This window comes from Rhodomicrobium sp. R_RK_3, assembly GCF_002198715.1.
Lineage (GTDB): Bacteria > Pseudomonadota > Alphaproteobacteria > Rhizobiales > Rhodomicrobiaceae > R-RK-3.
Window position 1 is genome coordinate 287,321 of sequence record NZ_MWLK01000030.1, and the last position, 54,146, is coordinate 341,466.

The window sequence follows — 54,146 nt, forward strand, 5'->3', positions numbered from 1 at the left end:
TGGAGCCGTCGGGCGATCACCTGACGCTCACCTATCAAGGGGCGGATTTTACAGGCACCGCCGTCGAGAAAGATCAGCACGGCAACGTGATCTCGGAAGTGGCATTTCGCGACGGCAAGAAATACGGCCTATGCCGCGAGTGGTTTCCGGGTGGCCACGCTCGCGCCCAGGAAACCTACGCGTTCGGTGTACTCCATGGCGAGTCACGCGAGTGGCACGAGAACGGCGCACTCAGGGCGCAAGGCGTCTATGAGCTTGGCATTTGCCTGCACAAGCATGAGTGCTCAGACGACGGGAGCGTAATCAACGAGATGACGCTGACCGAAGACCATCCGCAGTACCGGACCCTGCAGTTGCTGCGCGCCAGCAGCCTGGGACAGCGCGCACCGCGCCTGGAATCGACATCAACTATCTACCTTGCGCCACGCACAAGCCATGACTGAACTATCGATAAAGGCATTCGACGCATTGGCAAGAGCGACTTTCGCAGCCGCTCTCGAACCGCATGGATTCACCGCAGCGGGATCCCGCCGGTGTACGCTACATCGAAAGATTTCCAACAATGTCTACCATTTCGTGGTGGCCGACAGATCTCTCAGACTGTTGCAGTACACCGTCCATATCTTTCCGCACTCGCCGCTGCTCGACGCCGACTTCCACTCTAAGTTTCCCGACAATCTGGGATTCACAACCGATGTAGACGGATATCTTTCGGAGAAAGGAGTCGGCATGCGCCAGCGGTGGTATTGGTGCAAGAACGGCGAGAGCTTCGAAAGGAACTTTCAGACAATCGTTCGTCCGGCCCTGCTGGAACACGCGATTCCGTTCCTCGACAGCCTGCCGGATCTCGCATCCTTTGCGCGTGTCGTTCGTCGCGGGTACTTTGCGGAGCGATTGAAGGAACTTGGGTGGAACATCCGCGAATAAGTGGGAATTGCGGGTTACAGCAGCTTCGCAGTGGCCTGCCCGCCGGCGGGCCCCTGCTTCTTGAGATAGAGGTGCGCTTGGCTGACAACTTCCACGGGCGAGCGCGTCTTGCCCGCGAGGTTCCAGTGCGCGATTTTCAACCAGGACAGCGCTGTCGTGTACTGGCCTGTGCCAATCCAATCGTTCAGGGATTTCCCGAGCAGTTTTTCGGCGTGCTTCGACGCATCAGCGCGGTTGCCCGCCTGCAGATCCGCAGCGATCGCAAACCCCGCCGCGCGAGGCGTGCGTGAGCCCTCTTTCAATTTTTTGCCGGCCTGGGCTTCATATCGGTCCTCGAACTGCAAAGCTGCGTCATACTGCTGCGCATGCAGCCCGAGCGCCGCTGCGATATCAACGCTGAGGTCCAGCAGTGGAGGATTGCGCTCGATCTGGTCAATATGTGCGCGGAACGCTTCGTCGAAGAGCTGTGGCATGTCCTCGCCGGTGAGCAGCCAACGCGACATGGCGTAGTCCGACCTGATGCCGCCGGGGCCACCGGCAAATGTGCCCTCCTCACCTTGGGCTATCGATCGTTCCAGCCATTCGCGCGCCGCCCAAGCTTGTTCGAGCGCCGGCTGATCCATGCCGACCAGCAGGCCGCGCACCGCAACGATGAGTTTGGTGTGCGCGCCAGAGCACAGATTGCGGTTCCTGGCGAAATCCTCGGCGTTGTCCCGTTGGTACATTGCGAAGCCAGTGACCGACTCGAGCCGGTCGCGCTCTGCGACAGGATCGTAGCTTCGCGATTTCATGCGTCCATCCGCGTTGCCAGCTGGCCCCATGAAAATCCTCCCCCAGTTTTCCGGGGTGAATCATAATTCACAGCCTGCGGCAAATGAACAGGCGCGCAGGCTCGCGCGTTCAATAAATATCGGGCGACGACGCGCGGAAACAGTCTACATTGTGCCCGACTGTGACAGCGGCGCCGATGACGCGGCGGCTGCGCTAATTCTTCAGCGCGGCCAGCTCGGCACGGTTGTAATCGACCATGGCCAGAAAGTAGTCGCTGAAACTGCCAAAGCGCTGCACTTCCGTCCCGGCGAACCAGATGACGGGCGCTTGCGAGGAAGAACCAGTTCTGTCGAATGCGAACACGTCCATGTCCATATCCGTGGCAGCAACAGGCAAGAGCGCCGTCCTTCCGACGCCCGAAGTCTTCAGCACGCTATCATCCAGATAGCTGACTATGCGCAGTGCGTTGTTCATTGCTGCGTTGCCGAGCAGTTCCTCGGTTCCGAAAAGCTGCACGCTTTGATAAAAGGCCGGCCAACCGTTGGCGTGGCGCAAGAATTGCGCGTAGTCCTCATCCAGCTTGTGATCCAGACAGGATTCTGCGGCCGAGATTTGGGCCTCCGTAGCCGCGACGCGCGGCAGATGGTAAGGTCAAAGCTTGCCGGTATCCGCCTTGGCCAGCTCGCTCTTGACGAACGCCATGACAGCGATTTCCTTTTTCCAGTCCATCGGAGCCTCGACCCTGAAGAATGAGTTCGCCAGTCCCTAATGAGCAATAGTTGAGCTGCCCCGGTTCCCTGGACACTGAGTTAAGCTAATCGCATCCGTTCCTCGTAGGCAATCGGGCTCAAGTAGTCGAGTGTCGGCGGCGTGGATTATACAACGAGGTTTGAGAACACCCACAAGACCGTTCTTCGCCAGGTTTTCTATCCGCATCATCCGTGGTCGGGCCAACAGGTCGGCGTGCACGCGACGATCGACAAGCCTGATGGCGTTGTTTTCCGCTGCGCGCTGGATGGGTCGGAAGCGGATCGATGGCTGGAGATCCCAGCCTGGATGTTCGATCGGGCCGGATGTCCTCACGCGGCTTCGATGACGGCGGAACCTTTTGTCAGCTTGGACGCACTCGCAGCCCTGTCTGGGCTTCTCGATCTGACGTTGAAGGATCGGACACCATCATCGAATGCCCAGCTTTCAGGCGCATGCAGAACCTCTCATGACCAGAATCGGGGAGAGGCTCATGTCACACAAGACGGCGATGTCGAGGGGAGAAGGCCGGCAGCCGCAACTGCCGCAGATGGATCTGTTCAAGAACGGTTTGCCCGGCAGCTTTGCCGGCGCACCGAGATGGCCCGAGTTGCCGGCGAAAGCGCGGGCGACGCTGACCAGCCTCATGGCGCGGTTGATCCTCGATCACGCCGAAAAGACCGCGACGCCACCCCGCAAGGGAGATCAGCTATGATCACTGACAAGGTCCGATCTCATCATCTGGAGCGCAAAGCGCTCCTCTACGTGCGGCAGTCTTCACCGCATCAGGTGCTGCACAACCGTGAGAGCAGCACGCTGCAATATGCTATGCGGGATCGGCTGGCGGCACTTGGATGGTCCGAGATCGAGGTCATCGACGAGGATCTCGGCCGCTCCGCTGCCGGCGGCGTGCAGCGTGCCGGCTTCGAGCGCATGGTGGCGCAGGTCTGCCTCGGCAAGGTCGGCGCGGTCTGTGCCCGCGAGGTCTCGCGCTTCGCCCGCAACAGCCGGGGCTGGCAGCAATTGATCGAGATGTGCCGCGTGGTCGACGATCAGGAAACGGTTTACGCGCCCCGGCACGGCAACGACCGCCTGCTGCTTGGACTGAAGGGGAACCTCGGCCTCGCGCAGCATCCCAATAATCTGCTCCGTCACAAACCGCTTCCGTGCCATTCCTCGTTCCCCATCTTCGGGTTGGAAATAGCCGGTTTCTCTTAATCAATTTGGTATCGGTTCAGGGGAGCAGGCCACCGGCTGAAGTTGTTGGGATTGCGAACATCAAATCTTCCGTATCGCTGCGCGCATCCCTGTGGGTAGATCTGCCGACCGGATAAGCACCGTGCGCGCGATAGAATGCGATCGCATTTTCAATGATAGCGAAGACGTCGAAGCACGCCTCTAGCACGCCCAGCTTGTCGAGTGACGCTAACAGCCGCCTTAGCAAAGCCCTGCCAAGGCCGCGGCGCCGATGAGAACGGAGCAGGTAAAGGGCACCGATGCGATCCCCGCGGACATGGCCAAAGCCGACGATGTCGGGGCCGTCGACTGCCACCAAGAAGATATCGCCGTCACGCAGCGCGCACCGCCATCGCAGTGCGCTTTCGTTCGGTTCGAGCGCGTATGCCTACGACCCCAACCGCATGGAGTAGGTGTCCCAATCGGCCTGCACATGGACCCGTGCGATCGCCGGAACATCGTCAAGCACAGCTTCACGGATCTGGAACATCTCAGCTTGAGGTTGGTAACGTTTCGATCAGTGCAAGCCTACTCGATCGGCAAGTGAAAGTCTCAGATGAGTCGAAGCGGCCGATGGGCGCGCTGAAACAAACGCCACCCGAGATGGTTAGCGGTCTTTGACCGCCTCGATCCACATGAACGCGGCTTCCTCGTTGTCCTGCTTCTCGACGGAAGAAGCGCGAACTCTCACTCCGGAATCGGCCAAATACCCCAGCGTTTTTGCTTCGCCGTTGTGGCCAAAGAACATCGTGGTTCCTAGCCATTCGCCGGTCCACTCGCCCGCTGCGCCTGTACCAAAGCTTGCGACCAGGGTCCCGCCTGGCCTCAGCCACGCCGCGATGTTCGCGATCAACGGGCCCTGCTGGATCGGCGGGATATGTGTGATCGAATAGAAGGCTCCGACAGCATCGAACGAGCCGGCTTCAAACGCAACTTCACACATGTCCGCCTCGATAAACATCGCCTCCGGGACGTTCCGCCGAGCCCTGACGACCTGTTGTGCCGACCCATCGACACCAACGACGGCGTGCCCCAGTGCAGCAAGATCACGTGCAACAGGGATGCCCGCACCGCAACCGAGATCGAGAACCTGGCCCCCGCCGACTGGCAAGGCGTCGATGAGCCGCCCCACCCATTTCCGACGAACGGTCGAAAAGCCGAATCTTTCCAGGTAGACGTCTGCAACATCGTCGTAGCCTGAGGCGACAATGCGTTTCGGGTCGGTGGACATGCCCTTCACCTTCGCAGACGGGCAGTCAATCGTCGAGCCTTGTCCGCGAACATCCTATTGCTGGCGTTCTCCCACCGTGCGAGCTTTGGGCCGTGAGCGGAGAAGTGCTGATGCTGGTCGTATTTGGAGGCCTACCGGGAACAGGTAAGACAACGATTGCACGTGCCATCTCGACTCGGCGCTTGGCAACCTATTTGCGCATCGACGAGATCGAGCAGGCGATACGATCAGCAGGCGTTCTGGCCGCAGTCGTTGGTCCGGCTGGCTACACTGTGGCTGTGGCGGCATCCAACCTCAGGAACGGCGGCTTGGTGATCGCTGATTGTGTCAATCCGGTTCAGGAAAGCCGTCAGGGCTGGCGCTCAGTAGCAGCACGTGTGCAAAGGCCGCTGTTGGAAGTCGAGGTGATATGCTCCGATCCTGTTCAGCATCGCCGTCGCGTGGAAGACCATCGCTCGGACATTGACGGCCAAACGCCTCCAACCGAGCGGAATAGCGGCGAGTGCCCGTATGTTTTTCACACGCGTTTCGCGCGGTAAGCTGCCCGCCGGCTCGTCAGTACGCAAATGATATATTTATAGTTTTGCGATACCGGTCGCGAAATTACTATTTCCGGAATAGCCATAGTATTCGGTGGCCATGAGTGTGCTTGCCGCAACGCTGGAATCCGGGATGTTTGAACTTCACTCTCTTGCCCGTTACTAAGGCAAAGACACGGACGTTGAGCAGCGCAAACGTGATGAGAAGGTCCGTCTCGGGAGCATCTGATGAGCCGGCACGCCAATGCACTTGCTTGCCATAGGGAACGTCAGCAATAGCTATCGAGCGGTGTCAGCTCGTGACGAGATGCGCGATAGCCTCAGTACACGTTGCATCAGCCCGGAATCCCCCCGCCGTGAGGGCATTGAAGGGCAAGAAGCCGAGCAGCACTTCGGCCGCCCCAGGCGAAGCGGCGTTTTCATAGAAAGGCAATCCCGCATTGGCGGGAAACTGGCCCGGTTGTCCCCGGGAGCATCGGGGCAGCCCCGCCCGGACTGTCCAGGCGGGGCATCTCGGTGCGGCTCAGTCGCCGTTGCGGCGACCGTTGGGGCGGGACCAGATGAGGCTGTAGCCCTCACCGTCCTCGGCCTCGAAGAGGTTGGCGTAGATCGGGGCGGTGAAGCTCGGGTCGTCGAGCTTGAGGCCCAGATAGTCGCGGCCCTCGTTCGAGCGTTTGGACCAGGCGGCGCCGATCTCGGCTCGGCCGACGAAGACACGGTGGCTGGGGGCGTTCTCGCCGGTGGCCCGCGTTTCAGGGACGATGCGGACGTTCTTGGCCTGGACGCTGAGTGTGACGATCTCGCCGCTGAACTCGTTGCCGGTCTTCTTGAAGGTGCCGATGGTTGCCATGTCAGTTCTCCTTGATCTGAAGCTTCGAGCCCGCACCATTGCGGCCTCGATGGCGATCGGCAGGCCGGAGGGGATCGACGGCGCACCCCGAAGGGGCTCGACAGCAAAGGAAGAACTTTCTTGCCTCGCGAGGAATGGGCGCAGCCCAGGGGACGAAAGTTTGACGCCGCTGTTGCGCCATAGGCGATCGAGGCTTCAGCCGGCCTTCGGCCAGATCAGGCCATTGAAGAGGCCGCTTAGGTGCGCTCGATCCGGCGCGGATCTCATATGGAGAACGTGGCGCCCCGTCGCGACCGCCCAGGACACCGGCACGCCGTTCAGAGCATCGGCTTTCCACCACGGACAGGCAGGCACGCCGCATCCCGCCGATAGGAACACCACGACCCGAAGCGTCCATCCTGCTGCCTTGTCCGATCGCCGAGTGGGGTGCCCCGTTTGCGAGCGCCTCGAAGGCCGGACGTTTCGCGCCTCAAAAGCCGGGCGCCCGGCACCATCCGATCATCGTCCAGCATGATGACGGAACGGAGCGGCTTAGAGCTTCCCTGGTCCGCGCGCCGGCCGCAGTGGCGTTCAAGCCGTAGCGGTGCCCTGTCCGGGGCCGGGCGCGGTCATCGCCGTCACCCGAACGAATGCTGTGATGCTGACTGCAATCGCACCGATCACGGAGAAGACGATCTGCCAGGTTTCGGAGGGCATGGTGTGCTTCACGATGCCGTATGTTGCCTGGTAGCCGGCGATTGCGGCTGGGGCGACGAAGGCGAGCGCGACGAGGAGCTTCAGCCACATCGGACGGAGGAAAATGAGCAAAAGCTGGCCGATGCCGAGAGTCGCGCCGGCGGCAACGACGCCAATGGCGATGGCGCCGAGGATGCCGGCGCCGGTCTGATGCGCCCAGATGCCGGCGGTTATGCCGGCAAGCGCCGGCAGCGCGAACACGGCGAGCGTGAAGAGCAGCCAGCAAAGCACGCCTATGGCAGCGAACAATCCGAGGATGGCGAGGATGATCATGGTGGTGGTCTCCGTGAGAGTGGGTCTGACGGTTGCGCCTGCCACCACCACCACGGCACGATCGGCAGCATAGCCGAAGTCGGCCCACCTCAGGAGCGGAAATCGAACCGATCTCCGCCCGCGAAAGCGGTTCGCCTCCGGTCATGGGGCGAAGGGATCGATTTCGGCTACGATGTCAGCATCGCCGTCGAACTCGTTGGAGGGGACGACAGAAAGCGTGCCGTCTCCGGCCTTGAAGATGACGATCGCGGCCATCAGGGTGGTGGCAAGGCTGAAGGCGAAGGCTTGAGCATCGTTGAGGGACATCGGTCTGGCTCCTGTTGCTTGAGCGGAGGACCATCCCCCGCTGACAGGCGCCCGACATGTCGGACTGAGAGCTGCAATCACCGCGTGAGGCGCAGCCGAAGCGGCGGCACGCGAAGCGTAGCCGACCCTTCACGGGTTGATGGCGTCAAGCGATCAGCCTGACCAAGGATCAGCGCAGAGAAGCGGGGGTGGTGCTTCCCGACGGGAGCCGTTCGTGTTCCAGGTCAGCCAAGGTGAGCCGCACGGAGCCCAGGTGGAGCGTTGGCTATGAAGTCCCGATAGGCGTAGTTGATGAGGTCGCGGACCAGTTCGAGGAGCCCGCCGACAGGTAGACCATCGAACGGATCGCCATGGGCCATCCCATTGCGGCGCTGGCTAAGGCTTGGCTCATATGCGCCGGTGACCAAGCCGATCGCGGTGCCGCCGGTGCGGACAATCATCGGAATGTGCGCCTCGTCGAGGCCGTCGAGGTCGACCATGTGCTTCAGCAGCGAGGCGAACGAGCGCTTCTTCTTCGGAACCTGGCCGCCATATCGGTCCATCAGCGTGAGCTCCAGGGCGATGAGCGCGGCGAGCTCGCCGGCCTTCAGCACGTCGAGGTCGATCCAGCCGAGAAGATAGAGCGTCTGCGCGCGCCTGAATTTGAACTGGACGATGTCGGGTATGCGGGCATCGATGCCGAGGCCGACGATGAAACGTCGCCATTGATCGGGTTCGTCGAACTGGATCATTCCTCCGGGGAGCCCGGGCGACGGCCATGCGATGATCAACGGTGCTTTGCGAGTGGCAAGTTGAATGTGGTCGAGATCCAGATGCGCCTCCTATCAGCGGAAGTACAGTGTTTCTGCCGACAGTATCAGATTGCGGTCACTTGTTTGAGGTCGCGCGGCGCTCACACGCCGCCGAATTTCAAGACCGGGATGCCGAGTTTCTTCGCCTTGTCGGCGAGGTTGGCCTGGATGCCGGTGCCAGGGAAGACCATGACGCCGATCGGCAGCACGTCGAGCATCTGGTCATTGCGCTTGAAGGGCGCCGCGCGGCCGTGCTTCGTCCAGTCGGGCGCGAAGCCGATTTGGGGCACGCCCCGGTGATCGGCCCAGCAAGAGGCGATCTTTTCGGCGCCCTTCGGCGATTTGCCGTGCATCAACACCATGCCCGGATACTTGGCGTGGACCTGGTCGAGCTTCGACCAGATGAGGCGGTGGTCGTTGAAGTCGAGGCCTCCGGTGAATGCGACCTTCGGCCCGGGCGGCAGGAGCACCTCCTGCTCGGCACGCTTCCTCGCGGCGAGAAAATCGCGGCTGTCGATCATCGCCGAGGTGAGATTGCGGTGGTTGATTTTCGACCCGTTGCGCGGAAGCCAGGGTTTGCCGACGTGACGCTCGTAGAGCGCGCCGGCCTGGTCGCGCATCAGCTCGAGCGCATCCTGCCGCTCGACCAACGTCCCGCCTTCGGCAACAAGCCGTTCGAGCTCGACCGATTTGACCTCGGAGCCATCCTGTTCTCGTTGAGAGCGGTGCTGCGCCTGCTCGTTGTCGTCGAGATCCCGCGCGATCCGCTCGGCGGCGCGGTGGAAGACGTTGGCGGTCGACCAGAGGAGATCGTCGAGATCGGGCTCGATGCGGGTGTCGCCCAGGGTGGAGATCAGGGCATCGAAGATGTCGGCGATCGCCCCGGCGATCTCGTTGCCGTCGGGGAGCGGTCGCGGATCGGGCTCGTCGGCGAAGGGACGGTAGCCGTAGAGCTGAAGCTCGGTCAGGACGTGGTCGGTCGGAGAGGAAGCTTGGGTAGCGTCGTGGTCGTCATGCTCGCTCATGGGATGCTCCGCCCGCTGGACCGCGACCGTCGCGGCCTTCATGGCGACGACGCCGTCGGGCGGGCCGGACAGGCACCCGGAGCGGAAGCGAAGGGCCGAAGCGAAGCGGAGGGCCGCAGGGGCCGGCTATTTTGGCTCGCGATGGAAAGGCCCTCTCCCTTCCGCGCGCCGAGCTGCGTCGGGTGGAGAGGGCCGCCGGAAAATAGCCGGCCCCAAGGTTGCCCGGCCGGACCGTTTGACGGCAGATCGCCCTCTCGAAGGCCGAGGCGCGGTCCTCCGGCGAGGACGAAGCATCCGAGCGGTGCGGTTGGCGGCGAGCCGCCCCGCATCCCCGTTCCGGCTACGCCGCCAGATCCATGAAGCGGGCGACGTCCTGCGGTGCGATCTGGACGCGAATGGCCGCCCGAAGCGCATCGACGCCCGGCATCCGCAGATCCTCGTTGAAGTCCGCCAGCACCGGCGACAGCACGATTGCCTCGATGCCGGCCTGCTTGGCGCGGTCGATCAGCGTCGCCATCGCGCCGTCGCCGGCGGGATCGTCGTCGCGCGCGATGTAAAGGCGGCGCAGCGTGTCCGGAAACCGGATGGCGGCGAGGTGGGCTGCCGAGAGCGCTGCCACCACCGGCATGGTCGGCAGAACGCATCTGAGCGACAGCATGGTCTCGATGCCTTCACCGGCCGCCATTACCGAACCCGCCACGCCGAAGCGCACGGCATGGCCCAGAAGATCGCCCATTGACCGCTTCGGCCTGTCGATGGGCGCCTTGCCGAGCGTCGCCTCGCTAAAGCCATCAGGGTCGAGCCAAGTGCGGTGCCCACCAGTGATCCGGCCGCCGAGATCGGTGACGGCGGCGATCATTGCCGGCCATATCTCGGTCGGCTCATGCTCGTCGGGCCGATAGTAGCAGCGCGGATGGAAACGCAGCGCCCCGGTTTCGTGGAAAGCGGCAATGCCGCGTTTCCGCAGATACGCCTCCGCGAGCGTCCCCGTTATCGGCTGCGCCATGGTGAACAGTCGCCGCGCCGCCTCCGACGATCCGGTCCGCGCGGCGGGCTTGCGGCTTCGGTGCTCATTGGGCTCGGGATGCGGCAGGCTGAGGAAGCTCCGCGCCTCGTCGGCGACATCCTTGAAGTCGACGAGGCCGCACGCCTCGCGGATCACGTCCAGTAAGTCCCCGTACTCGCCGGTCGCGGCGTCGGTCCAATGACCGGCCGCACCCTTGCCGGTCTCCGGCCCCTTGAGTCGCACGAACATCGAGCGGCCCGGCGTGTTGCGGACGTCGCCGACCAGCCAGTAATTGCCCTGGCGGCGGCCGTGGGAGAGATAATGCCGGCAGACCGCCTCGGCCTGCCGGCCGAGGCGCTGCGACAGTTCGGAGGCGTCATGGCTGGGCATCACACCGCCTCCCGTTCGGAGGCGTGCTCGATGGGATAGCGCTCCAGCACCCTGGCCAGGGCGGCGCCGCCATTCGCGTCGGTCGGCACGAACATGCGCAGCTTCCACGAGATGATCTCGTGGAACAGACCATAGGCGCGGAGCCGGTCGCGCATGGTGTCGGTAAAGCCCGACAGCTCGATGCGATGGGCGCCCATGATACGCACGCGGCGAAGCTGGAGCCCTTCGGCCAGGTCGAGCACGGTGCTGCCGTCCAACAGCGCCGCAAAGGCATCGTCCGGCGTCAGCGTAACGACGCCGGTCGCGAGCGCGCCCGCGGCCCAGGCCGAGGAGACACGGCGGCCGATAATGCGCTCGCCCTTATCGGTTTGGAGCCGATAGACCCGCGTCGACTCGTTCGGCAGGCGCTTCCAGATCGGGAGCAGGAGGCCGGCGACGATGTGGATTGTCGAGTCGGAGAACTCCGGCACCTGCGCCACTTCGCGAGTCCAGGCGACCGCGAAGGCGTCGCGATCGGCGTCCCGCCAGTGGCTCTCCGCCATCATCGTCAAGGACGCATGATGCTGCTCCATGGGACGGAGCAGCCGCACGCGGCGTTCGATCTCTCCGTCGTCGAGCATCACGCTCGGCGCAGTGACTTGCACCGCCGCGCGGCCGGAGCGCTCGTTGACGAGCAGCGTGGTGCGAGGATCACAGAGATGATCCAGCGCCTGGTCGAATGTCAGCGGCCGGTTGCGCACGCGCTGCGTGATGGTGAGCAGCCGCGTTTCCGCCGCAGTGGCGGGATGCGTGTAGATCGTGCGCCGGTCGGTGACGACGAAGCTTTCCGCCTTCAGCGTCTCCAGTCCGATGTCATAGGTTCCGCTGGCGATGGCGCCCTCGATCCTCGCGTTGAGGAGTTGCTCGAAGGCCGTGAACAGCACGCCCTGCAGGTCGATGGGCAGCGCCAGCAGCCGGTTGAGGAAGGTGGTGATCGGAGGCAGCGCGTCCCTGACGCCACCCTCATCCACCAGACTGAGGCCGGTAGCCTCCTCGAAGCGCTGCAGCGGGCAGCCCTCGACCTTGCCGCGCACGATGAGCAGATAAAGCTGCCGCAGCGCGTCGCGGGCGTGAGGGCTTTCCAGATTGTCCTCCGGCCGGAACAGGCCCTGGCCGCCGGTCTGGCGCTGGCCGCGTGTGATCGCGCCCAGCGTGTCGAGCCGGCGAGCGATCGTGCTCAGGAAGCGCTTCTCGGCCTTCACGTCGGTGGCAATCGGACGGAACAGCGGCGCTTGCCGCTGGTTGGTCCGATTGGTGCGACCGAGCCCCTGGATGGCGGCATCCGCCTTCCAGCCTGGCTCAAGCAGATAGTGGACACGCACGCGCTGGTTTCTTGCCGTCAGCTCGGCGTGGTAGCTGCGCCCGGTGCCGCCTGCATCGCTGAACACCAGGATGCGCTTCACATCGTCCATGAAAGCGGCGGTCTCGGCGAGATTGGCGGAGCCGGCGCGGTTTTCCACCATGAGCCGATCGCCTTTGCGGATCACTCGACGCGAACGGCCGGTGACCTCGGCCACCATGTCGGTTCCGAAGCGCTGCACGATCTGGTCGAGCGCGCCGGGCACCGGTGGCAGGCTGGCGAGTTGTTCGATCAGCCGGTCGCGCCGTGCCACCGCTTCGCGGCTCTCCGCCGGCTGGCCGTCGCGATAGACGGGCCGCGACGAGAGATGGCCCTCCGAGTCGGTGAAAGGCTCGTAGAGCTGCACGGGGAAGGAGTGCTGAAGATAGGACAGGACATATTCGCGCGGCGTGATGTCGACGCGCACGTCGTTCCACTCCTCGGTCGGGATCTCTGCGAGACGGCGTTCCATGAGCGCCTCGCCGGTCGAAACGATCTGCACGACGGCCGCGTGCCCCTCCTCAAGGTCACGGTCGATCGAGCGGATGAGCGTCGGTGTCTTCATCGAGGTAAGCAGGTGCCCGAAGAAGCGCTGCTTGGTGCTTTCGAAAGCCGAGCGAGCCGCGGACTTCGCTCGGGCGTTCAGCGTGCCGGTTTCGCCGGTGATGTTCGCCGCCCGCATGGCCGCTTCGAGATTGTTGTGAATGATCGAGAAGGCGCCGGCATAGGCGTCGTAGATGCGCCGTTGGTCATCGGTGAGCTGGTGCTCGACCAGCTCGTATTCGATGCCGTCATAGGAAAGCGAACGCGCGGTGTAGAGGCCGAGCGAGCGCAGGTCGCGGGCGAGCACCTCCATCGCCGCAACGCCGCCGGCCTCGATCGCCTCGACGAACTCGGCCCGGGTCGCGAACGGGAAATCCTCGCCGCCCCACAGGCCGAGCCGCTGGGCATAGGCGAGATTGTGGACGCTGGTGGCGCCGGTGGCCGAGACATAGACGACGCGGGCGCGAGGCAGCGCATGCTGGAGCCGGAGCCCCGCGCGCCCTTGCTGAGAGGGGGCGATGTCGCCCCGGTCTCCCTTGCCGCCGGCGGCGTTTTGCATGGCGTGGCTTTCGTCGAAGACGATCGCCCCATCGAAATCGGGGCCGAGCCATTCGACGATCTGCCGGACGCGCGACGCTTTCTCGCCGCGCTCGTCGGACCGGAGCGTGGCATAGGTGGTGAACAGGACGCCTTCCTGAAGCGTGATCGCGCGCCCTTGCGGGAAGCGCGATAGCGGTGTCACCAGCAGGCGTTCCATGCCGAGTGCCGACCAGTCGCGCTGTGCGTCCTCGATCAGCTTGTCGGACTTGGAGATCCAGACGGCCTTGCGGCGCCCGCACATCCAGTTGTCGAGGATGATGGCAGCCGACTGGCGGCCCTTGCCGGCGCCGGTACCATCGCCCAGCATGAAGCCGCGCCGGAAGCGGACCGCGTCCTTCGCATCATCCGGCGCCGCCGTGACGAGATCGAAGGTCTGATCGACAGTCCAGGAGCCGGCGAGAGTGTCCGAGTGCGCTTCGCCGGCATAGATTACGGTTTCGAGCTGGGCGTCCGACAGGACGCCGTCGGTCACGAGGCGGGCGGGCAGACGCGGACGATAGCTCGGCCTGGGCGGCGCGACCGACGCCATGGCGGCCGATTGCACCAGCTTGGTGGGATGCGCCTGAGAGCCCGGAATGCGGATCGTCTGAAGCCGATATTCTTCATAGATTGCATCTGTCAGGCGCGCGCCCTCGGCCGGCGTCCAGTCCGCGGTCTCATAGACGAGATCCACGGCCTCGGGGTCGGTGAGTGGGCGCTTTGCGGGCGGTTTGGAGGCGGCTCGGGCGATATAGCCGCCCACGGTCTTCGGAATGCGAGCGGCCGCTGCCGGAACGGCGACGGTGGCGGCCACGGCGGGACGAGGCGGCACATGCTTGGCGATCCAGCCGATGAGCGTGGCGACATCGGGGGCGATCCCCGGCGATGCCGGGGATGCCGCCGGGTCGTCGGCGGGCGCCTTGTCGATGACGGTGAGGCGCGTCTCGATCGTCGTGCCGTGCTTGGCATAGACCGCGCCGTCGATCGCGGCGGTGAACACCACGCGCCCGCGCTCTTGCAAGCGAGCGAAAGCCGCCGTCCAGGCTGGGGCGTCCGGCGCGAAATTGGCGCCGGTGATAGCGACCAGTCGCCCGCCGTCGGCGAGGCGGGCCAGCGCCGAGGCGACGTGGCGGAAAGCGGCGTCGGCCATTCGGCCCGAGACGTTCGGCATCGCCGAAAAAGGCGGGTTCATCAGCACGACGCTCGGGATCGCCGCTGGACTCAGATGATCGTCTATCTGCGCGGCGTCGAAACGTGTGAGGGGTACGGCCGGAAACAGGCAGGAGAGCAGTCCGGCGCGCGTGCCGGCTAGCTCGTTGAGGATGAGCGTGCCACCGGCGATCTCAGCCAGGATGGCGAGCAGGCCGGTGCCGGCCGAGGGCTCCAGCACGCGGTCGGCCGGCGTGATGGCGGCTGCGATCAGCGCGGCGAGGCCCAGCGGCGTCGGCGTCGAGAATTGCTGGAAGGCCTCGCTCTCGGCGGAGCGGCGCGTATGGGTCGGCAGAAGCCCTGTGATTTTCACGAGCAGTGGCAGCGCGGCCTCCTGAGAGCCGGCCTTACGCAGAAGTGCCTTTCCGTATTTGTGCAAGAACAGCACGGTCGCCACCTCGCAGGCGTCATAAGCCGTCTTCCAGTCCCAGGCGCCAGACGCATCGGAGGCGCCGAAAGCGGCTTCCATGGCCGAGCGAAGGATCGGGGCGTCGACACGCTGGCCATGTTCGAGATGGGGGAGGATTTGTCGGGCCGCCGCGAGGATGGCGGGGGCCGGGTCGATCACGGGGACGGACGAGAGCGACGCGACGTCGGCGGTGGCGCGCGGAGAATGTTCGTGCATGGGGAAAACCTTAAAGAGAGCCGGAACGGGACGAGCCTGCCGGCGCTCTCTCTCGACCGAGCGGGCTCAAACCCGTCCCGGCTTGTCTCTGCCTCTAGGCGGACTGGCCGTGGCCGACATGAAACAAGCGCCCGGCCGTGAGGCGGGCGCTTGTCCGGATCAGCCGAACCGGCGGCCGGCTTCCGTGAAGGTGTAGTCGTTGGCGATGATCGCCTCGTCGACCGCCTCGTCCGACGTCAGATCATCGTAATCCCGTTCAAGCTGGCGATAGAGCCAGCGGGCGAGATCGCGCACCGCCTCGATGACGGCATCCTCGGCATCGGAGGTCATGTCCTGCCAGGTAGGGCTGTCGCGTTCGACCGCAACGCCCATGCAGTATTCGTGGTAGTAGCGACCGCGATGGGTAATAGCAGCGCGGAGCTGATAGAAGTTGCGGCGCTGGATCGCCTGAAGCGCATCGGCGATGCGGTGAAGCTCGTTGTCCTTCGGCGCGTACTTGCGGATTTTCCGTGGCGCGGCTTTCGCATGACAGTAGCGCCCCTCGAAGCAAGCCCCGTCGCCCTGACTCCAGAATCCCGAGAACCAGATGCAAGGCTTCCGCCGCGTGCCACCGCCATAGAGGCGAACCGCGCGCGTCTCGAGGTTGACGCCGAGGATCACGCAGATGCGCTCGAAGTCGTCATAGACGAACTCGAACCAGTCGTAGTCGAAGCCCCCCTCGTGATACCAGGCGCGGGCCTTCTCCTTCGCCGCGTTGGAGAGTTTGTCGAGGCGATAGACGGTGGTGGTAATCTCAGGCATCGGGATCGCCTCCGACCAGGACGATGGCGAGCCAGTCATCGGTGTTAATCCAGTCGGCGGTTTCGCCCGTCGCCAGGTCGAGCGCGCGGGCGGCGTTCTCGGGGGTGCCTACATCGAGCAGGCGGGAGAAGTGCGTGAGATAGTTGGCCATGTTGGTCTCCGTAGAAAAGCCAAAGCCCGGTGCGATGGCCGGGCTCGGTTGGTTGGGATGATGCGGTACTCAGGCTGCTGGCGGGGCGTGGATGCGATCGTCGTCGAACTCAACGTCCTCGATGACGGCTTTGCGGCCGCCGGCGTGATGCGGTCGATGAAGGCGATGACGCCTTCGCGCCGCTCGTCGATCTCGATGTGCTCGGGGTGGGCTATCGACTTCATGGCGATCGCGGCCGCGGCCTTCGCCTTCTCGATCGCTTCGGCATCGGAGTTGGCCTCGACGGTGAAACCGTCATAAGCGCGCACCCAGAAGCCAATCTTGACGATGTATTCGGTCACGGCGCGTCTCCGCTGTCTGGAGCAGCCATGTTCATGTCGGTGCGCGCCGCGCCCGACTCCCCAAGGCCGGCCCTCGTGAGGAAATCTTCGATGAGATCGTTGGTTGATTTGCCGAAGATCGCGTCCGGCGTGATGAGCACGGCCATGCCGCCGAAGCCATCCGGGCGCATCTTGCTGCAGGTGAAGGCTGCGACGATGCTGACCTAGTGCAGCGTTCTCGATCGTTTGACGATGTCCTGAAGGAAGAACTCCCAGGATGTGCCGCTGAGATCGAGGTCGACGTCGGCGGCATTGGGGTCCCCGGTCGCAAGCTGTTCGGTCACGCAGGCATGGGCGGCGGTCTCCGTGTCGCAGGGTGCGGCGAGCGCGCCTTCGATCTCGGCGCGTGTCGCGAAGACCATTGTCGAAGGGCTCTGCTCCGCGAAGAAGCGCCAGCCCTCGCCATCACGCTCGCACTCGAAAATTCGCGAGAGAAGCAGGCGCTCGATGGGTGCCATGTCCTCATCGGGAATGGTCTGCTGAACAACGGTCTGTTCGAAGTAGTCGGCCATGTCGTGTCTCCGGATACGAAGAACCCGGCTCGACGGCTGGGCGGATGGATTGGATGGTGAGAGGATGTCAGTCTGCGGCTCGGACCTTGGCGACGATCGCCTCGGTCGTCGCGAAGGGATCGACGAGCTTGTGGATCGGCTGGGCGCGGCCCATCCACGGCTGCGGGCGGATACAGCGGACCCAGTCGGCGAAGCTCGGAATGAAGCCGAGATCCTCGAGCACATGCTGTTCGCCGATCAGGCGGACGGGCACGACCCGGCCGGTCGAGATGGTGAGCGTGGCCCCGAATGTCCGCTCCAGCTCGAATATGCCCTGCGCATGATGGCGCAAGGCCCGGTGGCGGAAATCGGCAGTGATCTCTTTCGACTCATCGAACCACTGGTGCAGCGGCAGATAATCCTCCGCCGTGCCGCCCCATTTCCGCGCCGAAGAAAGCGCGTGGTGATAGCAATGTCCCATCGTCGCCTCCTCAGAAGGTGTGCATGTCGTTTTCGGAGGCGGTGTACCGCTTGTTGTAGTCGAGCGTGATTCTGTACTCCGCCACGTCGAAGGTGATGTCGCCATAAGCGCCGTCGTCGTTCTCCCAGCCGCAATGGGTCTTTTCGAGAACGTCATAGGCCAGGCTCTCGACGGCCGTTGCGATGCTGACGGATGAACGCATCGGCTCGAATCGGCCCCACACGGCCTCGGCGATTTCGACCGTGTCGGCAGGCATGGCAATGTGGTCATCACCGGCCCCGACTTCGACATTCCTCAATCTGGCCGGAATCGCCAAAGCCGTCGAAGGTGACGATGACATGCGTGACGCCGGCCAACGCGAGTGCATTGAGCAGCACGGCCTTGTTGAGACTGAAAAGCTCGGCCTCGAGCTGGGTATGAAGAGCGGCCAGCGTCTCCCATTCAGAGAGCGGCGGCTTGGGGCTTGGCGCGGCGTCGGAACCGTCGGTCATGAGGATCTCCTGAAACGAAAGCGCCCGGCGCGAAGGCCGAGCTGTGGGACGGATTGGACAGAGGGAGCGGGGCGACCTACGCCTCCCCGCGCGGCTCTGCTAATCGGCTGCGACCGCAGGCGGCCGGTCGGCGTCTTCGGCTGAGGCTTCATCGTCGTCTCTGGCGAGGAATTCCGGCAGCGCATCGGCAGCGCCGTCTGCGTTCGCTTCGCCGGCTCCGGCCAACGGCTCCTCGGAATCCGCGAGGCGCAGCGGTTCGGGCAACCAGCCAGTGCTGGCCAGGAGCCGCTCTGCTTCCTTGGCCATGTCGCCTTTCTTCAGATGGTCGATGAGCTGCGCGGCCTGTTCGCCTGCGCCCTCGCGTACCGCTTCAAGGATGCGGCGCTTCGGCACGCGGCCGAGATAATTGTCGATCGCGGGCGTCCAGCCGACCTCGACCATGTCGAGGCCGGTGGCGCGTGCAAGTCGGTCGGCTTGGGCCAGACGGCGCTCCAGCCCATGCTGGGAGACGCCGTTGCCGCCATATGGGTTTGGCTTCTCATAGAGGGCGTTGATGCCGAAGCTGACGCAATGGGCGAGCAGCGACAGCCGGCTTGTCTCGTCGAGTGCGGCGAGCCAGTCCCATAGGGCTTGGTCGTCCTGCGGCAGATCGGTCTTCCAGGCCTCCTGCCGTTCGGCAATCGACCGGGCGGACGGGCTGTCCTTGAGGTCGGCAGCCTGAACGGAGAAGAAGACATGGCGCACCGAGGCCTCCAGACATCCGCCGCTCGTGGCGGTGCGCTGGAAGGTGTCGACGACGAGCTTGTGCAGGAGCGTCGTCAACGCAATATGCGGATTGTTCGCCACCGCGTCGCGCAGCGCCAGCGTGCGATGGGCGGTCAGTTCCATCATCAGCCGGTCGGGTAGCGGTTTGACGGTATCATCCTCCTCATCTTCCGACTCGGTCGGCTGACCGCCGATCGTGATCACCGCGCGCTGCACGGTCGGCGTGCTGGCGCCAGCGCCATCCTGATCGTCGGATGGCGTATCACCGCCAGGCTCCTGTCCGGGCTCAGAGACCTGCATCTCGTCCTCAAGGCGGACATAGCCGCGATCGACCGAGAGCTTGCCATCGGCACCGATGCTGACGAACACGCCGGCGCGGGCGATGTCGGCGGGGTCGTAGGTGACAGGGTGATTGTCGAGTTGGCCAAGCGCCGCTTCGATCTCGCCGAGCCGCTGATCCGCCTCGTCGGGCAACTCGTCAGCGTCTTCATATTCGGCTTCGAGCGTCTGGTATTCGGCGTTGAGCGTGTCGATCATCGCCTGTTCCTCGGCGGTTAGGTCGGCCGTCACACCGTCGAGCTTGCGCAGGTCGCGCGCATGGCCATAGGAGAAGTCGATCGCGACCTCGATCCACTTCCAACCCTCGGCGGCGATCTTCTCCGCCTCGGCCTTGAGCTTCGCGGCGACCAGGCTGTCGAGCAGCGCGACATCCTCGAGCCAGCCGCCGTCGTCCTGCTGGAAGAGATCGCGCAGAGCGACGCCGCCCGCCGCTTCATAGGCGTCAAGACTGACGAATACCGCTCGCTTGTCGGAGGCACGTACGGTCTTTTCGGTCAGCATGCGGCGGATCTGATAGGGCTCCTTCGACCAAGAAGCAGAGATGGTCTCCCAGACCTGTTCCTGGCGGGCATGGTCGGAGCTGACGGTAAAGGCCATCAACTGCTCGAGCGACATGCCGTCCTCGGCATAGATGTCGAGCAGCTTCGCCGAGACGCTGGCGAGGCGCAGGCGCTGCTTCACCACATTGACCGAGGTGAAGAACGCCGCCGCGATCTCCTCCTCAGAGAGCCCCTTCTCGCGGAGGCCCAAAAAGGCGCGGAACTGGTCGAGGGGATGGAGTGGCGCGCGCTGGATGTTTTCGGCGAGCGAGTCGTCCTCGGCGAGGATGTCGGTCGCCGGATCGCGCACCACGCAGGGCACGGGGGCGTTCTTCGCCAGGCGCTTCTGCTTGACCAGCAGTTCGAGCGCCCGGTAGCGGCGGCCGCCGGCGGGGATCTCGAACATGCCAGTCTCGGCGCCTTCGGCGTCGAGGATCGGTCGGACGCTGAGGCTCTGAAGCAGCGTTCGCCGGGCAATGTCCTCGGCCAATTCCTCGATCGAGAGGCCGGCCTTCACGCGCCGGACGTTGGCCTGGGACAGCACCAGCTTGTTGAAAGGAATGTCGCGCGAGGACGACAGGGTGATCTTCTGAACGGCAGCAGCCATCGGGATGGTCTCCGCGACGGGCGGCCGAAAGCCTCTCTCTCGGCCTCCAACCCGTCACGAAGATGGCGCAGCCCTCTTCCTCTGCTCCGGGCCGTGAAGCCGGAGAAATCCGGCATCATGCGGCCTCCATCGGCTCGTGAGTATCGAGAGGCGCCGTGGTTTCGAGACTGTCGTCATTGGGCAGGAAGGCGAGCAGATAGTCGGCCGCTTTGCTGGCCTGCGACGCGGCACGGACGATCGCACGATTATCCTCGCGCAGAACCTCCGCCCAAGAGCCGATGTAGTCGGCGTGCCGCACAGTCGGCACGATGCCGAGGGCTGCGCAGCAGAATGCCGCTGAGATTTCGGCGATCAACTCCTCGAAGGCGTATTTTTTCGAACCGAAGGATCCGGAGAGGTCGCGGTTCAGGCGGCGGGGCGCTCCGCTGGCATGGGAGCATTCGTGCAGGGCGGTTCGATGCCAGTTGATGGGCTCGAAGAACGCCTGGGGCGGTGGGACCATCACATAGTCGTGCGCCGGAACATAGAAAGCGCGATCGCCGCCGATCCGAAACTCGATGCCGCTTGCTTTGATGAGCGCCTCGACCTTCGGTTCGATCAGACCAGGTTCCCGCGCCGGCGCTCCGATGGTGATGTCGTCTGGCAGTCCTTCGCACTGCGCCGCGTTGAAGACCGTGAAGCGTTTCAGGAACGAGATCGCCTGGGCGTCTTCGCCGATCTCGTGGGCACGCCTCTTCTCGTCGTCGGGCACGAAGCGGTCGGCGTAAACGATGGTAGTTCCGTGTTCCCCGCGCCGGACATGGCCGCCGAGCGACAGAGCCTGGCGGAAGGTCAGCCAGCTCTGGCAGGTGAAACCGCGCTGGATGACGGCTCCCCAGAGGATAAGCACATTGATGCCGGAATAGCCGCTCCCTGTAGCAGCGTTCTTCGGCATGGCGAGCGGCGCATTTGACGCGGCCGTATCCCAGGGCTGGATCCATGGAAGCCGGCCGGCTTCGAGCTCGGCGAGGATCCTGCTGGTGATTTCGGCATACAAGTTCGTCCGGTCGGCGCCGGAACGAGTGTGCGCTTCATGTCTGGGCATCGCGGGTCTCCGCGACGGGCGCCGGAGGCCTCTCCTCCAGCTCTCAACCCGTCACGGAAAACCCGTCCGCACTCTTCCTCTACAGTGAGGGCTCCCTCAGAAAGGGGGGCCGTCGCAGGAGAAGGCTTGCCCATGGCCTCGCTTCTAAACGAGCTACAGGTGAGTTCTAATCATCTTGTGATTGACTTCTAATTATCATTGCCGATAGTTCTGATTGCAGGAGCTGACATGTACGAGCGATTCGTGGAGCGTCGGGCGGAGGAAGCCCTTTCAGATACCCCGGTCGTGCTGATCGTGGGACCGCGCCGGGCAGGCAAGACCACGCTTGTCCGAAAGATGGGGGACGCGGGCCGGACCTATATCACGATCGACGATCAGACGGTCCTCGAGGCCGCACGGTCCGATCCGGCAGGCTTTATCCGTGCTCTCGACGGGGGGCCATCATCGACGAGATCCAGCGCGCGCCCGACCTGCTGCTGGCGATCAAGAAGACGGTGGATGAGGACTACCGCCCTGGCCGCTTTCTGCTGACCGGTTCCGCCAATGTGCTCACCCTGCCGCGCGTCGCCGACAGCCTGGCGGGCCGGATGGAAACCATCCGCTTACTGCCGCTGGCCCGTGCTGAAATCGCAGGCAAGCCACCGACCTTCCTGGAGCGCCTGTTCACCGGAAAGCTGCGGGGCGACCGCAAGGCGGTTATCGGAGACGATCTGGTCCGGCTCGTGCTGCTCGGCGGCTTTCCCGAAGCGGTCAGCCGCGAGAGCGAGCGCCGGCGGCAGGACTGGGCGCGGTCCTATCTGACGTCAGTTTTGATCCGGGATCTCAGGGATATCGCCGAGATCGAGAAGCTGACCGAGTTGCCGAAATTCGTCCGGCTTCTGGCGGAGCATTCGGGGCAGCTGGTCAATTATTCGCAGTTCGGATCCAGCATTAATGTCAGCTACAAGACAGGCCAGCGTTATGTCGCGCTTCTGGAGCAGGTGTTCCTCGTCGCGACATTGCAGCCCTGGTACACGAATGCGCTGAAGCGGATCGCTAAGACGCCGAAGCTGCACTTCCTCGATTCCGGCCTGCTTACCACGGCGCGCGGATTGAGCTTCGATAGGGTGAAGACTGATCGCGACGTGTTCGGCACACTCCTGGAAAGCTTCGTGTTCTCCGAAGTCTTGAAGCTCATGACGGGATCGGACCTGCGGCTGACGCCCTATCATTTCCGGGACCAGCAAATGCGCGAAGTAGACATCGTGCTGGAGCGCGACGATGGCATGATCGTGGGCATTGAGATCAAGGCATCCGCGACAGTGAAGTCCGGCGACTTCGGCGGGCTTCGAACCTTGGCCGAGGTGTGTAAGGAACAGTTTGCCTACGGCGTCGTGCTCTATGACAGCACGGATCTCGTGCCGTTCGGCGACAAGCTGGCCGCAGTGCCTTTGTCAGCCTTGTGGAGTTGAGCGTCAGTGCGATATGCGCCGGAGGCGGGCCGGTCGCCGGTTTGAAGATTACTCCCATTCGTGTATCGAACCATTCTCATGACCTACCCTCCGATCAATCCGTTCGATGCCGGGCTTCTCAGCGTTGCGAACGGAAATGAAATCTACTGGGAAATATCGGGCAACCCGGATGGAAAACCTGCTCTATATCTCCATGGCGGCCCGGGCGCCCCTCATGGCTCCGGTGGCTATCGCCGTCACTTCGACCCGCAACAATATCGCATCGTAGGGATCGACCAGCGTGGATGCGGCCGAAGTCGACCTCTCGCCATCGACGCTCTCGGCGAACTGCACCACAACACGACCCAATCGCTCATCAAGGACATCGAGGCGGTTAGGAGACACCTTGGCATCGAGACGTGGCTGGTGTCAGGCGTGTCTTGGGGGACGACGCTTGCGCTTGCTTATGCCCAAGCGCATCCGGAACGGGTTTCGGAACTGGTACTCGTCGCAGTAACGACCACCAGCAGGGAAGAGGTCGATTGGATCACCGAAGGTGTCGGGTGCATATTTCCCGAAGCCTGGCAGCAGTTTGAGCAGGCCTCAAGCAGGCGGGCCGGAGAGCGGATCGTGGAGGTTTATGCGCGGCGACTCGCCACTGGCGACATACAGGACCGGCTGCTGGCAGCCCGCGCCTGGAATGATTGGGAGTCGACCCACGTCTCACTTGATCCGAATTGGGTGCCCATCGACCAGCGTTTCGATGAAACATGGGGTTTAACTTTTGCAACCCTCGTCACGCATTACTGGTCGCACGACGGATTTCTGCAGAACGGCAAAGAAATACTCCGCCACGTCTCCACGATCGCCCATATTCCAGCCGTGCTCATCCATGGCCGTCGCGACATTAGCGGGCCAGCGATAACGGCCTGGCGGCTCAATCAGCAGTGGCCGGCAAGCCGCTTGTGCATCGTGGAAGCCGAAGGACATGGCGGGCCGCAGTCGATGGAGGAGATGCGCATCGCGCTCGATGCATTCGCTTGAGGACAATGATCAGGTCTCGGAGCGCGACGATCGCATAGCCAGCCGCGGCCGAAATTCAAGCTGAGATAGGCCGGACTTTCCTCACCAAAACCAGAACCGGCTTTTCCTTCAAGGCTGCTACCCAGACAGCTTCGCATGCAATGCATCTTGAGCATTGCCGCGCCACGAGATTGCCCAAAAGGCACTCCTTTGTTTCACAGGACTTCACTAGGCTGCACAATTTACTCCATTGAGCATTCGCTGCTGCTCGACCATCCTTTTCAGACGGTTACACGGCTGAAAGGGATTGTCCGAGGTGTCGAGCGTCAAGGTCCATAGTCTTCGAGGGATTTGCTGCTTTCTGATCGTGCTCCTCTGTCTCTGGGGCGCGACGGAATGGACGGCAAGTGCGCTTGGCTTTCACCCGGTGCTCGGACGGCCGTGGATAACGCTGTTCGGCATTCCACTTTACGCGCCGTGGTCGCTGTTTGGCTGGTGGCTGGCCTTCGAGGAGCAGGCGCCGCATGTATTTGCCCGCGCCGGAGCGCTGGCGGCTCTCGGCGGAGTTCTCAGCGCGTGGATCGCGATCGGCGGGGGGATCCGGCGTGGCCGGGCCGGCAAGGCCTCCAGCACTTACGGCTCGGCCCGCTGGGCGTCCGGACATGACATCCGCCAGGCCGGTCTTCACGCGGGCAAAGGGGTGATCCTTGGCTGTGTCCGGAACCGTTACCTTCGCCACGACGGTCCCGAGCATATCCTGGCGGTAGCGCCGACGCGCTCGGGAAAGGGCGTCGGCCTCGTCATCCCGACGCTGCTCACCTGGTCCGGCTCGGCCGTCATCCATGATCTCAAGGGCGAGAACTGGGCGCTGACGGCCGGCTGGCGCGCCCGGTTCTCCGACTGCCTGCTCTTCGAGCCGGTGAGCCCGCAATCGGTGCAGTTCAATCCCCTCTTCGAGGTGCGTCGCGGCGTCAATGAAGTCCGTGATGTGCAGAACATCGCCGACATCCTCGTCGATCCGGAAGGCGCAAGGGAGCGCCGCGATCATTGGGAGAAGACGGCGCATGCCTTGCTCGTCGGCGCCATTCTCCATGTGCTCTATGCCGAGGAGGAAAAGACCCTCGCGCAGGTTGCGCATTTTCTTGCCGATCCTGCCCGCTCGATCCGCCGCACGCTAAGGGTGATGCTGACGACCAACCATGTTGGTAGCGAGGACGCACCGCGGGTGCATCCGGTGATCGCCTCGATCGCACGCGAGTTGCTCAACAAATCCGAGAACGAACGCTCAGGCGTCGTCTCAACCGCGATGAGCTTTCTCGGCCTCTATCGCGACCCGATCATTGCCGCCAACACTGCCCAGTCGGACTTCCGGATTGCCGATCTGATGGGCGGCCCACGGCCGACCTCGCTTTATCTCGCCGTGCCGCCATCGGACCTTTCGCGCACCCGCCCGTTGATCCGGATGCTGCTCAATCAGATCGGCCGCAGGCTCACCGAACAGCATCAGGAGCACAGAGACGAGAGGGCGAGGCTGCTCCTGATGCTCGACGAGTTCCCGGCTCTCGGTCGGCTCGATTTCTTTGAGAGCGCGCTTGCCTTTCTTGCCGGCTATGGGATCAGAGCGCTTCTCGTGGCCCAGTCTCTCAACCAGATCGACAAGGCCTATGGCCCCAACAATGCCATCCTCGACAATTGCCATGTGCGCGTTGCCTTTGCGCCGAATGATGAGCGCACGGCCAAGCGTCTGTCCGACGCGCTGGGCACCGCAACGGAAGAGCGCAACCAGCGGAATTTTTCCGGACGCCGCTTTTCGGCCTGGCTGTCGCACACGACGATCTCGCATCAGGAGACGGCACGCCCGCTGTTGACGCCCGGCGAGGTCCTGCAGCTTCCCCAGGATGAGTCCCTGGTCTTCCTCTCCGGCATCCCGCCGATCCGGGCACGGAAATTGCAATACTTTCGCGACCGCAATTTCCTGAAGCGCTGCCTGCCGGCACCGGCTCTGAAGGCGAGACAGTCGGTCGAAGAAGCGGCCTCCCATGACTGGGCCGGGTCCATCCGCGTTCCGCATCCCGCCCTTGATTACGGATGGGCTGCCGGTGAGCATGATGAAGAAGCGCCCAATGACCGGCACGCCGGCACGGTCCCATCCGCCCTCACTCATGAAGACATGCCGGCCCTCTTCGAGGACCGGGCCGAGCCAGCCTCCCCTGACGTAGATGACGACAGCGCCATCATCGAGCTGCCGGGAGGGGTGAGGCTGTCATGAGGAAGAAGCGCTATTGCCTCTATCTGTCCCGCCCGCTCGCGAGCAAGTTCGACCTTGTTGCGATGCGGAGGAAGCGATCCAAATCCGCCTTTCTCGAGGACGCGCTGCGCCAGGCGCTTGAGCCCGAGACACATCCGGGCATCGAGGACGTCTTGTTGCGAAGGCTCGATGCGATGAACCGGTCGGCCGGTGCGCTCGAACGTGAGATCTTCGTCATCGGCGAAACGCTGGCCCTGCTGGTCCGCTATTTCCTGACCATTACGCCACCACTGGCATCGAGCGAGCAGGAGGCAGCGCGCCTGCTTGGCAAGGAACGCTATCAGGCTTTCCTTACCCAGATCGGCCGCCGGATCGGCGCCAACCGCCGCTTTGCTGCCGAGGTGCTCGAGACGGTGCGCGTGCCCCCATCGGATTTATTCGCGAGTCCCACGGAAGAGCAGCCGGAAGCGCGCGCCAATGGCGCAGGTCCCCACGCCAGCGATCCTGCATTGACCACCAACAGCCAGGGAGATGACCATCATGGTTGACCTGATCAAACTGACAGGAAGCCAGGAAGCCACCAATCGCCGTCGCCAGATGTTGCAAACGGCTTTCGGCGCCGAGATCGCGCAGGCCCTTGCCGATCCTTCCGTCATAGAGGTGATGGTCAACCCGGACGGCAAGCTCTGGGTCGACCAGATTCCGGAGGGCCGCAGCAATACCGGCGAGACCGTCAGTGCCGCGGAGACGGAGCGGATCATTCGCCTCGTCGCCAGTCATACGCGGCGGGAGGTGCATGCCGGCGCGCCAATCCTCTCGGCAGAGTTGCCCAACACGGGCGAGCGCTTCGAGGGGCTCATCCCGCCCGTTGCCCCTGCTCCTTGCTTCGCGATCCGCAAGCCGGCGCAAAGCGTCTTCCGGCTCGGCGACTATATTGCCAGCCAGATACTGACGGCTACCCAAGCCGAGGCGCTGACCGAGGCCGTCCGTGAGCGCTGGAACATCGTTGTCGTGGGCGGCACCTCGTCGGGCAAGACAACCCTCGTCAACGCTCTCCTGGCCGAGGTCGCGACGATGGATGAGCGGGTCGTCATCCTCGAGGATACGCGCGAGCTGCAATGTGCTGCCCCCGATTGCGTCAGGCTGCGCACCAAACCGGGGGTGGCGTCTCTTGCCGATCTCGTCCGCTCGACACTTCGCCTGCGGCCCGACCGCATCATCGTCGGCGAGGTGCGCGGTGCCGAGGCGCTCGACATGCTCAAGGCCTGGAATACCGGCCATCCCGGCGGCATCACCACGCTCCATGCCAATTCGGCAGCAAGTGCACTCATCCGGCTCGAGCAACTCGTGCAGGAGGCCGTCATCACCGTGCCGCGCGCCCTCATCGCCGAGGCGATCGATCTCATCGTGTTTTTGAGCGGGCGCGGCGCCGCCCGCCGGGTGGAGAGCCTTCTCAGACTCAAAGGTCTCGACGCTCAAGGCGGCTATCGCCTTGAGGCGCTCGATCACGCTGCAAATTTGGAGCGAGTGCTATGACCCGTCAGCTTCAACATCATCCGATCCCGAGTTTTGGCAAGGTCAATGCGAGACGCGGCCTCAATGTTAAACGCGCCGCGGCGCTGACCCCCCTACGCCTTGTCTTACAATGCGGGGGACTGATCGTCCTGGCCCTGATCGTGTTTGTTGCGATGAGCCAGGAGGCGCACGCCGCCGGATCCGGCCTGCCCTGGGAGGCTCCGCTGGAGCGTATTCTGGAATCCATCGAAGGCCCGGTCGCCAAGGTCGTTGCGGTGCTCATCATCATAGTCACGGGGCTCAGCCTGGCGTTCGGCGATATGTCCGGCGGCTTCCGGCGGCTGATCCAGATCGTCTTTGGTCTGACCATCGCCTTTGCCGCCACCTCCTTCTTCCTCACATTTTTTTCCTTCGCCGGCGGCGCACTGATCAACTGAAAGGCCTCATCTCATGCATCACTCGCCTGACACCATTCCCGGCTTTGGAGTGCCCCTGCACCGTTCCTTGACCGAACCGGTATTGCTGGCCGGCGCCCCGCGCGGCTTCGCCATCCTGGTCGGCACGCTCGCCGCGGCGATCGGCCTGGGGCTCCGCCTCTGGCTCGCCGGGCTGATCATCGCTGTTGCTGGCCACGCGCTTGCGGTCTGGGTCACCAAACGCGACCCGGCCTTTCTCACCGTCCTCTCCCGGCACAGCCGCCACAAAGGATTCCTGTCATGCTGAACCTTGCCGAATATCGCCGCAAAAGCGCGAGCCTTGCGGACTACCTGCCCTGGGCCTGTCTCGTCGCGCCCGGCATCGTTCTCAACAAGGACGGGTCACTGCAGCGAACAATCGCCTATCGCGGTCCCGACCTTGACAGCGCCACGCCCGCCGAGCTTGTCGCCATCACCGCGCGGCTCAATCTGATGCTGAAACGGTTCGGCGAGGGCTGGGCGCTGTTTTTCGAGGCCGATCGCATCCCGGCGCACAGCTACCCGGGCGAGCGTTTTGCCGATCCGGCATCATGGCTGGTTGATCGCGAACGACACGCCGCCTTCAGCGCCAGGGATGCCTATTATGAGAGCCGGTATTACCTGACACTGCTTTACCTGCCCCCGGTCGAGCATGAGCGCCGCGCCGAGCGGCTGCTCATCGAGCGCAATGGCGAGATCGCACCGGCTCCGGACGGAATGGCGCAGCTCGAATGGTTTGCGACCGAGACCCGGCGCGTCATCGACCTGCTGAGCGCGCTCTTCCCCGAACACTACCCGCTCGGCGATGCCGAGACGCTGACCTATCTGCACGGAACGATCTCGGATAAGCGCCATTTCGTCGCCGCGCCGAGCGTGCCGGCGCATCTCGATGCCCTGCTCTCTGACACCCCGTTTCTTGGCGGGCTCGAGCCGAAGCTCGGCGAGAAACATGTGCGGGTGCTGACGGTCACGGGCTTTCCCAATATGACCTCGCCTGGCCTTCTCGATGCGCTCAACGATCTCGGCTTTGCCTATCGCTGGTCGACCCGCTGGATCGCACTCGACAAGCTCCAGGCAGGCAAGCAGTTGAGAACGCTTCGCCGGCAATGGTTCGCCAAGCGCAAATCGATGCTGGCGGTGCTGCGCGAGGTGATGTTCAACCGGGAGACGGCACTCGTCGATGCCGACGCCGAGAACAAGGCCGCCGATGCCGACGCCGCGCTTCAGGAACTGGGCGCCGATGATGTCGCCTTCGGCTATCTGACAATGACGGTCGTCGTTGCCGATGACGACGCCACCCACGTCAACGAGCATCTGCTCGCCGTCGAGCGGGTCCTCAACGGCCATGGGCTCGTTACCATCCGCGAGACCCTCAATGCCGTCGAGGCCTGGCTTGGCAGCCTGCCCGGCAACCCGTACGCCAATATCCGCCAGCCGATCGTGCACACGCTCAACCTTGCCCATCTGATGCCGGTCTCGGCAGTCTGGGCCGGCCCGCTGCGGAACCACCACCTCAACGCCCCGCCGCTGATGCTGACCGAAACGCGCGGGACGACGCCGTTCCGGTTCGATCTCCATGTCGGCGATGTCGGCCACGCCTTCATTGTCGGCCCGACCGGATCCGGCAAATCGGTCTTCCTCGCCTTCCTGGCGCTGCAGTTCCGCCGGTTCATCGATGCGCAGATCGTCATCTTCGACCGCGGGCGCTCGGCACGGGCCGCCGCGCTAGCCATGGGCGGAGAAGGCATCGAGATCGGCCTCGAAGGCGCGCTGGCGCTCCAGCCCCTCGCCAGGATCGACGAGCCCGGCGAGATCAGCTTTGCGCTCGAATGGGTGATGGGGCTGCTTGCCAATGAGGGCGTCGCGATCACGCCCGACGTCAAGGACCTGGTCTGGAGCGCGCTGCAAAATCTCAGCTCGGCGCCGCGTCCCGAGCGGACGCTGACGGGACTTGCCGTGCTCATCCAGTCGAGCGCGCTCGCCCAAGCGCTGATCCCCTACACGCTGGATGGGCCCTACGGGCAGTTGCTCGACGGCGCGAGTGAGAGGCTCAATCTCGCCACGCTCCTGCATTTCGAGATGGAGCCGCTTATGGCGCACAAACCACTCATCCCGCCGGTGCTGACCTATCTGTTCCACCGGCTGGAAGCCCGCTTCGATGGCCGGCCGACGCTCCTCATCCTCGATGAGGCCTGGACATTCCTGGATAACGAGATGTTCGCCGCACAGCTGCGGGAATGGCTGAAGACGCTGCGCAAGCGCAATGTCGCCGTGGTGTTCGCAACCCAGTCGCTTGCCGATATCGAGCGTTCGGCCATCGCGCCGGCCCTGATCGAAAGCTGTCCGACGCGGATTTTCCTGCCTAACGACCGCGCCATCGAGCCGCAGAGCCGGGCCATCTATGAGCGCTTCGGCCTCAATGCCCGCCAGATCGAGATCCTCAGCCAGGCGACGCCGAAGCGCGACTATTATGTGCAGACCGCACGCGGCAACCGCCTGTTCGCCTTGGGCCTGCAGCCGATCGCTCTCGCGCTGACCGCAGCGGGATCGCCCAAGGATCAGGGGTTGATCGATCGCCTTCTCGCAAGTGAGGCGGAGGAGAGCTTTGCCGCCCGGTTCCTCAGAGCCAAGGATCTCCCCTGGGCTGCCGATCTCCTTGAGACCTCTTCAGGAAAACAGATTGCCGGGACCGCACCGGTTGCTCCCAGCACAGCAAGCGTGACACCGCAGTCGAGCCTCGCGACGGACATGACCGAAGAGCCGGCGAATGCCAAGGACCACGTCTCGCGGGAGGGTGAAAACACGAGCGCACCGTTCCGCGACATTGCCCCGGCCGTTCCGCCGGTTGCTACCGCCGCTGTTCATAAAAATGCCCGGCGCTCGCACCGCGGCCGCCGTGTTACCAATGGCGTCGGTGCCGCTGTCCTCCTGGCAGCATTGGCCTGTTCCACCGGTGTGCCGCCAGCCCAGGCCCTCACCGTCTTCGATCCGGCCAATTTTCAGCAGAACCTGCTCTCCGCCGTGCGGTCCCTGGAGCAGATCAACAATCAGATCAGTCAACTGCAGAACGAAGCGCAGACGCTGTCGCGCCTTGATCAGAACCTGCAGCGGTTAGGGGCAACGCTGTCGCCCGATCTGCAGCGTGCGATTAGGGAGATCGAGTCTCGCCTGGCGAAAGGCGAAGGCCTCGCCCTTAACCTCAAGGAGACCGAAGCCGCCTACGCGAAGCTGTTTCCGCAGGAATTACCGGCTAGCCTTACGGGCGATGAAACTCTTCGGAGCGCCAAGGCCCGCTGGGATGAAGCCTATCACAGCCTCAAACGGGCCGCGCTCCTCCAGGGCCAGATTGCCGAGAGTCTCGGTCTCGACCGCCAATTGCTGGAGCAGGCGCTCAGCCGCTCCAGCAACGCCTCCGGCGCTCTCGACGTGACCCAGGCAGGGAACGAGCTCACTGCCCTCGGCGTCAAGCAAAGCCTGCAACTGCAAAGCCTCCTCGTGGCACAGGAACGCGCAGAGACGCTCCAGCATGCCAGGGACCTTGCCATCGAGAACGAGGCAAGAGCGCGTTTCAAGCGCTTCCTCGGTGACCGGCAAGCCCCTGCGGGGAGGCGGTAAGATGCCGATGACCTGTCACTCTCGCCAGCGGCCGGATGAGCTCATGCACCACCGCCACGCCCGCGCCGGCCCTTGACCAGTTGCCGCCGCTCGAACACCGGCGGCTGATCTCCAACAGATGATCTTCACCTTCTTGCCGAGTGCAGCGTTTGCGCCAACGGCGGAGCTTTGCCGATGGATGAGCTTGGAATTATCGACCGCTTCACTGAGACCTTCAGCCGCTTTATCGACAGCGGCTTCGGGTTGCTCGCCGGCGATGTCGCGTTCCTGACCTCGACGCTCGTTGCGATCGACATCACTCTTGCCGGCCTGATGTGGGCGCTCGCTGGCGAGGACAACGTGCTGGCGCAGTTGATCAAGAAGATCCTCTATGTCGGCTTCTTCGCGTTGCTCCTCAACAACTTCAAAAGCCTTGCCGATGTGGTGTTCAGCTCGTTTGCCGGGCTCGGCCTGAAGGCCACCGGCGCCTCACTCACGGCATACGATCTGATGCGTCCCGGCTTTGTCGCCGAGGCAGGCTTTACCGCCTCCCGCCCGCTCCTGGAAAAGGCCGGCGAGCTGATCGGCATTACCAGCTTCTTCGCCAATTTCGTCACCATCGCGGTGCTGATGCTCGCCTGGCTGATCGTGCTGATCGCATTTTTCATCCTCGCCGTTCAGCTCTTCATCGCCATCATCGAATTCAAGCTGACCGCCCTGGCCGGCTTCGTCCTGGTCCCCTTCGCGCTCTTCGGCCAGACGGCGTTCCTCGCAGAGCGCGTGCTCGGCAATGTCGTTAGCTCCGGCATCAAGCTCATGGTGCTGGCCATCGTCGTCGGCATCGGATCGGGGATTTTCACCGATCTGACGCAAACGGCCAGCGACAGCACGCTAGCACAAGCGGCCGCCACTATCCTGGGCGCCATCGCCGTTTTCGGCCTAGCAATCTTCGTTCCCGCCATCGCCGCCGGGCTGATCTCGGGCGCGCCGCAACTCGGCGCCGGCTCTGCTGTTGCCACCGCTGCCGGCGTCAGCGGCGCCCTGATCGCCGGCGGCACGCTGGCCGGCGGTGCGGCCCGCATGGCCGGGCGCAGTTCTGCGAGCGCGGTCACAGCCGCTGCATCGCTCACAGGCCGGGTTGGGGCAGCCTATAGCGAAGGCGGCGCGTCTGGCGTGGCCCGCTCCACTTTGGCCGCTCCCGCGGCCCAGATGCTGGGATCGGCGACTGCCCCGGTGCGCGATGCCTATCGCGAGGGAGCCGCAGCCGGCTACCGCGCCGCATCCCCCTCAAGCGACGGCTCCGGTGCGAGCGGATCGGGTCCGACAGTTGCCGCCAGTCCGCCAGGCTGGGCCCGCGATATGGCGCGCCGCCAGCGGCTTACGCAGGCGGGAATGATCACCGCGCAGGCGCTACGCGAAGGGGACCGCCCCGCGGGAAGCAGTGGCCCCAATCTCAAACCCGACAGCTGAGGGATGATCTGCAATGGCATTCAAACGATCGATGCTGCGCTATGGCGATACGCCAACGCCCGTGACACCATTCCAGAAGGCGGCACAACGCTGGGACGAGCGGATCGGCTCGGCCCGCATCCAGGCCCGCAACTGGCGGCTGCTCGCCTTCGGCGGTCTGTTGCTGTCGCTCGCGCTTGCCACGGTGCTCGTTTTTGCCTCAGGGCTTGGCACTGTCGTCCCCTATGTCGTCGAAATCGGCCCCGATGGCCAGGCGAGAGCCGCCGGGCCGGCCGGCAAAGCCTATTCCCCGACTGATGCCCAGATCGCCTATCACCTCGCTCGCTTCGTCGAAAATGTCCGTTCGCTCTCCATCGATCCGATCGTCGTCAGGCAGAACTGGCTGACCGCCTATGACTTCGTTTCCGACCGCGCGGCGATCACGCTGAGTGATTATGCGCGCGAGAAGGACCCGTTCTCCCGGATCGGCCGGGAGACCATTGCCGTGCAGGTGGTGAGCGTGGTCCGGGCCACCGATAGCTCATTCCAGGTGCGCTGGTTCGAGCGCAGCTATGAGGGCGGCGCGGTCAAGGACACAAGGCGCATGACCGGGCTGTTCTCAACTGTGGTGAAGCCGCCGCGCACGCCGGAGCTGATCGCCAAGAACCCCCTCGGCATCTATGTGCACGCCTTTAATTGGACGCCGGAGCTGGCCCAGGAGAAACCGGAATGACAGGCTCCCGCCCCTCGTCCGTCCTGCCGGCCGCTTTGCTTCTTGGGCTTGCCGGCTGCTCGGTGCCGGTCAAGGTGCCGGAGATCCCGGTCCTGGAGAGACAGGATTTTGCGCCGGCGAGGGCCGAAAAGGAACCGGCGGGACCACCACGCGCAACGGTCGAGATTCCGGTGCCTCTGCCGCTTCCTGGACAGCTGAAGCCGGTTGAGACGCCGGCCGATCCGCCGAAGGATGCGACCTCGCCCACGGCGCGGATCGACGAGGCGAATGAAACCGCCCGGGTTGAGCCGATGAAGGATGGTTACATCAATGCCATCCAGAACTATCCCTATGCGGAGGGTGCGCTCTATCAGGTCTATGCCGCCGTCAGCCAGGTGACGGAGATTGCCCTTGAGCCTGGCGAAAAGCTGGTCTCTTTCTCCTCCGGCGACACGCTGCGCTGGGTGGTCGGCGACACGACGAGCGGCGAAGGCGCCAGCGCCCGCATGCATCTGCTGATCAAGCCGATCCATGCCGGACTGCGAACCAACGGCCTGATCACCACCGACCGGCGCAGCTATCACCTCGAGCTGCACTCCACCGAAAAGACCTATATGGCCTCCGTTTCCTGGACCTATCCGGCGGGCGAGCTTCTCGCGCTGCGCCGACGGGCAGAGGCGGCCTACGCTTCTGCAAATGCGATCGCCGCCCCGGACATTGACCTCAGCCGTCTGAATTTCCGCTACCGCATCGAGGGCGATGCGCCCTGGAGACCAGGACAGGTCTTCGACGACGGATCGAAGGTCTACATCCAATTTCCCTCGGGACTCTCAAAGAGCGAGGCGCCGCCACTCTTCGTGATCGGCCCCGACGCCAAACCGGCACTCGTCAATTATCGCGTCCGCGGCACGACCTATGTCGTCGACCGGCTGTTTGCCGCCGCCGAGTTGCGGCTCGGCACTGCGCCGCAAAGGATCGTCCGCATCGTACGCACCGATGCGGTGTGGCGGGAGGCGAGACCATGAGCGCAAGCACACAAGCGCCGCCGGACGACCTCCAGCTCAAGGTTGGGCCGCGACCGGTGACGCGTATCAACCGCCGCCTGCTCATTCTCGTCGCAGCCATCCTTCTTGCCGGCATTGCCTTGCTGGTCCTCATCGCCTTGCAGCCACCCTCCTGGCGGAACGCGCCTTCGCCAGAGCTTGTGACTACCGAAACGAGGCCGGTGACCGACAGGCTGTCCGAGCTGCCGCCGAGCTATGATGCCGCTGACTCGCCCCTCAAACCGGCGCCAGCGCCGGCGGCCGTCCCGAAGCCAGAGGTGCCGCTGCTCGGCGACCCGGCAAGCCTTGATAGCGACGCGTTGAAATCGCCGGTCTTTTTCCGCCTGCAGCTCAAAGAGCCTCCCAACAAAGCCGATGCAACGCCGCAAGTTGCTGCGTCGCGCAGTGGTCCCACCGCGGGTGCAGCGACCTTTGATCCGGCGAGCGTCGCCCTGCGCGCTGCCGAGCGGGCACAAGCGCTTGCCGCAGGTGATGCGGCGCCTCCCGATACGGGCGCCACCAACCAGGACCGCAAGCTATCCTTCCTGAAGCAGAGCTCGGCCCGCGAGATCTATAATCCACATCAACTGGAGAAGCCGGCATCACCTTATCAGCTGCTCGCCGGCTCGATCATTCCGGCGAGCCTGCTGTCAGGGCTCAATTCCGACCTGCCGGGATTCGTGATCGCTCAGGTCACCGAGCATGTCTTCGACAGTGTCACCGGCAGCCATCTGCTCATCCCGCAGGGATCGCGCCTGATCGGCCGGTATGACAGCGTCGTCGCCTTTGGCCAGGAACGCGCGCTCGTCATCTGGCAGCGGATCATCAGGCCGGACGGCGCCTCCATCGTGATCGAAAATCTGCCAGCAACCGATACGGGCGGTTATTCCGGGCTTGCCGACCAGATCGATCTGCACAGTTGGAAGCTCTTGAAGGGCGTGGCGCTGGCAACCGTTCTTGGCGTCGGCTCCAGCCTGGCCTTCGGCGCCGGGAGCGGGGACAGCGACATCATTTCAGCCCTTCGCGAGGCGACCGGCCAGACCACCAATCGCGCCGGCCAGGCGCTCGTCGAGCGCAATCTGGGTGTCCAGCCGACCATCACCGTCCGCCCCGGCTGGCCCTTAAGGGTCATCGTCCACAAGGATCTGATCCTCAACCCTTATCGTGATTGAATCTAGGAGAGCTTCCATGCCTGTGATTGGAACATTTTCTGCCGTTCGTGACGGCTATGCTGGCCGCATCCGCACCCTGACCATCAATAGCCGCGTCCGGATCATTGCCTACGACCGGAGAGGAAAAGAAGGCGCTCCAGATTTCAGGCTGATCGCCAGCGAGGCTGAAATTGGCGTTGCCTGGCGGGTGGTAAAACCAAACTCGGATAGCAGCTATTTGCGAGTTCGGCTCGATGACCCGGCACTGCCGCGACCAATCTGGGCCGCGCTCCTTGAGTTCCCCGCCGACGGGGTCACCCGCCTGGTCTGGTGGCGCAACAAGCGGGAGGCGGAGTGATGTCCGTCGCTGCCGAAGCCTCTGTGCGGCCGTTTAAATCCCATGAAGGCCGCCGTGACCAAGTCGACGAGGAAGACGACATACCAGGCTTTTTCAGGCGGTCGGCCTCAGTTCGCCTTCCAGAGCCAGATACCCCCTCGCGCAAGACAGCTGCAAACCTTGTGCTCCTCGCCTTCGCCGGCGGATATTGCCTTGCCTATCTCTTTCGATCTCTCCCGGCGCTCATGTCCGAGCCGCTCACAAGGGAGCTTAAACTGACGCCTGCCGACCTCGGCATCTTGAGCGCGGCGTTCTTCCTGGCAACTGCCGCCCTGCAACTGCCGATTGGGGTATGGTTCGACCGTTACGGGCCGCGCCGTGTGCAAGGGCTGCTCATGTTCAGCGCGGCCATCGGTGCCGCCCTTTTTGCGTCAACAGACAATATCGTCCTTCTCACCATTGCCCGTATGCTGATCGGTATCGGGGCGGCGGGCGGCTTTATGGCGGGACTGAAAGCCATTGCCTTGTGGTATCCGCCAGATCGTATTGCGCTCGCCAATGGATGGCTGGTGATGCTCGGCTCATTTGGCGCCTGCCTTGCAACCTGGCCTGCAGCCATGATGATGGCCGAGATCGGCTGGCGCGGTCTGTTTCTGGTGCTGGCTGGCCTTACGGCCGCCTCGGCGCTTGCTATCCTGATGCTTGTGCCGGAAAGACGCCGACAGCGAAACGCTATCAAATCAGCATCCAGCATCTCCATTCTTTCGATCTATCGTGACGCCGGGTTCTGGCGCCTGGCGCCGTTGTCAGCGCTCTCGGTCGGATCAGCCTGGGCTTTCCAGGGCTTGTGGGCCGCCCCCTGGCTCAGGGCCGTCGAAGGCTTTGGCCAGGACGTGATCGTGACCTATCTTCTGGCGATGGCCGTGGTCCTCGCGCCAAGTGCCTTGCTGCTTGGGATGGGGGTGCAGCAATTGCGCCGCCGCGGCATTTCTCTGGCCTGCCTGTTCGCTTTCGTGACCGCGCTCGGCATGGGCGCAGAGCTGGCTCTCATCCTGCGGATGCCTCTACCACCACTCCTGCCCTGGCTCATCATCGCCGGGATCGGGACCGTCACTGTGTTGAGCTTTACCATCCTGGGCGACATGTATCCTGCCTCGGGCCGCGCCAATGCCGCGCTCAACCTGCTTCATATGAGCGCTACCTTTCTAATTCAGTCTGGCATCGGTTTTTTCATCGAGCAATGGGATGCCGAAAACGGCCAATTCCCGCCGATCGCGTATCAATCGGCATTGGCCGTCGTGCTCGCCACGCAATTAGCGGCGTGGGGCGCCTTCGTCTGGCCAAGACGGATCCGGCGCGCTGGGCATCTCCGTGCTCACCGGGTCCATGCCCTGGCCCGGCAGCTGGGGCTCACAGCCGCTACGGCAATGCCTTACCTCAAGGCCCGCCAGGTCTGGAGAGTCCGACTCCTGGATGCTCGCAGACAGCGTCGGAGCTGGCGTCAGGCCGGGCTGGTATCGCTCACGGTCAGCAGCAGCCTCGCGCTCTGGATGATCTGGGTATCAATGCAAGCAACGGTCATTCCGCATGTCATCAAGGTGAGAGACCTGCGTCAGCCGGGCGAGATCTGGCGCATTCCGCCGAGCGCATTGCACACAGCACCTTCGCCGCAAGCCGCATCTGCGAGCGCGCCATGAAGGACAAGCCAACAAAACCGCCCTCGCCTGACTCTGTGGGCGCTTCCGATCGCTCGGAAATCTTCTGGGACCTCCGCACCGTGACGCAAAAGACGGGTCTCTCCCGCGCTACCATCTACCGCTATATGGCGCGCGGTGCCTTCCCGCCGCGCCGCAAGGTCGGTCCGGGCCGTGTCGCCTGGCTCGCGTCGGAGGTGATCTCCTGGAGTTTTAGTCGCCCGGTCATTGCACGATGAATCTATTAAATGGCATTATATGTATATGATACTTGGAGCGGTCGAACTAATTTCAATTTATGCAAGACCTATTGCATAACTAATATATGCATTTTAGCAAAATATTACTTCAAAAAAGCTTTGCAATGGCGCAATTCTTATTGATATTTATTTATAGATCAAATTTCGTATTCCTCCGACGCTGGCGTTATTGCCTTTTGGCGCGGAATTAAGAGTTGGAACCAGCAATGCCCATTCACACTTGGCCGCCCTCTCTTGACAGCTATGATTACCTTGTTGATCAGCCTCAATCCGCTTGGGCTTGGGAATTCCTTCGGCGCAACACCCGCTATCGCGCTCAAGCGGAAAAGGCCTTGCAGAGCGCAACGAACCAATCTCCAACCCGGATGGGGCTGCGTATTACACGTCTTTTGAGCCCACAGCTCGAGGCGAATGCCTGGGCGCTTTGCTCCTTTCGCTGATCCAAACCAGGCACCGCATGTAGCCCACCCGATTTGGTCGGCGGAGGCTGGAGCCCCAGTCCTGATTGCCAGAGCCGAACCAATCACAGCCGCAGAGGCTTCACAGAGTGCGTATTTTGCGCCGGACCTGCCTGGCGCCGTTCACCTGCTCATCGACGACCGTAACCGCAGCCACCTCCTCCTCTCTTGCGGCCCTATCGCCTTGCAACTCCTCATCGAGGGAGCGGATCTTCTAAGCGGACCTGTCACCCTAAATTTTATCATCCCGGGCATCGCCGAACTGGGGTCCGCGATCGACAAGCTTTCGACGCTGCGGCGGATTTTGACATATTCTCCCCAAATTCAGCCCGCACTGCGCAGTTGGAGCACCCAAACTCTCCGGCTTCGGAACGCTCTCATCGCTCTTGATGGCCATGCCGCGGGAGCGAGCTATCGGGAGATTGCTGCTATCATTTTCGGCAAGGAACGCGTGACCAAGGATTGGCCCGACCCCTCACTCAAGGACCGTGTCCGCCGCAGTCTCCGTCGCGGTCAAGCCTATGCAAATGGCGGATATCGCGTGCTCATTATCTAAAATCCTTTGAGACAAGTGTGGCGTTCTCTTCAAGCGATCTCTTAGCCACTCCCAGCAACACGTTTTTCAATAATAACATTTGGAGTTCCAAGAAAAGGAGAGCAGATTTCCCATGAGGACTGTCCGATTGATCCAAAGGAATGAGCCGATTCAGGCATCCTATCCGGCGGATTTCCTAACCATTGCCGAGGCCGCTGACCTGCTTCGCGTTCACCGGCGTACGCTCGATAATATGCGCTGGAAAGGCACAGGCCCGACCTTCCGTCGTCATGGCGGCCGTATCGTCTACCAGCGCGATGAGTTGCTCGCCTGGTCGGCCGGGCGGAAAGCAAAGAACACCCGGCCAAGATGAGACCTCCTCTCATCCTCCTATTCGCCATTTCTGCTGTCGCGGCACTCCTCATCAGTCCCGTCGTTATGCCGCGCTACATCCTTAATCTCAGCCAAAGTGTTCCTGTCGGGTTTTATCGGTTTGAAGGGAGAGACTTGGAGCGCGGCGACCTCGTCGTCATTCGGTTGGGTCAGCCATGGCATGATCTGGCGCGGTCGCGAGGATATCTCTTGTCGAAAGCCTGGCTGATCAAGCCGGTTGCGGCCCTTGCTGGTGACCGTGTCTGCCGATTGGAACAGGTGATCACCGTCAATGGACGCCTCTCCGCTGTTGCTCAGCCTGCGGATGAGAAGGGGCGGTCTCTTCCAAAATGGGATGGCTGCAGAAAGCTCGCGCAAGATGAGATGTTCCTTCTTTCTAACGTGGAAGGTAGTTTCGACGGGCGTTATTTTGGTGTAACTCCTCGATCGGCTCTGATTGCAAAAGCTATCCCCGTCTCATGGTACGGACATTACCCAACTCGTCGAACAGCGGTGTATCGATGGGACCGCCATTGATTGCATTAGAGCAAACGCCGCTCCCAAGATGCTTGCTCGACATCGATTGGGAGAAAACGGCATCGCTGTACGCTTACGCTCTCGCCGCTTCATCAATCAAGGAAGACGGGGGCCCAAAAGCCGCTTACGGACGAAAGCCGATCGAATGGAAGCTGATCCCGAACCTGCACATCCGCGGGACGCTCCGACCTTATCGAGGAACGCCACTTGCATGCATGCGGTTAAAATCGAGGCGACCTCACCGTATGCTTGCGGCGCGCATGTCCCAGTACTTTGCCATATTGAGTTATTCAATCAGAAAACCACATTCGCGGTTCCTAAATATTTACTAATCAACCGGAAATTTTTATAATCGATCTCAACCTTATACAAATTGTCAGCTCAATGGGGCAAGCAGGTTTCATGCCCCTGGCACAATCTCCTGGCCATGCGGGGAGCAGCGTGAGTCTAAGTTCTTAGTTGGCGGGTAGCAGCCAGGGGTATCCATCCGATCACGGCGCTGAGCGGATCGTGCGTCAACGTTTTGGCGCACGTGTGGATGGAAGGCAATTATGTCGCGCGGATCGTGTTGGCCATCCAGAAGAATGCGTCAAGGGCCGGGCTCATCCACCGAACGAAGCTCAATCGCTCTGCTCACATGGAGGTGAAGGCGCCCGCGCCCCACGCGATGCAGACGGATCGGCAGTTCAAGCTCTTCTAGCCGCCGCCGCAGCAGCAGTAATCGAGTTTCGAGATTATCCTTATAGTCTGGCAGCACACTCGCCAAGGCAATACGCAATTCCCGATTATTGAACGCTTCCTGGCCATCTGCCAAGTAGCGCTCAAGCATATGCACGAGTATCTGGCCAGCTACACCTTTGATGGCATAGCTTCCATCGATGAACACGCTATGATCAAAACGATGGTAGACAAGACTAATGACAGGCCCGCCCTCGCGACGAATCCTGTTACAAGCGTGCGCCAGCGTCGGCACATCCTCATCAATTCGTTCGGTCAGCGCGAGCAGTGCGGCTGAATGCTGCGCGACAATCTCAAGCATGCCCGTTGCGGTATCGTCGAAGGCAAACCGTTCGCGGCTCTCCGCGAAAAGGACACCGACGGCTTGGCCCTGAACCGTCATCGGGATGGCGATCTGGCTCAGCGCACCGGGCAGGCTGGGCAGGTGAACCTGCCGGGTCACGATCTCGTCGCTGGGGGTGGTATCGACAACCGCGCTGCCCATGCGTCGCACCCGGCTTACATCATTGATGCGCATCGGGAGGGCAGCGGCGAACGCGCCGCCGATCAGACCGACGCCGCTGGGAACTTCAGCTCCGACTGCCACGCGGTCATAACCGATCGATGCCGCAGCGATCACGGCCTCGCGGCGGTCATCCGCCACAAGCAGCATCGCGTATTGGAATCCGAGCTTGTCGCGAACAATCGCCAGAAGCTCAGTTACCAGTCGAGCCGGGTCGACAATGTCAGATAACTGCCGCACGGCCGTCGCCAATGCGGTGAGGGTGGGAGCCAGGATGTCGGATCCGGGGCCAGGCGTGTCCTCGGCATGCACGGGAGTTATCTCGTCGACCCGGAAGATGTCCACGGCCTGTAGCGTCATCACCTCCGACATACCGATCTGCACGCTGCTGGGATGCAATTGTGCCTCGATTTTGTCGAAGAGTTCACCTTCGTCAGTGGAGCGCTGCCAGGTGAGCGCGAGATGATATTGTCGGCCGCTTTGGGGCTCGACGACCAGCAGCGTAGCGTGAGGGTCGGCACGGAGGTTGTCAGCAGTTTGGACGAAGAATTGGTTCGAAATGGCGATATGCCGGTCGTCGATCTCCGCGACGTGCGACAGATAAGAGATGTTGGGCATGCCGTCGGCAGCGCGCGTTGCTATGGCGGAGGGGTAGACGCCCTCAAAGCATGCCACCATGGCGCCAAGGCTTATCGTCATAGGAGTGCGCCCAGCCCCTGTCCCGCCAGCGGGTCTGGCGTCTGCATATAGAGTTCAGCGACGCTCAGCTTTGCCCTGACCAGCGTATCACTCCCCATCCATCGCCAAACAATGTCCGCCACGACGTAAGCAAGTCCAAAAATCACGGTGACGCCGCCCCCATAGGCGGCAAGTAAATCGGCATCGCTACGATCAGCCCGCATGTCGGTCACCGTCATGCATCCCTTTGTGAAAGAGCAAGCATCAGTTACTCGAGCGCTCAGCCACCCCAGATGGTCGGCTGGCCCGCGTCGCTTTCTGGACTCATAATCATCATGACCGGATCGCCGAGGAGCGCGTCGATTAAAAGCCCTTTCATGTGGCCTCCCATCCTTTCCAGGCCCAGTGCCCAAGGCCCGCTTAGTGAAGATTTAGGAATGCCGCGTGTCCTTAGCAATCCATTTAAGGACACTCCAACTCCACTCCACGCTGTCGCTAGATTCGACGCGTAATGCAGCGGCGGTGCGCTCAACCACGTCTGACTTCCGCTGTCGACCGGCGCGCGTACTCAGTTGCAGAGGCAGCAAAGGATTTATGGCATGAACTGCTCATTTCGGGACATTTTGCGTACGCCGCACATCGATCCTCCGTCGACGAAAGCGTCGCGACGACCTCGTGGGAATAGGAAGCACGCTGCCAGGTCGGCAGCGGAAACCCGTCGCAGATTGGCGATGCTCGATTGTCTTGTCCCTGCGGGGTTCGAAACCCCACGTCACTTGCACCGGAATGATGATGCGATCTTCCTCATTGAGTTGGGTACCATCGTATTGTGGACGCCAGCACTTTGTCGCACAGCCCGCCGGGGCGACGTCGTGCTGCTGCCGAAGCAAATACCTCATACATGGCGCGCTTATGGCGACGCAGCCGTCTATTTTCAGGTGACCGTCACGCCAGGAAAGTTCGCGAGCTTTTTCAAGGGGATCGCGGACCGTAGCCTCATGATCGATCAGATCGAGGCACTGACGGGGGTCGCTTCCTCCGCCAACTGGATATCCTTGGCCCGCCACTGAATGACGGCGAGGTCGCGGTCGTAGCGGGGGCTATCCTGTGGGTCTGAGCCATCGTGCCGATCGCTATGTGTTGATCCGACCGCTGAACAAGCGTCGCCTTAATTCGGGAATTCGACATGACCCCAGAAGAATTTCGTCGCTACGGTCGTGAGTTGATCGATTGGCTCGCCGATTTTCATGCGAATGCCAATGCTCTGCCTGTCCAGGCCCGTTCGAAACCTGGCGACGTAAAGTCCCTACTGCCCGCGTCACCGCCCGACGACGTGGAAGGATTCGATGACGTCATCAAAGATCTGGACTCAGTGCTATTGCCACACCTGACCTTGTGGCAACATCCGCGCTTCTTCGGCTATTTCCCGTCGAACTCTCTTGGCGCCGGCGTCCTCGGCGACCTTCTGAGCACTGGTCTGGGCGTGCTGGGCCTCTCCTGGCAGGCTTCGCCGGCCGTTACGGAAGTCGAGGAGGTGGTGGTTGATTGGTTCCGCCAAATGGTGGGACTTTCCCCGCAATGGTTCGGAGTGATCAACGACTCGGCTTCCACGAGCACGCTGGTGGCATTGCTTAGCGCCCGCGAGCGTAGAACATCCTATTCACTAGCCCGTGGCGGGCTGCAGGCGGAGAAGCAGCCGCTCATCGTCTACACTTCGACGAGCGCGCATTCCTCCATCGAAAAGGCCGCGCTGCTCGTCGGCGTCGGTCGAGAGAATGTGCGCCTGATCGACATTGATGACGATCTGGCGATGCGTCCGGAAGCGCTCGAAGCGGCCATCCTGGACGACATCTCCGCCGGGCGGAAGCCCTCCGCCGTCGTCGCCGCCGTCGGTGGCACCGCGACGACATCGATCGATCCGGTGAAGGAGATCGCCACCATCGCAAAGCGATACGGCCTCTGGTTTCATGTGGACGCCGCGATGGCTGGCAATGCGATGATCCTCCCGGAATGCCGGTTGATGTGGGACGGCATAGAGGACGCCGACAGCCTGGTAATCAATCCGCATAAATGGCTCGGGGTGCCTTTCGATTGTTCGCTTTATTTCGTGTGCGACGAGCCACACCTCTTGCGCGTCATGTCGACAAACCCCGCGTATCTTCAGTCGGATGCGGACAGTCAGGTGCGCAATCTGCGCGATACTGGTATCCCCCTCGGACGCCGTTTTTGGGCGTTGAAGCTGTGGTTCCTTATTCGTGAGCAGGGGGGAGCGGATTGCAGGCGCGGTTGCGCCGCGATCTCGGGCTGGCGCAATCGTTGGCGCTAAAAGTCGGCGAGACGCCCTATTGGCATGTAGTCGCTCCCGTCGTTCTGCAGACTATTTGCATTAGGTTCGAGCCTCCGGGCATGGAGGCCGATCAGATCGACCAATTCACGCGACCTTGGGCGCAGGAAATCAACGCATCGGGGACGACCTACGTTACCCCAGCCATGGCCAGAGGACGCTGGATGGTGCGCGTGTCGATCGGAGCACCCGGCACGAGCGCCGCCGACGTCGAGGCGCTCTGGGCCTGCATCAGGGCCACGACGGCGAAAATGATGACGATTCTTTAGGCTTTCGCTGCTGCGACACGGGCAGTCCCTGAAGGAGGCGCACGCACCGTCATATGCACGTCGTCCTACATACGTCAGCCGACTGCGGCGGATGCGCTCGCATTTCCCCCTCCATGATTATCCGGTCAAGCCAAAAGACACTCAAGGAAATAACCATCCCGGCAAAGCCGGGGTATTCCAATTGCTGCCCCCTCAAAGGGGCTTTTCGCAATTGAAGAAGAAAAGGCGACTCACGGACTTCGGAAAGTCAACAAAACCGATGGAAACCATCGACAATTTTGCGACATCGCAAACCGTACTTCGTCACCCAACTGGAACAACTCCTAGAAATGTCAAACGGTTACTGCCGCCCCGACAGAGCCGGGGCACTCCCAACTTATTAGCAAATGAACGATCTCAACGGAAGAGTCGTACTCATCACTGGCGGCCCCCGAGGTATCGGCCGGGCGAGCGCACTGGCGCTTGCCCGGCCGGTGCGTCCCGCGCCGCGCCAAGAGGGAACATGATTGTTCTCTGATCACGTGCGCGCTTTTCGGCCGGTCGGCGCGATCTCGGCCTACGCGGCAACCAAAGGGCCGTCGAGGCGGTATGGCCGAAGCCGTCGTTCGAGGTGTGGTCGGCGCTCGCCAATGTTAAATGAATGGACCAGATGCCCATTGGCAGCCACTCCTTCCGAGCTTCAGGCGAGGGTTGGTCGCCTGCTAAGGGGGGCAGTTATCTCGACGGGTATTGTTCCCTGCCTCGTTACCACTGTTTGCTCTTAGATCACCGACTCCCTCGCCCATGAAGAACGATCTTGGGTGGCGTCGAGGGCACGGCTAGAAAGTCACTGAAAAGTGCCCAATCTCAGCCATCCAACCCCTCCGGTCGCTGGTTCGCCAAATTACACCTTCAAGTATTTTTCTATGCGCGCGAAGATTTGTACCGTCGCTCATCTCCGCACCTGCTCGGCAGCCAGATCCTCAAGGATCAGTTCCGCACCGCGCCAGCCGATCGCCATTGCCGGGCCGTTCGTGTTGCCCGAGGGCAGTTCGGGCATCACGGAAGTATCGATTACGCGCAGGCCCTCAACACCGCGCACGCGAAGCCGCGGATCGACTACGGACAGCGTGTCTCCACCCATGCGACATGTGCACGATACATGATAACCTGTCGCGCCGGCTTCGGCGTAGAATTTCACGAGGCCGTCGTCCCCGATCGGGGCCCCCGGAACCTCTTCTGATATTACGAGGCCACGGAGCGGCGGCTGCGTCATCAACCTGCGCGTGAACCGGATGGTTGCGACGAGCGTGTCGCGATCCTCCTGCTCGCTTAGATAATTCGCGTCAACAATCGGAGGCGCGCTCGGATCCGGCGCAGAAATCTCAATGCTGCCGCGACTACGCGGATGCATGAAGTAGGACACCAAAGATATTTCTTTTCCTGGTAGAGTTTCTAAGCCCCCTGTGGTCACTTTGAAGGACTGCAGGCCGACGCCGACCTGCACGTCAGGTTTAGCCAGGCCCTCCCGCGTCTTCACATAAGCAGCGACTTCAGCGATGGCCACGCTCATCGGTCCATCGGACCTCAACGCGTAGCGGAGGATGTTCCACGGTAGTCGCCAGCCTCTGTACTGCGGGTTGCGGCTGCCTTCCTGAACCCGGTAGACGTTTGGGAGGATCAGGTGTTCGCGCAGGTTCCGCCCCACGTTCGGGCTGTCCTGCACCACGTCCACGTTCATGCGCTGCAAGAGCGCCGCGGGGCCGATCCCCGAAAGTTGCAGGAGCTTCGGCGACTCGATCGCACCCGAGCACAGGATAAGCTCCCTCCCTACGCCAATGCGATGGTCGCCTGTCCTGTCGCGAAGGATTACGCCGGTGACGCGCCTGCCGTCGAACAGGACTCGCACAGCACGTGTATCGGTCACCACGTCGAGATTTTCGCGCGTCGACACGGGCCGCAGGAACGCGACGGCCGCACTCTGCCGCCGCCCATTCCAGATCGTCTGCGGCTGATAGCCGATGCCGCCATCAGGGGCTTCGTTGTTGTCTGGGACCCGCTGCACCCCCAGACCGTTCGCTGCTGCGATCAGTGCTTCGGTCAGACGATTGCCGTGGCCGGGAATGGTGACCTTCAGTGGACCGTTGCCGCGCGGCTGGCGATCCGCCAGCCGGACGGTCTCCATCGCGTCAAAGACCCTTTTCATCTGGGACCATCCCCAGCCGGTGCAGCCGGCGGCCTCCCATCCGTCGTAGTCGAGCGGGTGGCCGCGGACATAGACCATCCCGTTGATCGAACTCGATCCGCCGAGCGTCCGCCCCTTCTGCCAGCGCTCAGGCTCGTGATTTCCGCCACGTGCGGCGTGGTAGTACGAACTGTGTGGTTCATTAAGCCGGCCGATCAGCCTGAGGACGCCGCGCGGCATTTTGATCAGCCAGTTCGAATCCACCGGTCCGGCCTCCACCAAGAGAATGCGCAGTCGAGGATTCGCGCTGAGCCGGTTCGCCACTACGCAGCCGGAGGATCCGGCGCCGACGATCACATAGTCGTACTTGGTCTGCATCTCGCTTCCTCGACGCTGGCGGGCGTTAGCTCAAGATTGATCTAGCCATGTCGACGGAGCCGAGGAGCAGCGCTCCGCCGTCGACGAGAAACTCCGTGCCGGTGATCAGGTTGGCTTCGTCCGAAAGCAGGAAGACCGCCGATTTCGCGACGTCTCGCGTGTCGCCCACCTGTCGCAGCGGCAAGAACTTCGCGACCTCATCGAGCGGCTCGTGCTCGGTCGCAGGAGTTCGCATCCAGCCGGGATGCAGCGAATTGACGCGGATGTTCTCTGGGCCCATCTCGTTTGCCACGACCTTGCTCATGCCACGGATCGCCCATTTCGACGCACTGTAGGCAGTTCCACCGGAAGGATGCATGCCCGCCGTCGATGAGACGTTGACGATCGAACCGTGTCCGGCGCGTCGCATCGCTGGGATCGCCGCTTTCATTCCTAGAAAACAGCCCAGTTCATTGACTTCAAAGACTTCTCGGAAATCCTTCTCGGTCAGTCTGTCGAAGGGCGACATGTCGTTGCGGACGGCGTTATTGACCAGTCCCGTCAGCGAACCGAAATGCCGCACGGTTTCATCCACAACAGCCGCCCATTCGGCAGCCTTGGTCACGTCGTGGTGGCGGTAGATCGCGGCATCGCCGAGTTCGGTTGCGACCTGCGTGCCAAGTTCGTCCCGTAGGTCAGTGATCACCACTTTGCCGCCCGCGGCCACAACCGCGCGGGCGATATCGGCGCCGAGCCCGCGCGCTGCGCCAGTGACCAACGCGACAGTACCATTCAGCTTAGACATTCTGCTTCTCCTTTATGAGGCTGCAGCCGGCGCGACGCGCGGCTGGTGTAGGTCCGACCGTTTGCACATTCCCTCTCATGCAGGGGCGGGAAGTGGAACGATCGGGGGGTAGTAATATCGCAGGCGGGATCGGCGGTGCGTTGACCGTGTCTGCGAGCGTTCGATAAGAATCCTGTTGGCATTCCGCAGCGCTTCTAGCATTGGCGCGCGGCGGTTCGTCCCTAAAACATTGCTAAGCTCCAGCCCCTGTACCTTCCCAAATCATCCTTAAGCCGGACAAAGCGCGCGGCCCGCTATGAAAAAGCTTTTGTCGTATGAGATCCCCGCGCTGCTCGGCGCCCCGATCATGATGACTTTCTGTACTGAGACCGGCACGACATGGCAGACGATCGGACGCTCGTGTCACCGATCCTTCCATATTCGAACTCATCTTCTTTGCGGATCACTACCCCGACATCGCTCAAGGAGCGCGGATCGCCCGGGGGCGCTCGCGATCTGACGCGACCATCCGAGTCTGGGCATTCGAGGCGATGGACGAGGCACCGGGAAGGTGGCCTTCGCCGCCGGCGAGTTCGATGCTGTCGTCGCGAGACTCAGCGGAAAAGCCAAGAACGTCAGCTTACGGGCACGTGGAAGCCGTTTTCATAGTTGCGCGCGGTGGTGATCCCAACTTCGATGCGGGTTCTTCCAGGCCTTCGGGCCACTATTCTCGATCATCCCGGTCTGGTCTCTGATCGGGCTTCGTCCGACTGGACGGAAACTCATAAGCCTTGCTGTGGGCGTGGTTGGCGTCGCCTTCGTGGTGCTTAATGGCGATGCAACCCTGGATACGGTTGGCGTGCTTGCCGCCCTCGGGGACGCATCTGCCCCTGAACCGGCGGAGCGAGATCATATGCTGGCGAAGGCGTCGATCTCAGTGCCTCTACGCTGGCCAAGCGGCATCTCGCCGGCTGGTCCGGGGCGATGCCTATGCCGGTATGCCGGTCATCGACCTGCGCGACATGTGAGAGGTAACAGATATTGGGCATGCCATCGGCAGAGCGCCTGGCCATCGCGGAGGGATATATGCCCTCAAAGCATGTGGCGAGATCGTCGAGACGCATCCTCACGCCCCCAGTCCGGTTGCCGGCCCCGCGCGCGGACCCGGCGTTTCATTGTACACTTCGCTGACGTCGAGCCTGGCCCGCAACAGCGAGGTGCCGCCGATCCATTGCTGGATCACCTTTTCATGCACGCCCGCAGCCAGGAAGAAGGCCAAAATCTGCTCTCGGTAGGACGCCGCCAATGCTGCATCGGCGGCGCTTATGGCCTCCGAAACGGCTCGCCCCTTGATCTGGTAGGAGACATGGTCGCGAAGGCGGGTAATGGTCACCGCCATCCGACAGCCCGCGGCGAGCCGGCGGCCGATCTCGGGATAACGGCCCTGTGAGAAGATGACCTCAAATGTTTGGGAGTCCACGGCCCGGGCGCCCAGACAACGCCCAATCGTCGGCCACAAATTATCCGTCTCCGTGCTCATGATCATCATCACCGGATCATCGAGCAGGGCTGCGATCTCAGGCGCTAGGATCACGTCGTGCAATCTCCTTCGCGGCAAACCCGGCGCGCGCAAGCGGTACCGCCTTGGCAGGCGCCCCCTAGGCGGAACTGATGACCGTCAGTTCAAGGCGTAGCGTTTGCCGGCGGCCGCAGCGCCATCACGAAAATCGACGGCTTTTCGTCTGGACCAAAAGGTCCCGGCACTTTGCTGCTGATTGACGGGAGGCTCTGCAGGTAGTCAGCAATGGCGCTGACATCGGCTTTGGTGAGCTTGGCGAACGCAGGCCAAGGCATAATCTTGGAAAGAACACGGCCGTCCGGGCGGACGCCTGTCTGCATCGCCGTAATGATCTCTTCCCTGGACCACGAGCCAAGCCCGGTTTCCTTGTCGGGCGTCAGGTTTGGCCCCACAAAAATACCCACCTCCGGTATTTCGAAACCAACATCGGAGCCTGCCAGATATCGCGCCATATCCGGTTTGCCGAAAAAATAGCCCGGGGTATGGCAGTCATTGCAGCCACCGAATTCGACGAGATATTGTCCGCGATTGAGTTGGGCAGACGAAAGCTGCTCAGCGTGGCTTTGTGCACCCCAATAGGAGAGGACCAGAGCTGCTAGTACAGGGGCTGCCCATCTCGCCGAGCGTGATGTTATCGTCGCGTCTTTTCCTTTTGCCGTGCCGTCATCCGTCAAGTCATTGCCTTCCACGATATCTGGCGATCCTGTTATTGGCTTTTCCAGCACAAGCAGTTGCAGATCATCGCGTAGCGGCGCGCCAACGCTTGGGTCACTGTAAGGAAAGGGAAGAACGTCGCCTGTCTGCCGGTAGCCGCGGCGCTCGTACCACGCGACCAGTGTTTCCCGCTGCTTAATGACAGTGATGCGAGCCGTCTGTGCTCCGCATGATCGTGCGAACTTCTCCGCTTCCGCCATGAGATGGCGACCATATCCGAAGTTCTGCACACGCGGATCAATGGCAAGTAGCGAGATGTACCAGGTCGCATCCGCCAGGGGCTCCACGGATATACAACCAAGCAACGCTTGATCGGCCTTTCGCCGCATGAGGAGAAGCGTTGTTCTTGCAGTCTGTAGCGCCGCATTCAATGCGTCGTCGTCGGTGCGCTTTCCCGCAAGCAGACCGACCTCATTGGTCCAGCCGGCAATATTTCCCTGGCCGCGATAAGCTGAATTGATGAGGAGCGCCAAATTTAGGACATCCGCCCCAGTCGCTGGAGCGACGGTCGTTTCGTGGCTCATTTTGATCTTACTTTGTTTGAAGGTTGCGCAGAGGAGCGGCCGCCGTCGTCACGATATTGGCGACTCCTATGGATCAGGATGCTGCGGCGCCCCCGCTTGATGTTGAGAATCTAGGGGACTTCCCATATGTCTACAATCTGTCAAAATGCGCACACATTCTTCGGATTGGAGGCATAATGCGGGGTGGCGAATATGCGGAGTTGCGTGCATTTGCGATGGTTGCCGAGAAAGGGAGTTTTGCGCGCGCAGCGGCGCAACTACAGATTTCCGCATCCACATTGAGCCAAACGATACGCGATTTGGAGAAGCGTCTCGGGGTCCAACTTTTCAATCGCACGACGCGCAGTGTCGCCCTGACGGATGCGGGTCAGAAACTAAATGTGCGGCTGAAGCCGGCTTTTGAGGAAATACAGATTGCCGTGGAGGAGGTGAGCCGGTTTCGGAGCGCGCCAATCGGCAGAGTTCGCATTCACGCGCCTCGTCAGACGGCCCTTATATTCATCGAGCCGATCCTAAAAGAATTCCACGAGGCATTCCCGGACATCATTCTCGACATCACTATTGATGATGCAGTGATCGACATTGTCGCAGGTGGGTTCGATGTCGGCATCAGGTTAGGCGATCTGCTGGAGCGAGATGTGGTCGCGTTCAAACTCGGCGGTAACGTGCGTGAAATTCCTGTAGCGGCGCCAGACTACTTGGATAGCAATGGTTATCCAGAATTACCATGCGAATTGCTCAATCATAAGTGCATCAACTGGCGCCCCCCGGGCTCCGACAAGCTCTACAATTGGCGATTTGGAAAGGATGGAAAGTGGTTCGAGATAGGGGTAAACGGTCCACTCATCGTTTCTCATCGAGACTTGGCCCTCAACGCCGCAGTGCAAAGCTTGGGCATAGCCTTCGTCATGGAGCATCGGGCGTTTTCGTCTATCAACCAGAATCAACTTGTCCCTTTATTGGATGAGTGGTGCCCTCAGATTCCGGGATGGCATGTATATTATCCCTCGCAGCGCCACATGTCGCAGGCCTTGCGTATTTTCGTGGCCTTCCTGAGAAAGTCGTTTGCCGTGGCTCAATCTCGATGAACGCGCTTACAGCGTCTTGAGGAAGGCGACCTGATGGTCATTGAGACGAAAGCGGGTCGCTCTTGCCACGCGCAAATGGCTTGAGCTTTCCCACAGCCGCTTCCTTGAGTTCCACGTGCGCCATGGTACGCGGCCCGGCCGCGCGCTGGCACTTGAGCGCCGGATTCTAGAAAGAAACAACTTGTCACCGATCATGCAGGGACAGGTGCGATCTGAGCTTCATATCCCAGCGCCTGAAGCTTTGCGAGAAGACGCTTGATCTGGACAGGTTTTGCCCGGCGTTCGAAATGGTCTGCGCCGAGGTCTTCGGTAAGCCTACGGTGAGGGCCGCAGGGGCTGACGCCATCGAGCGGCCTGCGCGATAGTGATCAGGCGGCGGCTTTTTGGCTCGGCGCTTTCCACTGCCAAGGCAGCAATTCGGGCAGCCGGCTCAGTGGCATGTCGGCGATGCGGGCAAGGACATCGGCCAGCCAGGCGAGCGGATCGATGTCATTAAGGCGGGCTGTCATGATCAGCGTGGTCATGGCGGCGGCACGGTCAGCCCCGCGCTCCGAACCGGCGAACAACCACGACTTTCTTCCAAGAGCAAAACCGCGCAGCGCCCGCTCGGCGGCGTTGTTGCTAAGACAAATCCTGCCGTCCTCGATGAAACGGGCAAATCCGTCCCAGCGGCTCAGCAGATAGTCGATTGGCCTGGCAACGCTGGACGAGCGCGACAGGCGGGCGCGCTCGTCGCGCAGCCAAACCTCCAGCGCGGCGAGAAGCGGTGCGCTTTGCTCCTGGCGGACGCGCAGGCGTTCGTCGGCGCTTGCACCGTTGATGCTGCGCTCGATGGCGAACAGCGCATCGATCCGCTTCACCGCCTCCAGCGCGATCGGCGAGATTGCCGGCGCGCTCTTGCCGCGCCGCGCGTGGCTGGCGATGTCGGCCAGCTCGAAGAATTTCCTCCGCGCGTGCGCCCAGCATAGCGCCGGCGTGACGGCGCCGTGCGGCCGCGCGGAATCGTACAACACATTGTAGCCGGCATAGGCGTCAGCCTGCAGGATGCCGGCGAAGCCGGCGAGATGGCGCTCGGGATGCTGCCGGCGCCGGTCCGGCGAGGCGTAATAAAGCGCGGCCGGCGGCGCGTTGCCGCCGAACGGGCGGTCGTCGCGGACATAGGTCCAGATGTGGCCGGTGACGGTTTTGCCCTTGGCCAGGATCGGGATCGTGGTGTCGTCGCCGTGCAGGCGCTCGGCGGCGAGCACATGGGCCTCGATGAGGGCATGCAGCGGCGCAAGCGCGCTTGTGCATGCGCCAACCTGATCGGCCAGCGTCGAGACGCTGAGGTCGATGCCCTCGCGGGCGAAGCGGTCGCTCTGCCGGTTGAGCGGCTGATGCTGAGAGAATTTGTCGAACAGGATCATGGCCAGCAGGCTTGGCCCGGCAAAGCCGCGCGGCGTCACATGGAACGGTGCCGGCGGCTGGGTGATCGCCTCGCAGGCGCGGCAGGAGAACTTCTCGCGCACGGTCTGAATGACCTTCCAGCGGCGCGGGATGACCTCCAGCGTCTCGGTGATGTCCTCGCCCAGCTTCGACAGTTTAGCCGAGCCGCAGCACGGACAGCTTGCCGGTGCCGGGATCACCAGGCGCTCGCGCGGCAGATGCTCGGGAAACGGCTTGCGCGCGGGGCGCTTGCGCTGGAAGGACTTGACCGTCTCAGTTTTGGCGGCCGCCTTCTCCGCGGCCAACTCATCCTCGGTCGCGGCGGTCTCGAGTTCTTCGAGCTGCAGCTCCATCTGCTCGAGCAGCCGGGCCGTGCGCTCCGAGCGATGGCCGTGGAGGGCGCGGCGCAGCTTCTCGATCTCCAGCTTTATATGGGCGATCAGCGCCTCGGCGCTGGTGTTTATCGCCAGGACGCGAGCCGCAGTGGCCTGGGCCTGCGCCGCCATGGTCTGAGCTTCCGTCGCGGTGGCCTCGGCTTCCAGGCGCGCGGCGCGCTCGGTCAGGATCAGCGCATGGGCGCTGGCGAGATCGGTGGGCAGCGGGGCGAAACGGGGTGGCATGGCGCAACATCACCATGCTTCGCCAGCTGTTGCCAAGCCCCCAACGCTCATCCGACCGCGGTCGGACGCCAGGTTGCCCGCGGGTGTCGCCAATCGATTCCGGACAAGAGATAACCGAGCTGCGCCGGCGAGATCGCCACCACGCCGTCGGCTGGCGAGGGCCAGATGAAACGTAAGCGGGCCTTCTTTCCCACCTATCGGCCGGGCTCAGGCGGTGGCGTAATGCCGGTCCATGAGCGATGGTTTTGACATTAAGC

General features: G+C 62.6%; 54 protein-coding genes and 3 pseudogenes (1 of these 57 cut by a window edge). 27 read left to right on the top strand and 30 right to left on the bottom strand.

From position 1 onward, the window contains the following. Together BLEFHOIH_RS17535 and BLEFHOIH_RS17540 are read left to right on the top strand one after the other, a co-directional pair. Window positions 1-443, top strand: the 3' portion of a protein-coding gene (locus BLEFHOIH_RS17535) for a hypothetical protein (protein ID WP_088347310.1). 22 nt of this gene lie to the left of the window's left edge; 443 of the gene's 465 nt are visible here — the last part of the coding sequence; its start codon lies off the left edge, out of view; it ends in the stop codon at window positions 441-443. Further along, window positions 436-927 carry a hypothetical protein gene (locus BLEFHOIH_RS17540; protein ID WP_125461771.1) on the top strand — a complete coding sequence of 164 codons (492 nt, stop codon included), beginning with the start codon at window positions 436-438 and terminating at the stop codon, window positions 925-927. Before BLEFHOIH_RS17535 ends, BLEFHOIH_RS17540 begins: the two co-directional genes overlap by 8 nt. Before the next feature lie 14 nt (window positions 928-941). Here the strand turns inward: BLEFHOIH_RS17540 and BLEFHOIH_RS17545 are convergent, their stop codons facing one another. Both BLEFHOIH_RS17545 and BLEFHOIH_RS17550 read right to left on the bottom strand, forming a co-directional pair. Then, window positions 942-1,718 carry a hypothetical protein gene (locus BLEFHOIH_RS17545; protein ID WP_088347312.1) on the bottom strand — a complete coding sequence of 259 codons (777 nt, stop codon included), beginning with the start codon at window positions 1,716-1,718 and terminating at the stop codon, window positions 942-944. 193 nt (window positions 1,719-1,911) lie between these two features. After that, window positions 1,912-2,340, bottom strand: coding sequence for an SMI1/KNR4 family protein (locus tag BLEFHOIH_RS17550; RefSeq protein ID WP_088347313.1), 429 nt, complete (start codon window positions 2,338-2,340; stop codon window positions 1,912-1,914). Between the two features lie 598 nt (window positions 2,341-2,938). Between BLEFHOIH_RS17550 and BLEFHOIH_RS17555 the strand changes: the two genes are divergently transcribed. Together BLEFHOIH_RS17555 and BLEFHOIH_RS17560 are read left to right on the top strand one after the other, a co-directional pair. Continuing rightward, a complete protein-coding gene (locus BLEFHOIH_RS17555) occupies window positions 2,939-3,160 on the top strand; it encodes a hypothetical protein (RefSeq protein ID WP_125461772.1) in 222 nt (73 codons plus the stop codon). Further along, window positions 3,157-3,663 carry a recombinase family protein gene (locus tag BLEFHOIH_RS17560; RefSeq protein WP_088347315.1) on the top strand — a complete coding sequence of 169 codons (507 nt, stop codon included), beginning with the start codon at window positions 3,157-3,159 and terminating at the stop codon, window positions 3,661-3,663. Before BLEFHOIH_RS17555 ends, BLEFHOIH_RS17560 begins: the two co-directional genes overlap by 4 nt. A gap of 16 nt (window positions 3,664-3,679) precedes the next feature. On the opposite strand, the gene BLEFHOIH_RS17565 is transcribed toward BLEFHOIH_RS17560, so the two are convergent. Together BLEFHOIH_RS17565 and BLEFHOIH_RS17570 are read right to left on the bottom strand one after the other, a co-directional pair. Continuing rightward, window positions 3,680-4,039, bottom strand: coding sequence for a GNAT family N-acetyltransferase (locus tag BLEFHOIH_RS17565; RefSeq protein WP_088347316.1), 360 nt, complete (start codon window positions 4,037-4,039; stop codon window positions 3,680-3,682). A gap of 249 nt (window positions 4,040-4,288) precedes the next feature. Further along, window positions 4,289-4,912 carry a class I SAM-dependent methyltransferase gene (locus BLEFHOIH_RS17570; RefSeq protein ID WP_088347317.1) on the bottom strand — a complete coding sequence of 208 codons (624 nt, stop codon included), beginning with the start codon at window positions 4,910-4,912 and terminating at the stop codon, window positions 4,289-4,291. A 110-nt stretch (window positions 4,913-5,022) separates the two neighbouring features. Between BLEFHOIH_RS17570 and BLEFHOIH_RS17575 the strand changes: the two genes are divergently transcribed. Further along, window positions 5,023-5,451: an AAA family ATPase gene (locus tag BLEFHOIH_RS17575; protein WP_088347371.1), complete on the top strand. Its 429-nt coding sequence runs from the start codon at window positions 5,023-5,025 to the stop codon at window positions 5,449-5,451. 523 nt (window positions 5,452-5,974) lie between these two features. On the opposite strand, the gene BLEFHOIH_RS17580 is transcribed toward BLEFHOIH_RS17575, so the two are convergent. The 17 genes from BLEFHOIH_RS17580 to BLEFHOIH_RS17645 all read right to left on the bottom strand — a co-directional run bounded on the left by BLEFHOIH_RS17580 (window position 5,975) and on the right by BLEFHOIH_RS17645 (window position 21,290). Continuing rightward, window positions 5,975-6,301, bottom strand: a complete 327-nt coding sequence (locus tag BLEFHOIH_RS17580) for a DUF736 domain-containing protein (protein WP_088347318.1) — start codon at window positions 6,299-6,301, stop codon at window positions 5,975-5,977. Between the two features lie 570 nt (window positions 6,302-6,871). Next, complete coding sequence (locus BLEFHOIH_RS17590; RefSeq protein ID WP_088347319.1) at window positions 6,872-7,309, bottom strand: hypothetical protein; 438 nt, start codon at window positions 7,307-7,309, stop codon at window positions 6,872-6,874. Window positions 7,310-7,450: 141 nt separating this feature from the next. Then, window positions 7,451-7,615: a hypothetical protein gene (locus BLEFHOIH_RS26800; protein WP_170937227.1), complete on the bottom strand. Its 165-nt coding sequence runs from the start codon at window positions 7,613-7,615 to the stop codon at window positions 7,451-7,453. Window positions 7,616-7,839: 224 nt separating this feature from the next. After that, complete coding sequence (locus tag BLEFHOIH_RS17595; protein WP_210191579.1) at window positions 7,840-8,346, bottom strand: hypothetical protein; 507 nt, start codon at window positions 8,344-8,346, stop codon at window positions 7,840-7,842. 161 nt (window positions 8,347-8,507) lie between these two features. Beyond that, a complete protein-coding gene (locus tag BLEFHOIH_RS17600) occupies window positions 8,508-9,431 on the bottom strand; it encodes a DUF2493 domain-containing protein (protein ID WP_088347372.1) in 924 nt (307 codons plus the stop codon). Window positions 9,432-9,771: 340 nt separating this feature from the next. Further along, the gene (locus BLEFHOIH_RS17605; protein WP_170937229.1) at window positions 9,772-10,827 is read right to left on the bottom strand and encodes a toprim domain-containing protein; all 1,056 of its coding nucleotides are present in this window, start codon (window positions 10,825-10,827) and stop codon (window positions 9,772-9,774) included. Then, window positions 10,827-15,161, bottom strand: coding sequence for a strawberry notch family protein (locus BLEFHOIH_RS17610; RefSeq protein ID WP_088347322.1), 4,335 nt, complete (start codon window positions 15,159-15,161; stop codon window positions 10,827-10,829). Before BLEFHOIH_RS17610 ends, BLEFHOIH_RS17605 begins: the two co-directional genes overlap by 1 nt. 159 nt (window positions 15,162-15,320) lie before the next feature. Continuing rightward, on the bottom strand, window positions 15,321-15,962 hold the full coding sequence (locus tag BLEFHOIH_RS17615) for an antitoxin of toxin-antitoxin stability system (RefSeq protein ID WP_088347323.1): 642 nt from the start codon (window positions 15,960-15,962) through the stop codon (window positions 15,321-15,323). Beyond that, window positions 15,955-16,113 carry a hypothetical protein gene (locus BLEFHOIH_RS26805; protein ID WP_170937230.1) on the bottom strand — a complete coding sequence of 53 codons (159 nt, stop codon included), beginning with the start codon at window positions 16,111-16,113 and terminating at the stop codon, window positions 15,955-15,957. The genes BLEFHOIH_RS17615 and BLEFHOIH_RS26805 overlap by 8 nt, the downstream gene beginning before the upstream one ends. Beyond that, window positions 16,071-16,454, bottom strand: coding sequence for a hypothetical protein (locus BLEFHOIH_RS17620; protein ID WP_245297063.1), 384 nt, complete (start codon window positions 16,452-16,454; stop codon window positions 16,071-16,073). Before BLEFHOIH_RS17620 ends, BLEFHOIH_RS26805 begins: the two co-directional genes overlap by 43 nt. Then, entirely contained in the window at window positions 16,451-16,600 is a 150-nt protein-coding gene (locus tag BLEFHOIH_RS26810) for a hypothetical protein (protein ID WP_170937231.1), read from the bottom strand. Before BLEFHOIH_RS26810 ends, BLEFHOIH_RS17620 begins: the two co-directional genes overlap by 4 nt. 57 nt (window positions 16,601-16,657) lie before the next feature. After that, a complete protein-coding gene (locus BLEFHOIH_RS17625; protein ID WP_088347324.1) occupies window positions 16,658-17,005 on the bottom strand; it encodes a hypothetical protein in 348 nt (115 codons plus the stop codon). Window positions 17,006-17,072: 67 nt separating this feature from the next. Continuing rightward, complete coding sequence (locus BLEFHOIH_RS17630; protein WP_088347325.1) at window positions 17,073-17,465, bottom strand: hypothetical protein; 393 nt, start codon at window positions 17,463-17,465, stop codon at window positions 17,073-17,075. Between the two features lie 10 nt (window positions 17,466-17,475). Then, complete coding sequence (locus tag BLEFHOIH_RS27345) at window positions 17,476-17,721, bottom strand: DUF6878 family protein (protein ID WP_245297064.1); 246 nt, start codon at window positions 17,719-17,721, stop codon at window positions 17,476-17,478. 13 nt (window positions 17,722-17,734) lie between these two features. Then, window positions 17,735-17,956: a DUF6878 family protein gene (locus tag BLEFHOIH_RS27350; protein WP_245297065.1), complete on the bottom strand. Its 222-nt coding sequence runs from the start codon at window positions 17,954-17,956 to the stop codon at window positions 17,735-17,737. Between the two features lie 99 nt (window positions 17,957-18,055). Beyond that, window positions 18,056-20,206, bottom strand: a complete 2,151-nt coding sequence (locus BLEFHOIH_RS17640; RefSeq protein ID WP_088347326.1) for a ParB/RepB/Spo0J family partition protein — start codon at window positions 20,204-20,206, stop codon at window positions 18,056-18,058. 115 nt (window positions 20,207-20,321) lie between these two features. Continuing rightward, window positions 20,322-21,290, bottom strand: a complete 969-nt coding sequence (locus BLEFHOIH_RS17645) for a zincin-like metallopeptidase domain-containing protein (protein ID WP_088347327.1) — start codon at window positions 21,288-21,290, stop codon at window positions 20,322-20,324. Window positions 21,291-21,518: 228 nt separating this feature from the next. Between BLEFHOIH_RS17645 and BLEFHOIH_RS17650 the strand changes: the two are divergent. From BLEFHOIH_RS17650 to BLEFHOIH_RS17730, 18 genes and pseudogenes are all read left to right on the top strand, one after another. After that, window positions 21,519-22,741: pseudogene (locus BLEFHOIH_RS17650) on the top strand (ATP-binding protein). Between the two features lie 78 nt (window positions 22,742-22,819). Next, entirely contained in the window at window positions 22,820-23,764 is a 945-nt protein-coding gene (pip, locus tag BLEFHOIH_RS17655) for a prolyl aminopeptidase (protein WP_088347328.1), read from the top strand. Between the two features lie 295 nt (window positions 23,765-24,059). Then, window positions 24,060-26,012: an IncP-type conjugal transfer protein TraG gene (gene traG, locus BLEFHOIH_RS17660; protein WP_210191578.1), complete on the top strand. Its 1,953-nt coding sequence runs from the start codon at window positions 24,060-24,062 to the stop codon at window positions 26,010-26,012. Then, a complete protein-coding gene (locus tag BLEFHOIH_RS17665; RefSeq protein WP_088347329.1) occupies window positions 26,009-26,539 on the top strand; it encodes a CopG family transcriptional regulator in 531 nt (176 codons plus the stop codon). Before traG ends, BLEFHOIH_RS17665 begins: the two co-directional genes overlap by 4 nt. Further along, window positions 26,532-27,527 carry a P-type conjugative transfer ATPase TrbB gene (gene trbB, locus BLEFHOIH_RS17670; RefSeq protein WP_088347374.1) on the top strand — a complete coding sequence of 332 codons (996 nt, stop codon included), beginning with the start codon at window positions 26,532-26,534 and terminating at the stop codon, window positions 27,525-27,527. Before BLEFHOIH_RS17665 ends, trbB begins: the two co-directional genes overlap by 8 nt. Further along, a complete protein-coding gene (locus BLEFHOIH_RS27630; RefSeq protein WP_088347330.1) occupies window positions 27,524-27,943 on the top strand; it encodes a TrbC/VirB2 family protein in 420 nt (139 codons plus the stop codon). Before trbB ends, BLEFHOIH_RS27630 begins: the two co-directional genes overlap by 4 nt. 13 nt (window positions 27,944-27,956) lie before the next feature. Further along, the gene (locus BLEFHOIH_RS17680; RefSeq protein WP_088347331.1) at window positions 27,957-28,229 is read left to right on the top strand and encodes a VirB3 family type IV secretion system protein; all 273 of its coding nucleotides are present in this window, start codon (window positions 27,957-27,959) and stop codon (window positions 28,227-28,229) included. After that, window positions 28,223-30,625, top strand: a pseudogene (trbE, locus tag BLEFHOIH_RS17685) (conjugal transfer protein TrbE); the annotation flags it as partial. The gene BLEFHOIH_RS17680 and the pseudogene trbE, both read left to right, overlap by 7 nt. Before the next feature lie 84 nt (window positions 30,626-30,709). Beyond that, window positions 30,710-31,576 (top strand): P-type conjugative transfer protein TrbJ, encoded by an 867-nt coding sequence (trbJ, locus tag BLEFHOIH_RS27355; protein WP_245297076.1) that lies wholly within the window; start codon window positions 30,710-30,712, stop codon window positions 31,574-31,576. A gap of 174 nt (window positions 31,577-31,750) precedes the next feature. Then, complete coding sequence (trbL, locus tag BLEFHOIH_RS17690; RefSeq protein ID WP_088347333.1) at window positions 31,751-33,025, top strand: P-type conjugative transfer protein TrbL; 1,275 nt, start codon at window positions 31,751-31,753, stop codon at window positions 33,023-33,025. A 13-nt stretch (window positions 33,026-33,038) separates the two neighbouring features. Then, complete coding sequence (trbF, locus tag BLEFHOIH_RS17695; protein WP_088347334.1) at window positions 33,039-33,737, top strand: conjugal transfer protein TrbF; 699 nt, start codon at window positions 33,039-33,041, stop codon at window positions 33,735-33,737. Further along, window positions 33,734-34,741, top strand: a complete 1,008-nt coding sequence (trbG, locus tag BLEFHOIH_RS17700; RefSeq protein WP_088347335.1) for a P-type conjugative transfer protein TrbG — start codon at window positions 33,734-33,736, stop codon at window positions 34,739-34,741. Before trbF ends, trbG begins: the two co-directional genes overlap by 4 nt. Continuing rightward, window positions 34,738-35,931 (top strand): TrbI/VirB10 family protein, encoded by a 1,194-nt coding sequence (locus tag BLEFHOIH_RS17705; RefSeq protein ID WP_088347336.1) that lies wholly within the window; start codon window positions 34,738-34,740, stop codon window positions 35,929-35,931. The genes trbG and BLEFHOIH_RS17705 overlap by 4 nt, the downstream gene beginning before the upstream one ends. A gap of 16 nt (window positions 35,932-35,947) precedes the next feature. Beyond that, complete coding sequence (locus BLEFHOIH_RS17710; protein ID WP_088347337.1) at window positions 35,948-36,268, top strand: DUF736 family protein; 321 nt, start codon at window positions 35,948-35,950, stop codon at window positions 36,266-36,268. Next, window positions 36,268-37,944: an MFS transporter gene (locus BLEFHOIH_RS17715; protein WP_088360736.1), complete on the top strand. Its 1,677-nt coding sequence runs from the start codon at window positions 36,268-36,270 to the stop codon at window positions 37,942-37,944. Before BLEFHOIH_RS17710 ends, BLEFHOIH_RS17715 begins: the two co-directional genes overlap by 1 nt. After that, window positions 37,941-38,180, top strand: a complete 240-nt coding sequence (locus tag BLEFHOIH_RS17720; RefSeq protein WP_088347339.1) for an AlpA family phage regulatory protein — start codon at window positions 37,941-37,943, stop codon at window positions 38,178-38,180. Before BLEFHOIH_RS17715 ends, BLEFHOIH_RS17720 begins: the two co-directional genes overlap by 4 nt. Window positions 38,181-38,843: 663 nt before the next feature. Beyond that, window positions 38,844-39,215, top strand: coding sequence for a DUF2285 domain-containing protein (locus BLEFHOIH_RS26815; protein ID WP_170937232.1), 372 nt, complete (start codon window positions 38,844-38,846; stop codon window positions 39,213-39,215). Window positions 39,216-39,342: 127 nt separating this feature from the next. Beyond that, complete coding sequence (locus BLEFHOIH_RS17730; protein ID WP_245297066.1) at window positions 39,343-39,567, top strand: helix-turn-helix domain-containing protein; 225 nt, start codon at window positions 39,343-39,345, stop codon at window positions 39,565-39,567. Window positions 39,568-39,584: 17 nt separating this feature from the next. Here BLEFHOIH_RS17730 and BLEFHOIH_RS27360 read toward each other — a convergent pair whose 3' ends face one another. The 3 genes from BLEFHOIH_RS27360 to BLEFHOIH_RS17745 all read right to left on the bottom strand — a co-directional run bounded on the left by BLEFHOIH_RS27360 (window position 39,585) and on the right by BLEFHOIH_RS17745 (window position 42,260). Beyond that, the gene (locus BLEFHOIH_RS27360; RefSeq protein WP_245297067.1) at window positions 39,585-39,944 is read right to left on the bottom strand and encodes a hypothetical protein; all 360 of its coding nucleotides are present in this window, start codon (window positions 39,942-39,944) and stop codon (window positions 39,585-39,587) included. A gap of 748 nt (window positions 39,945-40,692) precedes the next feature. Then, entirely contained in the window at window positions 40,693-42,042 is a 1,350-nt protein-coding gene (locus tag BLEFHOIH_RS17740) for a pyridoxamine 5'-phosphate oxidase family protein (protein ID WP_088347342.1), read from the bottom strand. Further along, window positions 42,039-42,260, bottom strand: a complete 222-nt coding sequence (locus BLEFHOIH_RS17745) for a hypothetical protein (protein ID WP_088347343.1) — start codon at window positions 42,258-42,260, stop codon at window positions 42,039-42,041. Before BLEFHOIH_RS17745 ends, BLEFHOIH_RS17740 begins: the two co-directional genes overlap by 4 nt. Before the next feature lie 492 nt (window positions 42,261-42,752). On the opposite strand from BLEFHOIH_RS17745, the gene BLEFHOIH_RS17750 reads away from it, so the two are divergent. The 3 genes from BLEFHOIH_RS17750 to BLEFHOIH_RS27565 all read left to right on the top strand — a co-directional run bounded on the left by BLEFHOIH_RS17750 (window position 42,753) and on the right by BLEFHOIH_RS27565 (window position 44,634). Further along, window positions 42,753-43,091 (top strand): cupin domain-containing protein, encoded by a 339-nt coding sequence (locus tag BLEFHOIH_RS17750; protein WP_245297077.1) that lies wholly within the window; start codon window positions 42,753-42,755, stop codon window positions 43,089-43,091. Between the two features lie 116 nt (window positions 43,092-43,207). After that, window positions 43,208-44,347 (top strand): aminotransferase class V-fold PLP-dependent enzyme, encoded by a 1,140-nt coding sequence (locus BLEFHOIH_RS17755; protein WP_280950396.1) that lies wholly within the window; start codon window positions 43,208-43,210, stop codon window positions 44,345-44,347. 80 nt (window positions 44,348-44,427) lie between these two features. Then, complete coding sequence (locus tag BLEFHOIH_RS27565) at window positions 44,428-44,634, top strand: hypothetical protein (protein ID WP_280950397.1); 207 nt, start codon at window positions 44,428-44,430, stop codon at window positions 44,632-44,634. Between the two features lie 931 nt (window positions 44,635-45,565). On the opposite strand, the gene BLEFHOIH_RS17760 is transcribed toward BLEFHOIH_RS27565, so the two are convergent. The 5 genes and pseudogenes from BLEFHOIH_RS17760 to BLEFHOIH_RS27370 all read right to left on the bottom strand — a co-directional run. After that, window positions 45,566-47,176 carry a GMC family oxidoreductase N-terminal domain-containing protein gene (locus tag BLEFHOIH_RS17760; protein WP_088347345.1) on the bottom strand — a complete coding sequence of 537 codons (1,611 nt, stop codon included), beginning with the start codon at window positions 47,174-47,176 and terminating at the stop codon, window positions 45,566-45,568. 25 nt (window positions 47,177-47,201) lie between these two features. After that, entirely contained in the window at window positions 47,202-47,960 is a 759-nt protein-coding gene (locus tag BLEFHOIH_RS17765) for a glucose 1-dehydrogenase (RefSeq protein WP_088347346.1), read from the bottom strand. A 1,105-nt stretch (window positions 47,961-49,065) separates the two neighbouring features. Beyond that, a complete protein-coding gene (locus tag BLEFHOIH_RS17770) occupies window positions 49,066-49,542 on the bottom strand; it encodes a hypothetical protein (RefSeq protein WP_088347347.1) in 477 nt (158 codons plus the stop codon). Between the two features lie 80 nt (window positions 49,543-49,622). Beyond that, window positions 49,623-50,108, bottom strand: coding sequence for a cytochrome c (locus BLEFHOIH_RS27365; protein WP_245297078.1), 486 nt, complete (start codon window positions 50,106-50,108; stop codon window positions 49,623-49,625). A 213-nt stretch (window positions 50,109-50,321) separates the two neighbouring features. Continuing rightward, window positions 50,322-50,756 (bottom strand): annotated as a pseudogene (locus BLEFHOIH_RS27370) (GNAT family N-acetyltransferase); the annotation flags it as partial. A 68-nt stretch (window positions 50,757-50,824) separates the two neighbouring features. Between BLEFHOIH_RS27370 and BLEFHOIH_RS17780 the strand changes: the two are divergent. After that, window positions 50,825-51,844, top strand: coding sequence for a LysR family transcriptional regulator (locus tag BLEFHOIH_RS17780; protein ID WP_245297068.1), 1,020 nt, complete (start codon window positions 50,825-50,827; stop codon window positions 51,842-51,844). Window positions 51,845-52,212: 368 nt separating this feature from the next. Here BLEFHOIH_RS17780 and BLEFHOIH_RS17785 read toward each other — a convergent pair whose 3' ends face one another. Further along, window positions 52,213-53,775: an IS66 family transposase gene (locus BLEFHOIH_RS17785; protein ID WP_176427211.1), complete on the bottom strand. Its 1,563-nt coding sequence runs from the start codon at window positions 53,773-53,775 to the stop codon at window positions 52,213-52,215. Window positions 53,776-54,146 lie beyond the last annotated feature (371 nt).

What these genes read in the sequence shown, in the direction of transcription:
- BLEFHOIH_RS17785 (WP_176427211.1), bottom strand. Translation starts at nt 53,775, where the DNA reads ATGGCGGCGCAGGCCCAGGCCACTGCGGCTCGCGTCCTGGCGATAAAC.
- BLEFHOIH_RS17630 (WP_088347325.1), bottom strand. Translation starts at nt 17,465, where the DNA reads ATGGGACATTGCTATCACCACGCGCTTTCTTCGGCGCGGAAATGGGGC.
- BLEFHOIH_RS17575 (WP_088347371.1), top strand. Translation starts at nt 5,023, where the DNA reads ATGCTGGTCGTATTTGGAGGCCTACCGGGAACAGGTAAGACAACGATT.
- BLEFHOIH_RS17580 (WP_088347318.1), bottom strand. Translation starts at nt 6,301, where the DNA reads ATGGCAACCATCGGCACCTTCAAGAAGACCGGCAACGAGTTCAGCGGC.
- BLEFHOIH_RS27345 (WP_245297064.1), bottom strand. Translation starts at nt 17,721, where the DNA reads ATGCCTGCCGACACGGTCGAAATCGCCGAGGCCGTGTGGGGCCGATTC.
- BLEFHOIH_RS17590 (WP_088347319.1), bottom strand. Translation starts at nt 7,309, where the DNA reads ATGATCATCCTCGCCATCCTCGGATTGTTCGCTGCCATAGGCGTGCTT.
- BLEFHOIH_RS17645 (WP_088347327.1), bottom strand. Translation starts at nt 21,290, where the DNA reads ATGCCCAGACATGAAGCGCACACTCGTTCCGGCGCCGACCGGACGAAC.
- BLEFHOIH_RS17560 (WP_088347315.1), top strand. Translation starts at nt 3,157, where the DNA reads ATGATCACTGACAAGGTCCGATCTCATCATCTGGAGCGCAAAGCGCTC.
- trbB (WP_088347374.1), top strand. Translation starts at nt 26,532, where the DNA reads ATGGTTGACCTGATCAAACTGACAGGAAGCCAGGAAGCCACCAATCGC.
- BLEFHOIH_RS17555 (WP_125461772.1), top strand. Translation starts at nt 2,939, where the DNA reads ATGTCACACAAGACGGCGATGTCGAGGGGAGAAGGCCGGCAGCCGCAA.
- BLEFHOIH_RS17740 (WP_088347342.1), bottom strand. Translation starts at nt 42,042, where the DNA reads ATGACGATAAGCCTTGGCGCCATGGTGGCATGCTTTGAGGGCGTCTAC.
- BLEFHOIH_RS17625 (WP_088347324.1), bottom strand. Translation starts at nt 17,005, where the DNA reads ATGGCCGACTACTTCGAACAGACCGTTGTTCAGCAGACCATTCCCGAT.
- BLEFHOIH_RS26800 (WP_170937227.1), bottom strand. Translation starts at nt 7,615, where the DNA reads ATGTCCCTCAACGATGCTCAAGCCTTCGCCTTCAGCCTTGCCACCACC.
- BLEFHOIH_RS17755 (WP_280950396.1), top strand. Translation starts at nt 43,208, where the DNA reads ATGACCCCAGAAGAATTTCGTCGCTACGGTCGTGAGTTGATCGATTGG.
- trbG (WP_088347335.1), top strand. Translation starts at nt 33,734, where the DNA reads ATGACAGGCTCCCGCCCCTCGTCCGTCCTGCCGGCCGCTTTGCTTCTT.
- BLEFHOIH_RS17640 (WP_088347326.1), bottom strand. Translation starts at nt 20,206, where the DNA reads ATGGCTGCTGCCGTTCAGAAGATCACCCTGTCGTCCTCGCGCGACATT.
- trbJ (WP_245297076.1), top strand. Translation starts at nt 30,710, where the DNA reads ATGACCGAAGAGCCGGCGAATGCCAAGGACCACGTCTCGCGGGAGGGT.
- BLEFHOIH_RS17540 (WP_125461771.1), top strand. Translation starts at nt 436, where the DNA reads ATGACTGAACTATCGATAAAGGCATTCGACGCATTGGCAAGAGCGACT.
- BLEFHOIH_RS17715 (WP_088360736.1), top strand. Translation starts at nt 36,268, where the DNA reads ATGTCCGTCGCTGCCGAAGCCTCTGTGCGGCCGTTTAAATCCCATGAA.
- BLEFHOIH_RS17665 (WP_088347329.1), top strand. Translation starts at nt 26,009, where the DNA reads ATGAGGAAGAAGCGCTATTGCCTCTATCTGTCCCGCCCGCTCGCGAGC.
- BLEFHOIH_RS17570 (WP_088347317.1), bottom strand. Translation starts at nt 4,912, where the DNA reads ATGTCCACCGACCCGAAACGCATTGTCGCCTCAGGCTACGACGATGTT.
- trbF (WP_088347334.1), top strand. Translation starts at nt 33,039, where the DNA reads ATGGCATTCAAACGATCGATGCTGCGCTATGGCGATACGCCAACGCCC.
- BLEFHOIH_RS27630 (WP_088347330.1), top strand. Translation starts at nt 27,524, where the DNA reads ATGACCCGTCAGCTTCAACATCATCCGATCCCGAGTTTTGGCAAGGTC.
- BLEFHOIH_RS27350 (WP_245297065.1), bottom strand. Translation starts at nt 17,956, where the DNA reads ATGACCGACGGTTCCGACGCCGCGCCAAGCCCCAAGCCGCCGCTCTCT.
- BLEFHOIH_RS17750 (WP_245297077.1), top strand. Translation starts at nt 42,753, where the DNA reads ATGCTCGATTGTCTTGTCCCTGCGGGGTTCGAAACCCCACGTCACTTG.
- BLEFHOIH_RS17705 (WP_088347336.1), top strand. Translation starts at nt 34,738, where the DNA reads ATGAGCGCAAGCACACAAGCGCCGCCGGACGACCTCCAGCTCAAGGTT.
- BLEFHOIH_RS17600 (WP_088347372.1), bottom strand. Translation starts at nt 9,431, where the DNA reads ATGAGCGAGCATGACGACCACGACGCTACCCAAGCTTCCTCTCCGACC.
- BLEFHOIH_RS17615 (WP_088347323.1), bottom strand. Translation starts at nt 15,962, where the DNA reads ATGCCTGAGATTACCACCACCGTCTATCGCCTCGACAAACTCTCCAAC.
- BLEFHOIH_RS17760 (WP_088347345.1), bottom strand. Translation starts at nt 47,176, where the DNA reads ATGCAGACCAAGTACGACTATGTGATCGTCGGCGCCGGATCCTCCGGC.
- BLEFHOIH_RS17745 (WP_088347343.1), bottom strand. Translation starts at nt 42,260, where the DNA reads ATGACGGTGACCGACATGCGGGCTGATCGTAGCGATGCCGATTTACTT.
- BLEFHOIH_RS17595 (WP_210191579.1), bottom strand. Translation starts at nt 8,346, where the DNA reads ATGATCCAGTTCGACGAACCCGATCAATGGCGACGTTTCATCGTCGGC.
- BLEFHOIH_RS26810 (WP_170937231.1), bottom strand. Translation starts at nt 16,600, where the DNA reads ATGGCCGTGCTCATCACGCCGGACGCGATCTTCGGCAAATCAACCAAC.
- BLEFHOIH_RS17605 (WP_170937229.1), bottom strand. Translation starts at nt 10,827, where the DNA reads ATGCCCAGCCATGACGCCTCCGAACTGTCGCAGCGCCTCGGCCGGCAG.
- BLEFHOIH_RS17710 (WP_088347337.1), top strand. Translation starts at nt 35,948, where the DNA reads ATGCCTGTGATTGGAACATTTTCTGCCGTTCGTGACGGCTATGCTGGC.
- BLEFHOIH_RS17765 (WP_088347346.1), bottom strand. Translation starts at nt 47,960, where the DNA reads ATGTCTAAGCTGAATGGTACTGTCGCGTTGGTCACTGGCGCAGCGCGC.
- BLEFHOIH_RS17610 (WP_088347322.1), bottom strand. Translation starts at nt 15,161, where the DNA reads ATGCACGAACATTCTCCGCGCGCCACCGCCGACGTCGCGTCGCTCTCG.
- BLEFHOIH_RS17720 (WP_088347339.1), top strand. Translation starts at nt 37,941, where the DNA reads ATGAAGGACAAGCCAACAAAACCGCCCTCGCCTGACTCTGTGGGCGCT.
- BLEFHOIH_RS17780 (WP_245297068.1), top strand. Translation starts at nt 50,825, where the DNA reads ATGGATCAGGATGCTGCGGCGCCCCCGCTTGATGTTGAGAATCTAGGG.
- BLEFHOIH_RS17680 (WP_088347331.1), top strand. Translation starts at nt 27,957, where the DNA reads ATGCATCACTCGCCTGACACCATTCCCGGCTTTGGAGTGCCCCTGCAC.
- BLEFHOIH_RS27565 (WP_280950397.1), top strand. Translation starts at nt 44,428, where the DNA reads ATGGAGGCCGATCAGATCGACCAATTCACGCGACCTTGGGCGCAGGAA.
- BLEFHOIH_RS26805 (WP_170937230.1), bottom strand. Translation starts at nt 16,113, where the DNA reads ATGGCCAACTATCTCACGCACTTCTCCCGCCTGCTCGATGTAGGCACC.
- pip (WP_088347328.1), top strand. Translation starts at nt 22,820, where the DNA reads ATGACCTACCCTCCGATCAATCCGTTCGATGCCGGGCTTCTCAGCGTT.
- trbL (WP_088347333.1), top strand. Translation starts at nt 31,751, where the DNA reads ATGGATGAGCTTGGAATTATCGACCGCTTCACTGAGACCTTCAGCCGC.
- BLEFHOIH_RS17545 (WP_088347312.1), bottom strand. Translation starts at nt 1,718, where the DNA reads ATGAAATCGCGAAGCTACGATCCTGTCGCAGAGCGCGACCGGCTCGAG.